Genomic DNA, 53997 nt, shown 5'->3' with positions numbered 1-53997 from the left:
GCTGATCCAGGTCTATGCGCTGGCGGGTCTCTTCTGCGCCGTCGCTGGCTGGGTGATGATCGGCCGCTTCGGCTCGGTCTCGCCCACCGCCTCGACGGGCCAGCTTGGCAACATCCAGTCGATCACCGCCGTGGTGATCGGGGGGATCAGCCTTTTCGGCGGACGCGGCAGCATCGTCGGCATGTTCTTCGGCGCCTTGATCGTCGGCGTCTTCGAGATGGGCCTGCGCCTTGTCGGCACCGACCCGCAATGGACCTTCTTCCTCATCGGCGTGCTGATCATCTTCGCCGTCGCCGTGGACCAGTGGATCAGAAAGGTGGCTGGCTGATGGAACCGATCCTGAAGGCGAAAGGCCTGACCAAGCGCTACGGCAAGGTCACGGCGCTGAACGACTGCGACTTCGAGCTTTATCCCGGCGAAATCCTCGCCGTCATCGGCGACAACGGCGCGGGCAAGTCGACGCTGATCAAGGCGATCTCGGGCGCGGTTGTGCCCGACGAAGGCCAGATCTGGCTCGACGGGCAGGAGATCGCCTTCAAGACCCCGATCGAGGCCCGCGAGGCGGGAATCGAGACGGTCTACCAGACGCTCGCCATGTCCCCGGCGCTCTCCATCGCCGACAACATGTTCATGGGGCGCGAGTTGCGCGCGCCCGGGATCATGGGCAGCCTTTTCCGCAAGCTCGACCGCCCGAAGATGGAAAAGTTCGCGCGGGACAAGCTGAACGAACTGGGACTGATGACGATCCAGAACATCAACCAGGCGGTGGAGACGCTGTCGGGTGGCCAGCGCCAGGGGGTAGCGGTGGCCCGCGCCGCGGCCTTCGGATCGAAGGTGGTGATCCTGGACGAGCCCACCGCCGCGCTGGGGGTCAAGGAAAGCCGCCGGGTGCTGGAGCTGATCCGCGACGTCCGGGCGCGGGGCATCCCGATCATCCTGATCAGCCACAACATGCCGCATGTGTTCGAGGTGGCGGACCGCATCCACATCCACCGGCTTGGCCGGAGGCTCTGCGTGATCAAGCCGCAGGACTACACCATGTCCGACGCCGTGGCCTTCATGACCGGGGCAAAACTGCCCGAGGGCGTGACCGAGGCCGCCTGACAGGACCTGCGCGACCGCCCGTTCCGGTGGCGGTCGCGCACCCCGCCCCTGCTTCCCGGCCGGGCCTGCCGACATGGGCCTTGCCGAGGGGGTTCGACACCCCGATGAGGGCGGCTGTCGCAGAATTCCAACCCTTGCCCTGCGGGTTCGGGTTGAAATTTCCGGCAAAGCTGCCAAATGGGAACAAACCCGCCGCGACGCCAATCCGCGCCCAGAACGCATCGCCCAAGATCGCATCGAGACGAGGAAGCCGCCTTTATGTCCCTTGCCCTGATTGCGGCCCTGCCTTTCCTCGGCGCCTGCCTTCCCGGCCTTGCGATCCGCTTCGGTCGCAGTGCTTGCGCCGCCGCGACCGGGGCCGTCACTCTCCTGGCTCTTGTTCTCTTGGGGCTTCAGGCCCCGGAAGTGCTTGCGGGCAAGGTCGTCCAGACCCGGATCGACTGGCTTCCCGCCCTCGGCCTCAACGCCAATTTCATGCTCGATGGCCTCGGCCTCCTCTTCGCGGGCCTGATCCTCGGCATCGGCCTCCTCATCATCCTCTACGCCCGCTTCTACCTGTCCGACCGTGACCCGATGGGGCAGTTCTACGGCTACCTCCTCCTCTTCCAGGGCGCGATGCTTGGGATCGTGCTTTCCGACAATATCCTTCTGCTTCTCGTCTCCTGGGAGCTGACCTCGCTCTCCTCCTTCCTGCTCATCGGCTACTGGAACGACCGTCCCGAAGGCCGCCAGGGCGCGCGGATGGCGCTGGCCGTCACCGGCGGTGGCGGGCTCGCGCTGATCGGGGGAATGCTGATCCTCGGGCAGATCGCGGGCAGCTACGACCTGAGCGTGATCCTGACAGAGCGCGAGGCGATCCAGGCCTCCCCCCTCTACCTGCCCGCGCTGATCCTGATCCTTCTCGGCGCCTTCACCAAATCGGCGCAGTTCCCCTTCCACTTCTGGCTGCCCCACGCCATGGCCGCGCCCACCCCGGTCTCGGCCTATCTCCACTCCGCCACCATGGTGAAGGCCGGGATCTTCCTGATGGCCCGGCTCTGGCCCGTCCTCTCGGGCACATGGGACTGGTTCGTGATCGTCAGCCTGACCGGACTTTTCACCATGGTCCTGGCCGCCAAGATCGCGCTCTTCAAGGACGACCTGAAGGCCGTCCTCGCCTATTCGACGGTCAGCCATCTCGGCCTGATCACCATGCTCCTCGGCTTCGGCACGCCCGAGGCGGCGGCGGTCGCGATCTTCCACATCGTCAACCACGCCACCTTCAAGGCCGCGCTCTTCATGACCGCCGGGATCGTCGACCACGCCGCCCATACCCGAGACCTGCGCCACCTCGGCGGGCTACGCCGGCTGATGCCGATCACCTTCACGCTCACCCTCCTCGCCACCCTGTCCATGGCCGGCATTCCGCCCCTGAACGGGTTCCTCTCGAAAGAGATGATGCTGGAGGAAGCCGCCCACATCGCCTGGCCGACCCCCTGGGCGATGGCGCTCGCCGCCACCCTGGGCGCGCTGCTCTCGGTCGCCTATTCCCTCCGCTTCCTCGCCCATGGCTTCCTTGGTCCCGAGAGGTCCGACTATCCGCAAAAGCCGCATGATCCCGGCCCCGGGCTCTGGGCCGCCCCCGCCGTGCTGGTAGCCCTCGTGGTCCTGATCGGCCTCTTCCCCAACCAGACGGCCGGGGCCATGGTCAACCTTGCCGCCAGCGCCACCACCGGGCGCGAGATCGGCCTCCATTTTGCCCACTGGCATGGGTTCGCGGCCCCCGCGCTCTGGATGTCGCTCGCGGCCATCGGCGGCGGCCTCGTCCTTCTCGGCACCTGGCCCCGCCTCCGCGCGATGTGGGATGCCACCCCGCGCCCCGAGGCGAAGCGGATGTTCGACGGCATCATCGAGCCCCTCGCCGCCGACGCCCGCAAACTGACCACGGTTCTCCACAACGGCAGCTTCAGCCGCAGCCTCGCCCTCGGCCTTGCCGCCATCCTCGCCGCCGGGTCCTATGCCTTCCTCTCCGCTCCGCACCAGCCCGGCAGCCGCCCCATGCTCCCGCTCGACATCGAGACCTTGGCGATGGGATGCGTCCTGATGCTCGCCGCTCTCGCCACGCCCCTTCTCCACCGCAACCGCGTGATCGCGCTGATCCTGACCGGAGCCGTCGGCCTGATGATCGCTCCGCTCTTCGTCCGCTTCTCCGCCCCCGACCTCGCCCTGACCCAGGTGGCGGTCGAGGTGGTGACGGTCCTCCTCATGCTCCTCTCCCTCGCCTTCCTCCCTGCCGAAAGCCCCCGCGAAAGCTCCGTGCCCCGCCGCCTGCGCGACGCGACGCTGGCCGGGATCGGTGGGCTCGCCACCGGCGCGCTCGCCTTCGCCATGCTCACTCGCGCCCCCGCTTTCGAGCCGATCTCGTCCTACCACCTCGCGCAGTCGAAACCCGGCGCGGGCGGTACCAACGCGGTCAACACCATCATCGTCGACTTCCGCGGCTACGACACCTTCGGCGAGATCATCGTCCTCTCCATCGCTGCGCTCGTCATCTTCGCGCTGTCCGAGACACTGCTCTCCAGCCCCGCCGCCGCCCGGCGCCTTGCCACCCTGCCGCGACGCGAGGAATCCGGCGACCGCCACCCGATGATGCCGGTGGTGGCGACCCGCCTGCTCCTGCCGATGGCGATGATGGTCGGCACCTACATCTACCTGCGCGGCCACAACCTGCCCGGCGGCGGCTTCGTCGCGGGGCTGGTCTTCGCCATCGCCTATCTGCTGCAATATTTTGCCTCGGGCTATGACTGGTCCCATGCCCGGAGCCGCTTCGACCACCACGCGCTGATCGGCGCGGGTGTCTCGGTGGCGCTTCTGGCCGGGGTCGGCGCCTGGGCCTTTGGCCTGCCCTTCCTCACTTCCGGCTATACCTACCTCCACCTGCCGCCGTTGGGCGAGATCGAACTGGCCACCGCCGCGATCTTCGACCTCGGCGTGTTCCTCTGCGTCCTCGGTGCCGTGCTCCTCGCACTGGCATCGCTCTCGCGTCTGGCGCTGAAGACCGGCGAACGCCCGAACACCACCGCCTTCGACCTTGAGGAGCCGCGCTGATGGAAGCCCTGCTCGCCTCGGCCATCGGCCTTCTCACCGCCGTCGGGCTCTACCTCATGCTGCGGCGACGCACCTTCCCGGTGATCCTCGGCCTCACCTTCCTCAGCTATGCGGTGAACCTCTTCCTCTTCGCCTCCGGCCGCCTCGCGCTCGACGCCGCGCCCATCATCGGAGCCTCCGACAGCTACACCGACCCCCTGCCGCAAGCCCTGGTCCTCACTGCCATCGTGATCTCCTTCGGCATGACCGCGGTCATCACGATCCTGGCCATCGGCGGCTTCCTGACCGTCGGCCACGACCGTATCGACCTCGACGGCGACGACGAGGCCCCGAAATGACTCCCGCCCTGACTTTCACATTTGCCCAAATATCCCCGCCGGAGGTGCGACATGGTGGCGCCACCGGTTCAAGCAACCATGTCGCGGTCCGAGGTCTTGTGCGTCCTTCACGCACAAGGCCGAGACAAAAGGCTTGCGCGCCAGCGCTCAATCCGATTGGCGCCCCCGCCCCGCGAAGCGAGCCGACCCGACATTCAACCCCGGCGCCCGACAAAGGCGCGCCGCTCCCGCTTGTGGGGAAGGATGGGGTGGGGGGCAGCCCGACCAATCAATATCTGCCGCCGGGGCCTACCGCATGAGCCACTGGATCATCGCCCCCGTCGTCCTGCCCGCTGTCGCCGCGGCGCTGATGGTTCTCGCGCTGCGTCGCACCCTCGCCGCGCAGCGTCTCGTCAGCCTCGCCGTCCTCCTTGCGCTCAATGCCATCGCCCTCACCCTCCTCCACGCCGCCACGACCACCGGCCCCCAGGCCTATTTCCTCGGCGACTGGCCCGCCCCCTTCGGCATCGTCCTGGTCCTCGACCGGCTCTCCGCGCTGATGGTCGCCCTCCTCGCCGCCCTCGCGCTCCCCGTCACCCTCTACGCCATCGGCTCCGGCTGGGACGCCCGCGGCGCGCATTTCCACCCGCTCCTGATGTTCCTGCTGATGGGGATCGGCGGGGCCTTCCTCACCGGCGACGCCTTCAACCTGTTCGTCTTCTTCGAGGTCCTGCTCATCGCTTCCTACGGCCTCATGACCCATGGCGGGGGCGAAGCACGCCTCCGCGCCGGGCTGCACTACGTCGCCTTCAACCTCTTGGGTTCTGCGCTCTTCCTCTTTGCGCTCGGCCTCCTTTACGCCACCACAGGCACGCTCAACATGGCCGATCTCGCGGCGAAACTGCCCGCCCTGCCCGAGGGCGATGCCGCGCTCCTGCGCACCGCCGCCGTGATGCTGTTCCTGGTCTTCGCGATCAAGGGCGCGCTGGTGCCGCTGCACTTCTGGCTGCCCGCCACCTATGCCAATGCGCCCGGCGTGACCGCGGCGCTTTTCGCGATCATGACCAAGGTCGGCGCCTATGCCACCCTGCGCTTCGCCACCCTCGTCTTCCCGCCCGACCTGCCCGCGACCGGGTTGATCCTGCCCTCGCTCCTCCTTCCCGCAGCTCTGGTCACGCTGGGGATCGGCGCCATCGGCACGCTGGGGGCAACGACCCTGCCCCGCCTGGCCGCCTTCGCCGGGATCGCTTCGATGGGCACCGTCTTTCTTGCCATCGCCCAGATGAGCCCCGCCGCCAGCGCCGCCGGGCTCTACTATCTCGTCCACTCTACCCTGGCCACCGCGCTTGTGTTCCTCGTAGCCGACCTCCTGAGCCGCCGTCGCGCCCATCTGCGCCTCGACAGCTCCGCACCGGTCGCCCAACCCGGCCTCACCGGCGCCCTCTACTTCGCCGCCGCCATCGCCCTTGCCGGATTGCCGCCGCTCTCGGGTTTTCCCGGCAAGCTGATGATCCTCGACGTCTGGCGCGACCAGGCCACCGTGATCTGGCCCGCGATCCTCGTCTCCTCCTTCCTCATGCTCCTCGGCCTCTCCCGCGCGGGCTCGCTCCTCTTCTGGAAACCCGGCGCCAGCCCCGCACCGCCCGCCCCGCATGAGCCCCTGGCTCTCGCCGCCGCTTTCACCCTCCTCGCGGGCCTCGCCGCGCTCACCGTCTTCGCGGGCCCCGTCACCGACTGGTTGACCACCACCGCCGAGGCGCTTTACGACCCCACCGCCAGCATCGTCGCCAACCGGCTGGGGGGCAGCCCATGAAACGCGTCCTTCCCCACCCCGTCCTTTCCGTGACCCTGGCGCTGCTCTGGCTCCTCCTCGCGAACCGCTGGACGCTCGGCAGCCTGCTCATGGCCCTGATCCTTGCCACGCTGATCCCGCTCCTTTCGGCCCAGTGGTGGCCCGATCGCCCGCAGGTCCGCCGCCCCCTCGCGCTGGTCGGCTATATCCTCCTGGTCGTCCGGGACGTGATTGTTGCCAGCTTCCAGGTCGCCCGTATCATCCTGTTCCTGCCCGCCGACCGCATCCGCTCTGCCTGGATCACCGTCCCGCTCGACCTCACCCAGCCCGAGGCGATCAGCCTTCTCGCCGGAACCATCACCATGACTCCGGGCACGCTGACCGCCGATCTCTCCTCCGACGGTCGCGCGCTGCTTGTCCATGCGCTGCACGCCCCCGATCCCAAAGCGATCCGGGACGAGATCAAGACGCGCTACGAAGCCCGCCTGAAAAGGATTTTTGCATGATCCTCTCCCCCGTCCTGTCTGTCGCGCTGACCTTCGCCCTCGGCTGCTTCGCCCTGGCGCTGGTCCTGAACCTGATCCGCCTCTTCACCGCCCCCACGCTGACCGATCGCATCCTCACCATCGACACGATGACGGTGAACACCATTGCGCTTGTCGTTCTCCTCGCGCTCCGCACCGGCTCGGCGCTGACGGTCGAGATCGCGCTTCTCTTCGCGCTCACCGGCTTCGTCTCCACCGTCGCCTTCTGCAAGCACCTCTTGCGCGGGAGCATCATCGAATGACCCCCGTCGTTGAGGGACTCATCGCCGCACTGCTGATCATGGGCGGCAGCTTCGGCCTGATCGGCAGCTTCGGCCTCCTCAAGCTGAGGCAACCGATGCAGCGGTTGCACGCGCCCACCAAGGCCACCACGATAGGCGTCGGCGCGGCGCTTTTCGCCTCGGCACTGGGGCTTGCGCTCCTGGGTCACGGGATCGCGTGGCAGGAGATTCTGGTTTCTGTCTTCCTGTTCCTGACCGCGCCCCTCTCGGCGCTTTACCTTGCCAAGACCCACCTTTTGCGCAGCATCGACCGCCGGGAACTGCCCCCCAGCGGCACGGGCGCGCCCTGGGCCACGCTGGCACAGCAAGGCTCGCAGGTCAGCCCATCCAAAAATTGACCAATCGGTCAAAGTTTCACCGCGAACCCCTTGCCCGACCGGCCCCCGCATGGCATCGTCGCCTGATCCCGCACCCGCCTGGGAGAGGCCCATGACCACGCTTTCCCCCGCCCGGACCGGCCTCCTGCCTCAGGTGACGCACGCTCGGAACACCGGCATGGCGCTTGACCTCGACTGGGTCGCTTCCGTCCAGGCCAATACCTCCGCCATCGAACGCCGCGCCGCCACGCTGCCCGGCCGCCGCAGCGTGAAGAAGGAGTATCAGGCCGCCTGGCTCCTGAAGGCCATCTCGCTCATCGACCTCACCACCCTTTCCGGCGACGACACCCAAGGCCGCGTGCAGCGCCTCTGTGCCAAGGCCCGCCAGCCGGTCGCGCCCTGGATGCTGGAAAAGCTCGGGATGCAGGGCCTCACGACCGGCGCCGTCTGCGTCTATCACGAGATGGTGGAAACCGCCGTCCGCGCGCTGGAAGGCACCCAGATCCCCGTCGCCGCCGTCTCCACCGGCTTCCCGGCGGGCCTCTCGCCCTACAAGCTCCGCATCGCCGAGATCGGCGAAAGCGTGAAGGCCGGGGCGCGCGAGATCGACATCGTCATCTCCCGCCGCCATGTCCTGACGCAGAACTGGCAGGCGCTCTACGACGAGATGCGCGACATGCGCGAAGCCTGCGGAGAGGCCCATGTCAAGGCGATCCTCGCGACCGGCGAACTCGGCACGCTGCGCAACGTCGCCCGTGCCTCCCTCGTCTGCATGATGGGCGGTGCTGATTTCATCAAGACCTCGACCGGCAAGGAAACCGTCAACGCCACCCTCCCCGTCTCCCTCACCATGATCCGCGCCATCCGCGACTATCAGGAGCGAACCGGCTACAAGGTCGGCTACAAACCCGCCGGCGGCATCGCCAAGGCCAAGGACGCGCTCGTCTACCTCTCCCTCATGAAGGACGAACTCGGTCCCCCCTGGCTGCAACCCGACCTCTTCCGCTTCGGCGCCTCCTCGCTCCTCGGCGACATCGAACGCCAGCTCGAACACCACCTCACCGGCCACTACTCCGCCGCCAACCGCCACGCGATGGGCTGACCATGCCCAAAGCCCGCGCTTTCATACTGGCTCAAATATCCCCGCCGGAGGCGCACGCCCCCCACGAAGGGCCACCGCCCGCAGTTGAGGACCCGACCCCATGACCATCAAGGAAATCTTCGACAGCATGGCCTACGGCCCCGCCCCCGAATCCGCCGCCGAGGCCCTCGCCTGGATCGCGAAACACAACGGCACATTCGGCCATTTCATCGACGGCGCCTTCACCCAACCCGGCGAGACCTTCACCACCTCCAATCCCGCCACCGGCAAGCCTCTCGCCGAAGTCACCCAGGGCACCGCCGATGACGTCGCCACGGCGGTGCAAGCCGCCCGCCGCGCGCAACCGAAATGGGCCAAGCTTCCCGCCTTCAAGCGCGCGCAATACCTGTATGCGCTTGCAAGGCTCACCCAGAAACACTCCCGCCTCCTCGCCACGCTGGAAACCCTCGACAACGGCAAGCCGATCCGCGAGAGCCGCGACATCGACATCCCCCTCGTCGCCCGCCACTTCTCCTACCACGCCGGTCTCGCCCAACTCTTGCCGACAGAACACCCCGACCTCCAGCCACTCGGCGTCTGCGGTGCCGTCATCCCCTGGAACTTCCCGCTCCTGATGCTCGCCTGGAAGGTCGCCCCCGCGCTCGCCGCAGGGAACACCGTCGTCCTGAAACCCGCCGAATACACCCCGCTCACCGCCCTCCTCTTCGCCGAGATCTCCCGCGAGGCGGGCCTGCCGAAAGGCGTCCTCAACATCATCACCGGCGATGGCGCGACCGGCGCGGCCCTTGTGGACGCCCCGGTCGACAAGATCGCCTTCACCGGCTCCACCTCGGTCGGCAAGCGCATCCGCGAGGCGACCGCAGGGACCGGCAAGGCCCTCACCCTGGAACTCGGCGGCAAATCCCCCTACATCGTCTTCGACGACGCCGACCTCGACAGCGCCGTCGAGGGGCTGGTGGACGCGATCTGGTTCAACCAGGGCCAGGTCTGCTGCGCAGGCTCCCGCCTCCTCGTCCAGGAAGGCGTCGCCCCCCGCTTCTACGAGAAACTGAAACGCCGGATGGACGGCCTCCGCGTCGGCGACCCCCTCGACAAGGCCATCGACATCGGTGCCATCGTCGATCCCATCCAGCTTGACACCATCACCCGCCTCGTCCGCGACAACCCCGAGGGCGAGCATTACCAGGCCCCCTGCCCCCTCCCCGCGCACGGCTCCTTCTACCCCCCCACCCTGATCACCGGCCTCGGCACCGCCTCCCCGCTGATGCAGGAGGAGATCTTCGGCCCCGTCCTCGTCGCCATGACCTTCCGCACGCCCGAGGAAGCCGTGAGCCTCGCCAACAACACCCGCTACGGCCTCGCCGCGACGCTCTGGACCGAGAATATCAACCTCGCCCCCGACGTGGCCCCCAAGCTGAAGGCCGGAGTCGTCTGGATCAACGCCACCAACCTATTCGACGCCGCCGCAGGCTTCGGCGGCGTCCGCGAATCCGGCTTCGGGCGTGAGGGCGGGTGGGAGGGTCTGATGGCCTATCTCAAGCCCACGACGAAAGCCGTCGCCCTGAAACCCGCCCAACCCATCGCGGCCCCCACAGACCCGCAAGTCGACGCCCTCGACCGCACCGCCAAGATGTACATCGGCGGCAAACAGGCCCGCCCCGACAGCGGCTACTCGCAACCCGTCTACGGGCCCAAGGGCAAGCTCCTCGGCCATATCGGCATCGGCAACCGCAAGGACATCCGCAACGCGGTGGAGGCCGCCCATGCCGCGAAAGGCTGGGCCAAGACCACCGCCTACAACCGCGCCCAGGTCCTCTACTTCATCGCCGAAAACCTCTCGGCCCGCGCCGCCGAGTTCGCCAGCCGCCTGCAAGACCTCACCGGCAAACCCGGCACGGCGGAGGTGGAAGCCTCCATCCAACGCCTCTTCACCTACGCCGCCTGGGCCGACAAATACGACGGCGCGGCCAAGTCCGTCCCGATCCGCGGCATCGCGCTTGCGATGAACGAACCCGTCGGCGTGATCGGCGCGCTCCTCCCCGACGAAGCCCCCCTCCTCGGCCTCGTCTCCGTCATGGCCCCCGCCATCGCGATGGGCAACACGGTGATCCTCGTCCCCGGCCAGCACCCCCTGTCGGTCACCGACTTCTACCAGATCCTCGACACCTCCGACGTGCCCGCCGGAGTCGTCAACATCGTCACCGGCCCCGCCCCCGACCTCGCCAAATCCCTCGCCGGCCACATGGACGTCGACGCGGTCTGGAGCTTCTCCTCCCAGAACCTCTCCGCCCTCATCGAGCGCGAGGCCGCCGCCAACCTCAAACGCACCTGGGTCAACCACGGGAAGGCGCGGAACTGGCTGGGCCCCGAGGGCGAAGGCCGGACGTTCCTGGCGCAGTCCACCGAGGTCAAGACGGTCTGGGTGCCCTATGGGGAGTGACCCGTAGGTCGGGGCTTGCCCGACTTCCGTAGGGTGCGCATTCATTGTGCAGCCGCACAGAGAGGTCGAGACCCTACTCAGCGATCCTTAGTGTTGCATCGGCCTTCCCCTCGCACCGGAACAAGAGACGTCACCGGAACGCCATGGACGCGAAGTTCAAAGATGTCAGGCCGAGAGTAATGCCCTGCCGAGTCGCAGGCGGTCTTTGCGGCGCGGATGACAGAGGGATCGGCCTCGAAGGTCAGAATTGTCTCTTCGCCGCGAGGTGCCCGGGCCACGATCTCGCCGCGAGGATCGATAATCAGACTGCCTGCCCCACTGGAATAGGCAAGCGAACGAAACTGTTCGGGCACGAGGTCAGGGGTGATGATCCCCCCGACGGAGATGACATAGCACGCCCCTTGCGATGCAAAGGCCCGCGACAGAAGTTCCTGTCGCGACCAAAGCGCCTCGGGTGACGCGGGTACGGTGGCAGGTTCTCCCCCAGGCCAATTGGCGACATGCACTTGGGTGCCTTGCGCCATCAGTGCATAGCCAGGTAGCACCATCTGGTGTTCCCAGCACGCCAATGTGCTGATACGGGCGTAAGATCGCTCCCATACAGTCAGATCATCTCCGCGCCCCTCACCCCAGGCAATACGCTCCTCCATGGTCGGCTTCAGCTTGCGGTGGCAACCCAGAATGCGGCCTTCGCGCCCAATCACCAAGTTGGTGCAATAGACCGTTCCGCGTGTCCGGCTTTCAAGCTCGACCACTCCAATCACGACATCCACATCTGCGGACTTGGCAGCGTCGCAAAGCGCGTCCGCCTCTGGACCGGGGATCGTCATCGCCTGATCCAGATACAATTGCGCCGCATCCCAGCGGGCAGCCGATGATTCAGCAAAGGCAAAGAAGGCATAACCGGGAATCCAGGTTTCGCCAAAGGCAGCCAAGGAAGCACCCTTCCGACCAGCTTCCGCAATCAGGCAAATTGCCTTTTCAACTGAGGCTTGACGATCCAGGTAAATGGGCGCTGCCTGAATGGCAGCAAGGATGAAGTGTTCGGACACGGATCACCTCCCAACTTGCTCGGCAAACGTAGCACAGGAAGCGAACTCCGCAGCAATTTTCCAGTCAATCCTCTGCGCTTCACCTTGGTCCGGCCAGGCCGCCGCTACCTCGATTCGCCCCCCAAGGTTAACGCCCTCCCCTCTCCCCGCGCGTACAGACGGAAGGAAGACGCAAAGAAGACGGTTCCAAGACCCCCTTCCAGCCCCCAAATCCCCCGGATTAACCTAGCGTTCCCAACCCCTTACCGGAGGTCCGTGCGGCCCCTACGCCCGCCCCGCCGCCGCGCTCAGGGTCAAAGGATCAATCCCCATCCCCCGCAGCGCCGCCGACCACTTGGCCCCGTCGTCGGGGGCAAACAGCAACGCTTCCGGCGCATCACACGTCAGCCAGTCGTTCCGCGCGATCTCGGCCTCCAGCTGCCCCGGCCCCCAGCCGGAATACCCCAGCGCCAGCAAGGCCTTACCCGGTCCGCCTCCGCTCGCCAAAGCCTCCAGCACGTTGATCGTCGCGGTCATCTCCAGGCCCCCCGGCACCTGCATCGTCCCCTCGCCGTCCCGCGCCCAGTCGGCGGAGTGCAGGACAAACCCCCGCCCCCGCTCTACCGGGCCGCCGAAATGCACGCGGATGTCGCGGCCCTTGGGCCCCAGGGGAATGTTCAGATGTTCCAGCAGCCCGGAAAAGCTCAACTCCTCCAATGGCTTGTTGACGATCAACCCCATCGCCCCCTCGTCCGAATGGGCGCAGATCAGCACCACGCTCCGCTCGAAGCGCGGGTCGGCCATCCCCGGCATGGCGATCAGGATCTGTCCGGCAAGGTCCATCCCTTGAACATGGTCCGCAATGCCGCGCCCGGCAAGTCCCGGCCATGGCCAAAACGCCACGCTCACGACGCTTCGCCGAAAGGTGATTTCCCATACCGCCCGTATTTCCTATTTTCGCCCCATGCTGAAAACTGCCGCCGCCCTAGCTCTCCTTGCCACCCCCGCCCTTGCCACCACGCAGGACGACGTGCTCGCCGCCCAGCTAAGGCCCGGCTGGCAAACGGAAAACGGCAGCCACATGGCCGCGATCGAGCTTCGGCTCGCCCCCGGCTGGAAGACCTACTGGCGCAGTCCGGGAGATGCGGGAATCCCGCCCAGCTTCGACTGGTCGGGGTCCAGGAACGTGAAATCCGTCCGCATCCACTGGCCCGCGCCCGAGGTGTTCGAGGCCAACGGAATGCAGACCATCGGCTATCACGAACGCCTGGTCCTGCCGGTGGAGATCACGCCCGAGGACCCCGCGCGCCCGGTCAGGCTGTCGGTCGTCATGGCGCTCGGGGTCTGCGACGAGATCTGCCTGCCCGCTACCGTGGACCTGGCCTCCGACCTCGTCGCCCCCGGCGCGCCGGACGCCAGCATCAAGGCTGCGCTTCAGGCCCGTGCCGCAACGGCGGGCGAGGCCGGGGTGACCGCCGTCGCCTGCAAGGTCGACCCGATCACCGACGGCTTGCGGGTCACCGCCCGTGTCCGCCTGCCCGATCCCGGTCGCCCCGAGGTCGTGGCCTTCGAAACCACCGACCGCGAGGTCTGGGTCGCCGAGGCCATCACCCAGCGCGAGGGCGGGGAACTCGTCAGCATGACCGAACTCGTCCCCCCGAACGGGGCGCCCTTCGCGCTGGACCGCTCGGGGATCACCATGACCATCCTTGCCGCCGGCGGCGCGGTCGAGGTTAAGGGCTGCCCCGCGCCCTGATCGCCCATGCCCTGATCGCCCATGCCCTGATCGGTTGTGGCGCCCTTGCGCAGGGCCTAGTCTCGGCCCATGGGAATCGCCACCGAAATCGCCGACGACTGGCATGCCGCGCTGGCCGCGCTGGCCTGGGGCGTCGAGGCCGGGGCGGATGAAACCATCGGCGACGGCCCCATCAATCGCTATGCGCTGGCGGCGGAGGCGCCGAAGCCCGTGGCTGCGAAAGCTGCCCCCCAGCCCGAGCCGGCCGGGTCCGATCCGGTCGCCGTGGCGCAGGCGGCGGCGGCGGCGGCGCAATCGCTCGACACCCTTCGCGAGTCCATCGCCGCCTTCGACCTCTGCGAGTTGAAGAGAGGCGCGCGGAACACCGTCTTCGCCGATGGCAACCCGGAGGCCCGGGTCCTGATCCTGGGCGAAGCCCCGGGAGCCGAGGAAGACCGCGAGGGGCGCCCCTTCGTCGGCCGCGCGGGGAAGCTGCTGGACCGGATGTTCGCCACGATCGGCCTCGCCCGCACCAGCCCCGACGCGGGGACCGCGCTCTACATCACGAATGTCATGCCCTGGCGGCCCCCCGGCAACCGCGACCCGGAAGCGGCCGAGATCGCCATGCTGCGCCCCTTCGTCGAACGGCACATCGCGCTTGTCGACCCGGAGGTGATCGTGGTCATGGGCAACACGCCCCTTTTCACCCTGACCGGAACCAGGGGCATCCTGCGGGCGCGGGGCAACTGGAGCCAGGCGCTCGGCAAGCCGCTTCTGCCGATGACCCACCCGGCCTACCTGCTCCGCAATCCCGCCGCCAAGCGCGAGGCCTGGGCTGACCTCCTTTCCCTGCAAGCAAGGCTGCGCTGATGCTTCCCGTCGACCCCCTGACCCTTCTCGCCTTCATCCCCGCCGGGCTGGCGCTGAACCTCACGCCGGGGGCGGACATGATGTTCTGCCTGGGCCAGGGGTTGAAGTCCGGCTGGAAGCCCGCGATGGCCGCGAATTTCGGGATCGCGACGGGCGGGATGGTCCACACCCTGCTCGCGGCACTTGGCCTGGGGGCGCTCGTCGCCGCGCATCCGGCGGCCTTCGAGGCGATCCGCTGGCTCGGGGTCGGCTACCTGCTCTGGCTCGCCGTGGCAGCGCTGCGCGCCTCGCCCTTCACGGCAGAGGCCACGGTGGTGCCGACCTCCACCGCCAAGGCCTTTGGCCAAGGGCTGATGGTCAACCTGTTGAATCCCAAGGTGATCCTCTTCATCCTGGCCTTCCTGCCGCAGTTCGTCGACCCGACCCGCGCGATCCTGCCGCAGTTCCTTACGCTGGGGCTGGTGTTCAGCTTCGGCGGGCTTCTGGTCAACGGTGCGGTCGGGATGTTCGCGGGCTCCATCGGCCAGCGCGTTGCGCGGTCGGCGGGTCTGGCCAGATGGCTCTCCCGCATCAGCGCCACGATCTTCGGCGCGCTGGCCCTGCGGCTGGCGCTGATGCCAAGGAACTGAGCCCATGTCCCGCATTGACGAGAGCCTGCCCTTCCACCCGGTCCGCATCGCCGTCCTGACCGTCAGCGACAGCCGCACGACCGGGACGGACACATCCGGCGACACGCTGGTCGACCGGCTGACGCAGGCCGGGCATGTGCTGGCCGACCGGGGCATCGTGACCGACGACCGGCCCGCGATCGTCGCCCGCCTCAAAGGCTGGATTGCCGACCCGCAAGTGGACGTGATCCTCACCACCGGCGGCACCGGTCTCACCGGGCGCGACGTCACGGTGGAGGCGCACCGCGAGGTCTACGAGAAGGAGATCGAGGCCTTCGGGACCGTCTTCACGGTGGTTTCCATGCAGAAGATCGGCACCAGCGCAGTGCAAAGCCGCGCGACCGGAGGCGTCGCCCAAGGCACCTATCTCTTCGCCCTCCCCGGCTCTCCCGGGGCCTGCCGCGACGCCTGGGACGAGATCCTGAAGCCGCAACTCGACAGCCGCCACCACCCCTGTAACTTCGTCGAGATCATGCCGCGCTTGGAAGAACACCTGAAGCGCAAGTAACACCTCCTCGTGTGCCTTCGGCTTCTCGTCGGGGATGCGCCCGCGAGGAGGAACGAAGTTACAGACGAGCAGACCGCTTGCCGTGCCCCCTTGGCTTTGCGATAGAGGGCCAAACCGGACAAGGGGACGACCATGGCCTTCCGCGCCCGCCATCTTCTGGGGATCGAGCACCTCGCGCCCCTGGAGATCACCACGGTCCTCGACTTGGCCGAGCGCTATGTCGACCTGAACCGCCGCACGGTGAAGCAGTCCGACGTGCTGGCGGGGATGACGCAGATCAATCTCTTCTTCGAGAACTCGACCCGCACCCAGTCCAGTTTCGAACTGGCGGGCAAACGGCTGGGCGCGGATGTGATGAACATGTCGGTGGCCAATTCTTCGGTGAAAAAGGGCGAGACGCTGATCGACACCGCGATGACGCTGAACGCGATGCACCCGGACCTGCTGGTGGTGCGGCACGGGGCTTCCGGCGCGGTCAACCTTCTGGCGCAGAAGGTGGATTGCGCGGTCCTGAACGCGGGCGACGGGCGGCACGAGCACCCGACGCAGGCCCTCTTGGACGCGCTGACCATCCGCCGCGCCAAGGGCCGGTTGCAGCGCCTGACCATCGCCATCTGCGGCGACATCGCCCATTCCCGGGTGGCCCGCAGCAACCTGATCCTGCTCGGAAAAATGGAAAACCGGCTGCGCCTGATCGCCCCGCCGACCCTGATGCCCTCGGGCGTCGAGGACTTCGGTTGCGAGCTGTTCGACGACATGCGCGAGGGGCTGAAAGGCGCCGACGTGGTGATGATGCTGCGGCTCCAGAAGGAGCGGATGGACGGCGGCTTCATCCCCTCGGAACGCGAATACTACCACCGCTACGGCCTCGACGCCGAGAAGCTCAGCCACGCCGCGCCGGACGCCATCGTCATGCATCCCGGCCCGATGAACCGAGGGGTGGAGATCGACGGCGACCTGGCCGACGACATCAACCGTTCCGTGATCCAGGACCAGGTGGAGATGGGCGTTGCGGTGCGGATGGCCTGCATGGACCTGCTGGCCCGGAACCTGCGGGCCGAGCGGGGGCGGAAGATCGTGGGGATGATGGTGTGAGGGACGGCGGACCGGCGCGCGGTTTCCGTCTCATGATTCCCCTCCGCCCCAACGAAACCGTCCTCTGGGAAGGCGCCCCCGTCCCCGGCCTGCACCAGCGCAGCAAGGCGGTCTTCCTGATGGTCTTCGGCCTGCCCTTCCTCGCCCTCGGCGTCGCGCTCTTCCTCTTCGGCCTGCACCGGCTGACACAGGCCCCCACCACCTCGGACGCCGGGCTTGCGCTCTTCCTCACCGCTTTCGCCCTGCCCTTCGGCGGGCTCGGGGCCTTCCTCGTCTTCGGCCCGCTCATCCATGCCCGCACCGCCCATCGCGACATCCGTTACGCGCTGACCACCCGCGCCGCCTATGTCATGCGGCAAGGGCGATTTCCCAGCCTCAAGGTCTACCCGATCCTGCCCTACACCGCGCTGGAACTGGAGCCGGGTCCGCGCGCCGGTACGGTTTGGCTGCACGCCCGGCTCGAACGCGACTCGGATGGCGATCTCGGCACCACCAAATCGGGCTTTGAAAACATCGCCGAAGCCGAGAAGGTGTTCCTCATGATCCGCGACCTTCAGGACAAAGCCCCATGACCCCCGACCCCGGCCGCAAGCCCACCAGGGAGGAGATGCGCCAGGGCGGCATGGTGGCCGCGGCCGTCCTCGTCTTCATCGCCGTCTTCACCACCATCTTCGTCTGGATCGCCTGATGGCCCGGATCGAACCCGACCCCATCCTCGGCACCGTCACCCCCTTGCAGGAGGGCGAGTCCCTCGTCGCCGAGTTCCGCGCCGACCGGTCGGCCTATTGGCGCAGCCACCTGATCATGGCGGTGGTCCTCGGGGCAGCTGCGGGGCTGATACTGGTCTGGCTGGGCAACCCCTGGCCCGTCGCCGGTCCCCTGGGCGCGGTACTCGCCATCGGCGCGCGGGCGGCTTACCTGGCGTCCGAGGCGCTCAACGAGACCTGGCGGCTGACCGACCGGCGGCTGCTCGGTCCCGGTGGCCGGGCGGTCCCGCTGGCACAACTGCGCTCCGCCCGGCCCTTCCTCGGCGCCGTCCAGATCACCACCGCGACCGGCGACCGCGCCCTGATCAAATACCAGGCCGACCCCGCCGCCACCGCCGCCCGCATCATGGGGGATCGCCGATGACCACGCTCACCATTCCCGCCAACGACCGGCACGGCGTCCGGGTCTTTGCCGCCCGCCTGACCCCCGAGGACCTGAAGCGCGACAAGACCCGGCTTGTGGGAGAACTGCTCGGCGACCCGGACCTCGACCCCGCCTTCGTCGAGCTTTTCGACCTGGCCGACCTCTCCGGCCTCGGGCTCGCGGGCTACCTGGCCGAGGGCCTGGGCGTGCCCGAAACCGCCCTTGCCGCCGACCGCGCACGGCTGGAGGCTGTGACCGGGCCAGTGCTGATCCTGCTCTCCAAGGCGCTGCATGGCCGTGCCGCAACCCTCACGCCCGACCCGCGCCTGACGCTCGTCGGCACCTATGCCGAGGAGCGCCCGCCGGTACATTTCGAGCCGCTGCCCACCGCCGGCGCCCAAGGCACGCTGATCCCGGACCTGCCGCCCGACCGGACGCCGCAGCGTCCGACCTCGGCCTTCCTGCTTCTGGGAGCGGCCCTCGTCCTCGTGGCGCTGGTCGCGCTCTGGCTCGCTCTGGGGTGAGTTCCGGTGGACAAGCCGCCCGAGCCGTCGCATATCGGGCCAGCCCTTCGGACGGACCGCCCATGACAACGCTCCACTTCGCCAACGCCCGCCTGATCGACCCCGAGGCCGGGACCGATACCACGGGAAGCCTGACGGTGAAGGACGGTGCTATTCTGTCGCGCGACGCGAAGGCCCCGAAGGGTGCGGGGATCATCGACTGCGGCGGCAAGTGTCTCGCCCCCGGCATCGTCGACTGGGGCGTCAAGATCGGCGAGCCGGGCGAGCGGCACCGCGAAAGCTTCGGCTCGGCTGGGCAGGCGGCGGTGGCGGGTGGCGTGACCACGATCATCGCCCGGCCCGACACCGCCCCCGCCATCGACACGCCCGAGACACTGGAATTCGTCACCCGCCGCGCGGCCGGGGCCCCGGTCCGCATCCGCCACATGGCCGCGCTCACCAAGGGCCGCGAGGGGCGCGAGATGACCGAGATCGGCTTCCTGCGCGACGCGGGTGCCATCGCCTTCACCGATGTCTTCCGCGTCTCGACCGAGGCGAAGGGCGTCAGCCGCGCCATGGCCTATGCCCGGTCGCTGGGCGCGCTGGTCGTCGGCCATCCGCAGGATCCCGGCCTCTCTTCCGGGGCTTCGGCCACCTCCGGCAAGTTCGCCAGCCTGCGCGGCATCCCGGCGGTGTCGCCGATGGCCGAGCGGATGGGGCTGGAGCGCGACCTGGCGCTGGCCGAGCTGACGGGGGTGCGCTACCACGCCGACCAGATCACCTCCGCCCGCGCCCTGCCCGCGCTGACCCGCGCCAAGGCCGCCGGGCTGGACGTGACGGCCGGGACCTCGATCCACCATCTGACGCTGAACGAATTCGACGTGGGCGATTACCGGACCTTCTTCAAGTTCACTCCACCGCTCAGGTCGGAACAGGACCGGCTGGCGATGGTGGCGGCGGTGGCCGAGGGCACCATCGACGTGATCTCCTCGATGCACACCCCCGCCGACGAGGAATCGAAGCGCCTCCCCTTCGAGGAGGCCGCACCGGGGGCCGTCGCACTGGAAACCTTCCTTCCGGCGGCGATGCGGCTTTTCCATGCCGGGCATCTGGACCTGCCCTCGCTCTTCCGGGCAATGGCGCTGAACCCGGCGAACCGGCTGGGCCTGCCGCAGGGGCGGCTGGCGCTGGGGGCGCCCGCAGACCTGGTGCTCTTCGATCCCGACGCGCCCTTCCTGATGGACCGCTTCAAACTGCGGTCGAAGTCGAAGAACACCCCGTTTGACGGCGCACGGATGGAGGGTAAGGTGCTGGCAACCTGGGTCGGCGGGACCCAGGTCTTTGCAGCGGAAGACTGACCCATGCCTGAACTGGTGACCTCGCAGGGCGTCCTGCTGCTGACTGCCGTGCTGGGCTATCTGCTGGGGTCGATTCCCTTCGGCATCCTCGTCACCCGGGCGATGGGGCTTGGGGACCTGCGCTCCATCGGGTCGGGCAACATCGGGGCCACGAACGTGCTGCGGACGGGGAACAAGGGCGCCGCGCTGGCGACGCTTCTCCTCGATGGCGGCAAGGGAGCGGCGGCGGTGCTGCTCGCCCGCGGGTTCGTCGGAGAGGACGCGGCGCAGGTAGCGGGATTTGCCGCATTTATCGGACATCTCTACCCGGTCTGGCTGGGGTTCAGGGGCGGCAAGGGGGTGGCGACCTTCCTCGGCCTCTTCCTCGCGCTCGACTGGCGGGTCGGGGTCGCGCTGTGCCTGACCTGGCTGGTGACGGCAGCGGTGACGCGGGTCTCGTCGATTGCCGCGCTGGTGGCGGCGGCGAGTGCGGGGGGGTGGATCCTCTGGCTGACCGACGGCAGCCTCCTGGTGCTGGCGCTGGTCCTGACGGTGCTGGTCTATGTCCGGCATTCCGAGAATCTGAAGCGGATCAAGGCGGGGACCGAGCCGCGGATCGGGCGGAAGAAGACCAGCTGACCGCCATGCGTGGCGTGATTTTCGATCCAATGAAATCAATGGGTCGGATGCCGAGGTTACGATCCGGCAACCTTGATCCTCAACCCTGCGCCGCGCGTTCCACCAGCCGAAGCACCACCCGCGTCGACAGCGCCATGTCCTGAACCGAAATCCACTCGCGTGGGCCGTGAAGTTCCTGCATGCCCGTGAACACGTTCGGACAGGGCACGCCCATCTCGGTCAGGCGAGAGCCATCGGTGCCGCCGCGGATCGGGACCGACACCGGCTCGACCCCGAGATCACGGCAGGCCGCTTGCGCCAGTTCGACCGGCGCCATGTCCTTTTCCAGCCAGTAGCGCATGTTGCGATACTGCGGCTTGATCTCGCAGGTGACCTTTGCCCGGGGCTCGGTCGCTGCCACCGCCTCGCAGACCTGACGCAGGAGCGCGCCCTTCGCGGCCAGCCCGGTCAGTTCGAAGTCGCGCAGGATGAAGCGCAACTCGCATTCTGCCGCCGTGCCACGCATTTCGTAGATCATGAGGAAGCCCTCGCGGTCTGCGGTCGTCTCGGGGGTCAGGCGCGCCTGCGGCAGGGTGGCGATGACCTTGGCCCCAAGGTGCAATGCATTGACCAACTTGTCCTTGGCCGTGCCCGGATGGACGGACACGCCCTCGATCTTCACCACGGCCCCGTCGGCGGAGAAGCTTTCGTATTCGATCTCGCCCGCCGCCCCGCCGTCGAGAGTATAGGCGAAGTCGGCCTGAATATCATTGGCCAGCCGGGGATCGACCCCGCGCCCGATTTCCTCGTCGGGGGTGAAGGCGATGCGGATTGGCCCGTGCGCAATGCCGGGGTTGGCAATCAGGTGCCGCGCGGCGGCCATGATGACCGCGACACCGGACTTGTCGTCCGCGCCCAGAAGCGTCGTGCCCGAGGCCGTGATGATGTCATGGCCAAGCCGGGTGCCGAGATAGGGTGAATCCTCCGGCGAAAGCTCCAGATCGGGCGCATCGGGAAAGCGGATCGGCCCGCCGTTGTAGCCCCGGATCACGCGCGGCTTGACCCCGGTGGCATTGAAAGCGGGGGCAGTGTCGACATGGGCCAGGAAGCCGATGGTCGGCCCCTTGGCCGTTGCCGGGACGGTGGCAAGGACGGTGCCGTAGTCGGTGAGCGTCACCTCCTCGGCCCCGATCGCGCGCAGTTCCTCGACCAGAAGGTTCAGCAGGTCGAACTGCCGTGCGGTGCTGGGGGCGGTCTTGCTGTCTTCGTCGCTTTGGGTATCGATCGTGCAGTAGCGGATGAGACGCTCTTCCAGCTCGCGGTCGAATTCGGTGCGCATGATGGGTCCCTTACAGCGAGGCGGCGTCGTAAAGCGGGGTCAGGCTGTGGCCCCAGGGTCCGTTGTAAAGGTCGAGCCAGTTGTCCGCCTGGACCTTGCCGGTCTTCAGGCTTTCGACCAGCGGGAGGAGCTGGACTTCTTCGCCCAGGCCCCGCGCGACCAGCCCCGCATGGGAGAGGCCCACCGCAGCGCGGGCGAGGTCAAGAAGCTTGACCCCTCCGGCTTCGCCTTGCAGGGCCGAGACGGAGGCGGCAACGCGCAGCCCTTCGCGGGTCTCGGCGTCGAGGCCCCTGACCAGGTCCCAGGCGGAATCGAGCGCGGTTTGGTCATACATCAGCCCGACCCAGAAGGCAGGCAGTGCTGCGATATGCGTCTGATCGCCGCAATCGGCGCCGCGCATCTCGATGAACTTCTTCGCCCGCGCCTCGGGGAAGACGGTGGTCATGTGGTCGGCCCAGTCAGAGAGCGTGGGCTTTTCGCCCGGCAGCGCCGGAAGCTTTCCGGCCAGGAAATCGCGGAAGCTCTGCCCCAGCGCGTCGATGTATTTCCCGTCGCGGTAGACGAAGTACATCGGCACGTCGAGCACCCAGTCGACATAGCGCTGAAAGCCCATGCCCTTGTCGAAGACGAAGGGCAGCATCCCGGTGCGGCTGGCGTCGAGGCTGCGCCAGATCCGGCTGCGCCAGCTGCGGAACCCGTTCGGCTTGCCCTCGAAGAAGGGCGAGGACGCGAAGAGCGCGGTGGCGACGGGTTGCAGGGCCAGCGCGACGCGGAGCTTCTGCACGAAGTCGGCTTCCGAGCCGTAGTCGAGGTTCACCTGCACGGTGCAGGTGCGGTACATCATCTGCGTGCCATGGGTGCCGACTCGGCCCATGTAGTCGGTCATCAGGCGGTAGCGGCCCTTGGGCATGACCGGCATCTGGTCGTGGGTCCATTCGGGGGCGGCGCCGATGCCCATGAACCTGACCCCCATCGGCTCGGCGATGGAACGGACCTCGTCCAGATGGTTTTGCAGCTCGGCCCCGACATCCAGCGTCGAGGTGAGGGGCGCGCCGGACAGCTCGAACTGGCCACCGGGTTCCAGGCTGATGTTGGCCCCGTTCCGGGTGAGGCCGATGACATGCTCGCCCTCGCGGAGCGGGTGCCAGCCGTAGCGGGATTCGAGTTGGGCGAATATCGCCGAGATCGAGCGGTCGCCGGCATAGGGGAGCGGCAGGCGGGTGTCGGTCAGCCAGCCGAATTTCTCGTGCTCGGCGCCGATGCGCCAGTCGGCGGCGGGCTTGCAGCCGGACTCCATGTAGGCGGCGAGCTGGTCGAAGCTTTCGATGGGTCCGCCGCCGGACTGAGGGATGGACATGGAACGGGCTCCGGGACTGCGCTGGTTCGGCTGGGGTCCGGCCTTCAAAACCGGACGCCAAGCGGTGTCAGGGGGCGGGGGGCAAGTCAAGGGGGCGCGAAGGGAGTTGGCGGGCTGTCCACGGTGGACAGGAAATCCGTCGCAACAGAATCAACGGGTTGCGCGCGGACGTTATAGTTCTGTTAGGATTTGAACAGATGAATTGTCGCGTTTGCCGGTCCTTTGGCGAGCCCTCCGGTCTAAAAATTTTCTAGAAAATTTTTAGACCGGGACCATGCCGGCGCCTTTGCGGGCCCAGATCAGGCGGTCGACCTCGGCCAGCGCGATCACGCGACTGTCCGAAGGGGGAGCGTCGGACCCAAGGGCGGCGACCAGTGCGGCCATATCGATGCCGGGCAGCGTGGCGAAAGCGTCGAAGAGCGCCTCGGCCCCGTCGGATTCGACCGGGATGTGCAGAAGCTGGCCGTCGGCCTGTTTCAGCTTCCAGATACGGCGGCCACGCAGCGTGAGGAGGCGAAGCTCCACCAGGTCCGGCAGTCCGACGAAGCCGCCGACGCGCGGGCCGTAATAGGCGATCTGCGCCTCGGTGACGCGGACGATGCCAGGGGCTTCGCCCTCTTGCTGAAAGCGCAGCCGTCGCCAGGCGGTGTGTGCCCAGCCCGCACCCATGGCAAGGAGCGCCAGGCCGAGGGGGGTGAGGAAGTAGCCGCCTCGCGTGGCGGTCCAGAGCCCCAGCAGGGCCAGACTGGCTGCGACCAGCACCTCGCGCCAACGAAGGGCGGCTGCGGCCAGTTCGGGGCGGATGAAGCTCAACGCCAGTCCCCGCAGGCGGCCTGCCAGAGGGTGAGGGCGGCGACGGCGGCGGTGTCGGCGCGGAGGATCCTCGGGCCGAGGCTGAGGGGGATGACGTTGGGCTTGCCGCGCAGCTTCCCGGCCTCCTCGGCGGAGAAGCCGCCCTCGGGGCCGATCAGGATGGCGGCGGGGCCTCGGGTGGGGGCGATGGTGGCAGGTTGGTCGAGGGCAGTCTCGTCGCACCAGTAGAGGCGGCGGTCTGCGGGCCATTTCGTCAGGAGCCTGTCGAGGGGCTGGAGGTCGGTGACTTCGGGAACATGGGTCGCGCCGCATTGTTCGGCGGCCTCGATGGCATGGGCTTGCAGACGGTCCTGCCGGATGCGCTCGGCGTTGGTGTGGCGGGTCTGGACGGGGAGGATGCGGGCGGCGCCAAGTTCGACCGCCTTCTCGACGATGAAATCGGTGCGGGCCTTCTTGATCGGCGCGAAGAGGAGCCAGAGGTCGGGAGGCAGCTGGAGGGGCCGGGTCTGCGTGTCGGAGATGACGATGGCGCTGCGTTTCGTCGCCTCTGCCAAGGTGGCACGCCATTCGCCATCCTTGCCGTTGAAGAGCAGGATGGCCGCACCCGTGCCAAGCCGCATGACGCCGGTCAGGTAGTGCGCCTGCTCCGGCGACAGGCGCACCGCTTGCCCCGGGGCAAGGGGCTGATCTACATAGAGCCTGATCTTTGCATCCATGAGCATGAACCTATGAGCCAAGCGCCCGAATTGCCAGAGGCCGCCCCTTCCGGCCAGGTCGCGGATGCGCCAAAGGCGAATTGGGTGGACCTCTATGCCCCGGGTCCGGCGCGGCCCTATCTGCGACTGAGCCGGGCGGACCGGCCGATCGGAACCTGGCTTCTGCTGATCCCCTGTCTCTGGGCGCTGGCTCTGGCGGGGGGCGTCGGAGGGTTCCGGGGCTGGGACCTGTGGCTCGCGCTGTCCTGTGGTGTCGGGGCGTTCCTGATGCGCGGAGCGGGCTGCACCTGGAACGACATCACAGACCGGGACATCGACGCGCAGGTGGCGCGGACGCGGTCGCGGCCGCTGCCCTCGGGTCAGGTGACGGTGAGGGGGGCGTTGGCCTGGATGGCGGCGCAGGCGCTGGCGGCGGCGGCGATCCTGTTCAGCTACAACTGGCTGGCGGTGGGGCTGGGGGTCGCCTCTCTGGCGCTGGTCGCGATCTATCCCTTTGCCAAGCGCTTCACCTGGTGGCCGCAGGTTTTCCTGGGGCTGGCGTTCAACTGGGGCGCGCTGCTGGCCTGGGCGGCCCATGCGGGCGAGGTGCCTCCGGCGGCAGTGGCGCTGTACGCGGCGGGGATCGCCTGGACTCTGTATTACGATACGATCTATGCGCATCAGGACATCGAGGATGACGCACTGATCGGCGTGAAATCCACGGCGCGGCTGTTTGGCGACCAGAGCCGTGCCTGGCTCTGGGGATTCTTCGCGGTGACGCTGGTGCTGTTCGCCCTTGCCGTGGTGCTGGCCCATGCCGGGGCGCATCGGCCGCTGGCCTTCGTCGTGGCGCTGGCGGGCGTTTGGACGATGGGGCTGCAAATGGGTTGGCAGATGCGCCATCTGGACCTGGATGACCCGGCGTCATGCCGGACGACATTCTGGTCGAACCGGGACGCCGGGCTGATCCCCTTGCCGTTTCTTGCCGCTGCCGCATGGCTTGGTTGAACCCGGTCGCGCGAACCCCTAGGAAGCAGGGGGCGCGCTCAAGGCGCCTGAGTCTATCGGAAGTCCATTGTTGCTGCCTCATCTTCGCAAGCTCAACCCGACCACCCTGGCGCTTCTGGCCTTCATCCTGGCCGCCGGGGTGATGTTCTCGGTCGCCTACAGCGCGGCGCTGGTGATCGAACAGCGGACCGAGAAAGCGGTGACGGCAAGGCTTCATGCCGAGAAGATCGACTGGATCACCGTCACCACCGAGGGGTTGCAGGTGCGGCTCACGGGGACCGCACCGAACGAAGCGGCGCGGTTCCGGGCGGTGAACAAGGTGGGCGAGGTCATCGACAGCTCGCGCATTCGCGACCGGCTGGACGTGGCGCCGACGACCGGGATCGAGGCGCCGAAGTTCTCGGTCGAGATGCTGCGGACCGAGGACGAGGTGCAGTTGAGCGGGCTGATCCCGGAAACCCCCGGCGACGGCGGGATGAGCGAAGAGGACCTTGCGGCGGCGGCGGCGGCGCTGGCGCAGGGGAGCGAACTGCCCGACATGCTGGAGACGGCGGATTATCCCGCCCCGGCGCACTGGAACGAGGCCCTGGCCTTCGGGCTCAAGGCGCTGGAGCGGCTGCAACTGTCCAAGGTCTCGGTCAGCGCCGACCGCGTCGAGGTCAAGGCCATCGCCGACAGCGAGGAGCAGAAGCGCCAGCTGGAGCGCGATTTGCGCGCCATCGCACCCGAGGAGGTTCGGCTGGTGCTGGACATCTCGGCCCCGCGCCCGGTGATCACGCCCTTCACCCTGCGCTTCGTGGTCGATGCCGAGGGGGCGCGGTTCGACAGCTGCTCGGCGGATACGGAACGGGCGCGGGGGCAGATCCTGCGGGCGGCGGCTGCTGCGGGGGTCGAGGGCTCTCCCGTCTGCCAGCTGGGCCTTGGCACCCCGACGCCGCGTTGGGCCGAGGCGGTCGCGCTGGCGATGACGGCGGTGAAGGAGCTGGGGTCGGGGTCGATCACCTTCTCCGACGCGGATGTGACGCTCTTGGCGGGCAGCGAGGTGCCGCAGGCCACATTCGACAAGGTGGTGGGGGATCTTGAGACCGGACTGCCGGACGTCTTCTCGCTGACATCGACGCTGGAGAAGAAGGAAACCGCCACCGAGGGTCCGGCGGAGTTCACCGCGGTGCTGGCCGAGGACGGCAGGGTAGAGCTGCGCGGGCGGCTGACCGACGAGATGCAGCGGCAGGCGGTGGATGCCTTCGCGCGCTCGGCCTTTGCCGGGGCCGAGGTGCGGACCGCGACGCGGGTGGACGAGACGCTGCCCGACGGTTGGCCAGTGCGGGTGCTGGCGGGGCTGAAGGCGCTGGCCGAGGTCGAGCACGGCAGGCTCCTGGTGCGGGCCGACCTGGTGGAAGTGACGGGGGTCACCGGCTCGAAGGAGGCGCGGGGGCGGATCACGCAGATCCTGTCCGAGGAGCTGGGCCAGGGCGAGACCTTCCGGGTCAATGTGCGCTATGACGAGGCGCTGGACCCGATCGCCAGCCTGCCCACGCCCGAGGAATGCGCCGCGAATGTGAACGCGGTGATCGCGCGGACGAAGATCACCTTCACGCCGTCCTCGGCCGAGATCGCCACCACGGCGCGGCCGGTGCTGGACGAGCTGGCGGCGATCCTGTCGAACTGCCCGCCGATGCAGATGGAGATCGGTGGCCATACCGACAGCCAGGGGTCCGAGGGCGGCAACCAGGCGCTGTCCCAGGCGCGGGCCGAGGCGGTGCTCTTGGCCTTGCAGGGCCGTCGGGTGGATGTCTCCGGAATGACGGCGCTTGGCTATGGCGAGGCGCAGCCGATTGCCGACAACCAGACCGAGGAAGGCCGCGAGGCCAACCGGCGGATCGAATTCGTGCTGAAGGGCAGCACGGTCGCCAGTGTCGAGGCGGACAGCACCGAGACCGCCCCCGGCGCGGAGGGCGGAGTGGCCCCTGCCCCGGCGGAAGACGCCGCCGCCTCCGGCCCCGATTTCTCGGGCGATACCAGCCCCTCGGTCGCCCCGACCGAAAAGACCATGGCTCCGAAGCCCCGCCCCGAAGGCCTGAAGGCCGAGGAATAAAGATGAACCGCACCGAATTCGTTGTCGCCACCGCCATCATCCTGCTGGTCGCCTTCGCGATGGGCTGGTTCACCCACTGGCTTCTGCACCGCTTCACAAGGGTCCAGGGCGGCGACATGGCCGAGATGGACAAGCTGGCGCAGTCGCTGCACGAGGCGGAGGAACTGCGCGACCAGGCGCTGGCCTATCTCGAGCAGCGCGAGGCGGAACTGACCAACCACATCAGCCAGACCGAGGCCGAGTTGAAGGCCGCGATGGAGGGATTGCGCGACGCAAGGCACGAGGCCGAGGAGATGCGGGCCTATATCGAGCGGATGCACGCGAACGGGTGAAGGGCGGGGCAAATTCCTTCGAAGGAATTCGGCAAATCTTTTCGAAGAGATTTGCGGCCCCCTGTCGGAACAAGTCCAGCTTGCCGGGGATTTGACCGAGGCCTGGCCTGAAGCTGGCCTTGGAACTGGACATACCCTGCCCCGCATGGCACCTGTCTGCCCAAAGCATAAGGAGGCCCACCCATGCTCGATTCCGTGACCGATCTCGCATCGCTGCTGAAAGACCCGTCGCTTCTGGTGTTCAAGTCCTATGTCGCTGGCGAGTGGATCGAAGCCGACGACGGCTCAACCTTCCCGGTGACGAACCCCGCTCGTGGCGACGTGATCTGCCAGTTGCCGAACCTTGGCCGGGTGGAAGCCGCCCGCGCGATCAAGGCTGCCCATGCTGCGCACCGCGAATGGGCCAAGCGCACCGGCAAGGAACGCGCGCAGGTGCTGCGCAAGTGGTTCGACCTGTGCATGGCGAACCAGGACGACCTGGCGACGATCCTGACCGCCGAGATGGGCAAGCCGCTGGCCGAGGCCAAGGGCGAAATCGCCTATGGCTCCAGCTACATCGAGTTCTACGGCGAGGAAGCCAAGCGCACCTATGGCGACATCATCCCCGGCCACCAGCGCGACAAACGCATCCATGTGCTGAAGCAGCCCATCGGGGTTGCGGCCTCGATCACGCCCTGGAACTTCCCCAATGCGATGATCGCGCGGAAGGTCGCCCCTGCCCTTGCGGCGGGCTGTGGTTTCGTGGCGCGCCCGGCGGCGGAGACGCCGCTGTCTGCGCTGGCGCTGGCGGTTCTGGCGGAGCGCGCAGGGGTTCCGGCGGGTCTCTTCTCGGTCATCACCTCGAAGCGGTCGTCGGACATCGGGAAAGAGTTCTGCGAGAACCCCTTGATCCGCAAGCTGACCTTCACCGGGTCGACCGAGGTGGGCCGCATCCTGTTGAAACAGGCGGCGGACCAGGTGCTGAAATGCTCGATGGAGCTGGGCGGCAATGCGCCCTTCATCGTCTTCGACGACGCCGATCTGGATCTGGCGGTGGAAGGGGCGATGATCTCGAAGTTCCGCAACAACGGCCAGACCTGCGTCTGCGCCAACCGGATCTACGTGCAGGCCGGGGTCTATGACGCCTTCGCCAAGAAGCTGACGGCGGCGGTCGAGAAGCTTTCCATCGGCGACGGGCTGAAGGCTGGCGTTACCACCGGCCCGCTGATCAACGAAGCCGCGATGGACAAGGTCGAGGAGCATATCGCCGACGTGCTGGCCGGGGGCGGCAAGGTCGTGACCGGGGGCAAGCGGCACGAGCTGGGCGGGTCGTTCTTCCAGCCGACGGTCGTGACTGGGGTGAAGCCCGACATGAAGGTGGCGACCGAGGAAACCTTCGGGCCGCTCGCGCCCTTGTTCAGGTTCGACACCGAGGAAGAGGTGATCGAGCTGGCGAATGCCACGATCTTCGGGTTGGCGTCGTATTTCTATGCCCGCGACATCGGGCGGATCACCCGGGTGCAGGAAGCGCTGGAATACGGGATGGTGGGCGTGAACACCGGCCTGATCTCCAACGAGATGGCGCCCTTCGGCGGGGTCAAGCAGTCGGGCCTCGGGCGCGAAGGGTCGCGCCACGGGATCGACGACTACATGGAGCTGAAATACGTCTGCCTGTCGGTCTGACCGGGCAGACGATGGTTCCACAAGGGGCGGCTTTCGGGCCGCCCTTTTTTGTTGCTGTGCATTTACGCAGCCCTTTGCCGCAGGTGGGGCCCTCTGGAAGGTCGGCTGGCGATGCACTAGCTTTTCGGTTCAGGTTCAACGGATGCAAGGTTCAGCCATGCCGAACGACTATACCCCGCCAAAGGTCTGGAAATGGGAGCAGCCCTCGGGCGGTACTTTCGCAAGCATCAACCGTCCCGTCGCCGGGCCGACGCATGACAAGGCGCTGCCGGTGGGCAAGCATCCCTTGCAGCTTTATTCGCTGGCGACACCGAACGGGATCAAGGTGACGATCCTCCTGGAGGAGCTGCTGGAGGCGGGGTTCGATGCCGAATACGACGCCTGGCTGATCGAGATCGGCAAGGGCGACCAGTTCGGGTCCGGCTTCGTCGAGGTGAACCCGAATTCCAAGATCCCGGCGCTGATGGATCACGGCGCGAACCCGCCCCAACGGGTGTTCGAGTCTGCCTCGATCATGCTGTATCTGGCCGAGAAGTTCGGCGGGGCCTTCATCCCGAAGGATCCTTCGGAGCGGGCCGAGATGTTCAGCTGGCTGTTCTGGCAGATGGGCTCGGCGCCCTTCGTCGGCGGGGGGTTCGGGCATTTCTACGCCTATGCTCCGGTGAAGATCGAATATGCGATCAACCGCTATGCGATGGAGGCCAAGCGCCAGCTGGACGTGCTCGACCGGCATCTGGCCACGCATGAGTGGATGGCGGGGGAATATTCGCTGGCCGACATGGCGATCTGGGCCTGGTACGGCGGCCTGGTCCTGGGCCGGTCCTACAACGCGGCGGAATTCCTGGATGCGGACAGCTACAAGCACGTCATGGCCTGGGCCCGGCGCATCGACGCCCGCCCGGCAGTGATCCGGGGCCGCAAGGTCAACCGGACCTGGGGCGAACCCTGGGAGCAGCTGCCGGAGCGCCATTCGGCGGCAGATTTCGACAAGCTGCCCAAGGCGCCCTGAGCCGCAGATCGGATGGATTGAGCCAGCCCGGGGCTTCGCCTAGGCTGGCCGCAAGACCGACCGGGAGAGCGCGACATGACACCCCACCGCATTGCCGTCGTCACCGGAGCCGCAGGAGGATTGGCGCGCGCCTTCGTCGACCGGCTTCTCCTGGACGGGATGACGGTGGTGGGCGTCGACATCGACGGCCCTGCCCTGCTGGCGATGGCGGCGGACCGTGCGGGATTCGTGGCCGAGGCGGTGGACCTGACCGACCCCGAGGCGATTGCCGACCTGTTCGACCGGCTGACCGTGCGCTTCGGCGGGGTGGACGCGCTGGTGAACAACGCCGGGACCTGCTTCATGTCGGATTTCCCCGACATCCCGGCGGCAGAGCTGGACCGGCAGATGGCGATCAACTTCTCCTCGGCCTTCCATTGCTGCCAGGGGGCGGTGAAGGCGATGGCCGGCCGGCCGGGGGTGCGGAAGATCGTCAACATCTCGTCGAACGGCGCCTACAATTTCGATGTCTTCGACCCGCCGCACTATCGGGCATCCAAGGCGGCGATGGACACGCTGACCAAGGATCTTGCGCGGCGCTATGCACGCGAGAAGATCGCGGTGAACTCCATCGCGCCGGCGATGACCGAGACGCCCCTCTTCAACGTGCTGACCGAGGAGGTACTGGCGAAGGCGATCGGCGCGATGCCGCACGGGCAGGCGATGCAGCCGGAGGAGATTGCGGCCTGGGTGGGTTTCCTGATCTCGCCTGCGGGGAATGTGTGTTCGGGGAACGTGATCATCCTGAACCAGGGGCGCGACGTGCGGTGAAGGGGACCAAATTCCTTCAGTAAGGAATTTGACAAGAATTTTACTTAAAATTCTTGGGGTTGCGCGAGGGGGCGGATGAAGGTCACCATACACAAGCTGTTCGACTACCTGCTGGAGACCACCGCCGCCGAGCCGCCGGAGTGTTTCATCGGGTTTTCGCTCGCGCGCTCGCCCCGGCTGAAAGACTTCCTCGCGGAGCTCGACCCCGCGCTGTCGCTGGACTGGAACGGCAAGAGCTTCCTCGGCCTTCCGGCCCTGCGGCAGCGGGTGCTGGATCAGGCAGGGCTGGACCTGCCCCCGGACAGCGTGCTGATCACGGCAGGGGCGGCGGAGGCGAACTACCTACTGTTCCGGCAGTTGCTGAGTGCGGGCGACGAGGTGATCACCGAGGCTCCCGGCTGGCCGCAGGCAGGCGTCATGGCGAAGGCCATCGGCGCACGGCTGGTGGAGGTTCCCCGCGACGAGGCGCAAGGCTGGGCGCTGGACCCCGACTGGGTGGCACGGGCGATCACGCCCCGGACGCGGATGATCTTCCTGACCAATCCGAACAACCCCACCGGGCGGCTGATCCCCGAGGCCGATCTGCATGCGCTGGCGGCACTGGCCGAGCGGCACGGCATCTGGCTGGTGGTGGACGAGGTCTATGCGGGGCTGGAATGGGTTGGCGCGCGACTGCCCTCCATCGCCGGGTTGACGCGGTTCGGGATCACCACGGGGTCGGTGTCGAAGGCGTTGGGGTTGCAGGGGCTGCGCACGGGCTGGATGGTCTGCCAGTCGCCCGAGGTGATCCGCGATGCGATGATCCTGCGCGAGAATAGCTCCGAGATCATGAACGTCCTTGGCGAACATATCGCCGAGATTGCGCTCAGGCCCGAGCGGCTGGCGGCGGCGCTGGGGCGGGCGCGGGCGGAAGGCGCCGAGGTGCTGGACCGGCTGGACCGTTTCGTGAGCGACGAGCCGCGCCTGAACTGGCACCGGCCCGAGGCGGGGCTGATCGGCCTGGCGCGGGTGACGGGGACCGACGGCGAATCGTTGGCGCGGGCGCTTCTGGCACCCCCCTACCGGACGTTTCTTCTGCCCGGATCGGCCTACGGCTTGGCCCACCACATCCGCATCGGGGCGGGGGGCGGTCCGGAAGCGCGGCTGGAGGAAGGTTTAGGACGGCTTTCGGCGCTGCTCGCCAGCGACCGGACTTGACGCAACCATCTGATTCATAATGCGTTATCCCATAACAAGACCGCGCTTTCCCCTAGCGCGGCGCTGATTTTGCCTAGCGGGACCGGCAGGCCCATAACCAGTGGCATCAACCCGAGCTGCTTCGGGAAACCCACGAAAGGACACGCCATGCTGCTCTCTGTCATGAATGCGAAGACCACCCTGATCGCCGGCCTGACCGCGCTTTCCATCGCGGCGGTGCCTGCCACCCCAGCGCTCGCCTGGGGTGACAAGGAACAGGGCTTCGTCGCCGGCGTCACCACCGCGATCATTGTCGACGAACTGCTGAAGAACAATCGCAAGGCCCGGCTTTATGACCGCGGCTACACCGCCACCCCGACCTATGTCGAGCCACGCCCGGTCTACGTCGAGCCACGCCACACCACGTCGATCTACGGCACGCCGGCGGCCCGCGCCTTCCAGAGCTATTCGCTGGGCGAACGCAAGGCGATCCAGCGCAACCTGCGCGCCTGGGGCTACTATCGCGGCGGGATCGACGGCGCCTTCGGGCCGGGCACCTACAATGCCGTCGCCGCCTATGCCCGCGACGAGGGCCAGAGCCTGAGGTCCACCTCTGCCGCCTATGGCGTCTACGACGGGCTGCTTTACTGACCTGACTTCCCTTGGTCCAGGATTTGAAAAGCCCCGCAACCCCCGGCCCGGCCCCCGTCCGGACCGGGGGTCTTTTTGTCCGGGGGAGGGATTTTCGCGCCCGGCCCAAGGCCCGATCCAAGGACTGCCCTTCGGCGCGCGTCCCAGATAACGTGATGCTGATGGACACGCCCGACGAGATGCTGGCGACTGCTGCTGCCCAAGGCGACCGGGCGGCCTTTGCCGTGCTGGTCGGGCGGCATTACGACCGCATCCATGGCCTTGCCTGGCGGCTGACCGGCGTGAAGGCCGAAGCCGAGGACCTGACGCAGGACATCTGCGCGGCGCTGCCGGTGAAGCTGCGGAACTGGCGCGGCGAGGCACGGTTCACCACCTGGCTGTACCGGGTGGTGGTGAATGCGGCGCATGATCTTCGTCGCCGACAGCAGACCCGCAGCCGCGCCGCGCAGGGCTGGGGCGACTGGGAGATTGCGCGACAGGACGAGATCGCGGTGCAGGCCGAGGCGGCGGACTGGCTGGCGCAGGCGATGACGCGGTTGAGCCCCGAGCTGCGCGATACGGTGGCGCTGGTGCTGGGCGAGGAGATGACGCAAGGAGAGGCGGGGGTGGTGCTGGGCGTGTCCGAGGGGACGATTGCCTGGCGGATGAGCGAAGTGAAGAAACGCCTGCGGGCCATGGCGAAGGAGGAGGCGAAATGACCGAAGATCTTGACGACCTCCGCCGCGCGCTGAAGGCGGCCCCTGCGCCGGATGACGATGCGAAGGCGCGCGCCATGCAGCTGGCGATGGAAAATTTTGACCGGCTCCAAGGATCGACCGAGCTGCCCCGTTCCAGTGAGGACCGCCACGAGGCGGCCCCCCTGAACGGAGTACGTCGCATGTTGAATTACCTGACCTCCCGCCCTGCCCTTGCCGCCACCACCTCGGTCGCGGCGCTGATCATCGGTGTCGCGGTGATCCTGCCGGTGGCCGACCTGCGCCTCGGCAAGCCGACCGTGGTCGAAGCGCCGAAGACCGTTCCGCCGGTGGAAACGCCAGTCGCGGAAGCGCCGGTGACGACCGAGGCGCAGGCCCCGGAAAAGGAAGCCGTTGCCGCGACGGGGGACGAGGCTGCGCCCGGTGTCGAGGGCACCGTCGTGACCGACAGCGCCGCCAGTGCGGCGACGGACGCGACCGTGGCGAAGCCGACGACGGTTGTCACGCCCTCGGACGAACTGGCGCGTGCCGACGATGGCAATGCCGACGCGACGCTGGCCCAGCCCGAGCCCGAGGCTCCGATGGAGATGGCGGAGGAAGCCATGCCTGCCGACCCGGCGGTTGGTGGCCTGGTGATGGATGCCGAACCGCGCCTGCGGGCGGAGGCGAAGATGGAAGGCGACGGCGCGATGGCCTATCTGCCCGCGCCCTCCACCGCGATTGCCACCGCGCCGGACATCATGCCCGCGCCGGTGGAGAACACCGAGGCCTATTCCAACGAGGCCCCGAACCCGGTGAAGATGACGGCGGAGGAGCCGGTCTCGACCTTCTCCATCGACGTGGATACCGCCTCCTATGCCGTGGTGCGGTCCTCCTTGACCGGGGGCTACCTGCCCACGCCCGAACAGGTGCGAGTGGAGGAGATGGTGAACTATTTCCCCTATGCCTATGCGGCGCCCGAGGGGGATGCGGCCTTTGCCTCGACCGTGTCGGTGATGCCGACGCCCTGGAACCCCGGCACGCGGCTCGTCACCATCGGCATCCAGGGGGCGCTGCCGGAAGTGACGGCAAGGCCGCCGCTGAACCTGGTGTTCCTGATCGACACCTCGGGGTCGATGGAGGATGCCAACAAGCTGCCGCTCTTGAAGCAGTCGCTGTCCTTGATGCTGGCGGAACTGCGGCCGGAGGATCAGGTCTCCATCGTCACCTATGCCGGGTCCGCCGGAGAGGTGCTGCCGCCGACCAAGGCCGCCGACCGCGCGGCGATCATGGCGGCGCTCGACAACCTTGCTGCCGGTGGCTCTACCGCCGGGGCCGAGGGGCTTGAGCTGGCCTATCAGGTGGCCGAGGGCATGAAGGCGGACGGTGAGGTCACGCGCATCCTGCTGGCCACCGACGGCGACTTCAACGTGGGTGTCAGCGATCCCGACGGGCTGGAGGCCTATGTCGCCAAGAAGCGCGAGAGCGGCACCTATCTGTCGGTCCTGGGCTTCGGGCGCGGCAACCTGGACGACGCGGTGATGCAGGCCTTGGCGCAGAACGGGAACGGGACGGCGGCCTATATCGACACTTTGTCGGAAGCCCGCAAGGTGCTGGTCGACCAGCTGACCGGGGCTTTGTTCCCGATTGCGGATGACGTGAAGATCCAGGTCGAATGGAACCCGGCCACGGTCGCGGAATACCGGCTGATCGGCTATGAGACGCGGTCCCTTCGCCGCGAGGATTTCAACAACGACAAGGTCGATGCGGGCGAGATCGGGGCGGGGACGCAAGTGACGGCGATCTACGAGGTGACGGCGCCGGGGTCGGATGCCTTGCTGAACGATCCCCTGCGCTATGGCGCGGCCCCGGCGGAGGGGACGGCGGGGGAACTGGGCTTCCTGCGGCTGCGCTGGAAGGCTCCCGGTGAGGACAATTCGACGCTGGTGGAAACGCCGATCACCGGGCAGGAGGCGGCGTCGACGGAAACCCGCTTCGCCGCCGCCATCGCCGGGTTCGGGCAGCTTCTGCAAGGCTCGGTCTACCTGGGCGACTGGGGCTGGGACGAGGCCATCGCGCTGGCGGTGGCGAACCGGGGCGAGGATGCCTTCGGCTACCGGGTCGAGGCGGTGAACCTGATGCGGCTGGCACAGAGCCTGGCGGCGAACTGACCGCGCAGATCACTTGCGCGTGAGGGGCCGGCCGGTGCGGGATGAAACCCGCTCCGGCTGCGTCGTTCTGTTCAGGTGGCCGCGATGGTCGCTCGCCACGGCTTCCGGCCTGCGAAGCCCGATGGAGGATTTCCGATGACCCGTTCCGTGCTTGCCTTCGCCGCTGTTGCGCTTCTGGCGGTGCCCGCCCTGGCCGAAAACATGGCCGTGATGGAGAAGGACGGCGTTCTGACCGATGCCAACGGCATGACGCTTTACATCTTCGACAAGGACGAGGGCGGCATGTCCGCCTGCTATGACAACTGCGCGGTGAACTGGCCGCCGCTGATCGCCGCCGCCGATGCCGTGGCCGAGGGCGAATACGGCCTGACCGACCGCACCGACGGCACGAAGCAGTGGACCTATGACGGGATGCCGCTGTACCTCTGGATCAAGGACACCAAGCCGGGCGACATGACGGGTGACGGCGTCAACGGCGTCTGGCACACCGCCAAGGCAGACTGACGCAAGGACCCGGCTGGCAATGCCATTCCTGGACCAGATCGAGGCCGCTATCCCGGGCCTGCGCGCCTATGCCCGGGCGCTGACGCGCGACCGCGAGGCGGCGGACGATCTGGTCCAGGACACGCTCGAGACGGCGCTGGCGCGGCAGGGTCAGTGGCGCGGCGAGGGTCCGGTGCGGGCCTGGCTGTGCCGCATCCTGATGAACCGCTTCCGCGACGGCTTGCGGCGGAACCGTCCTGCGGCCACCGTCCTGGCGCTGGTGCCGGACCTGGCCGATGCCTCCGACGCCCGTGTTGCCGAAGGACGGCTCGCGCTGTCCGAGGTTCATGCCGCGATGGGGCGCCTGCCCGAGGACCAGCGCGCGGCGTTGCTGTTGGTGGCACTGGAGGGGATGAACCTTGCCGAAGCGGCAAGCGTGCTGGGCTGTGCCGAGGGTACGCTCGCCTCGCGGCTGGCCCGGGCGCGTCAGGCCTTGCGGCAGATGACGGGGCGCGGGGCACGGTCGCCCCGGAGCGGAAAGGTAAGCGAGTGATGCCGGATATCGCGTCGATCCCTGCGGAAGAGGCCCTGCGGCTGCGGCACGGCAGCGCCTCCGATCAGGCGCGGCTTCAGGCGCTTGCGGTCGAGGATGCCGCCTTGGCCGCGCGTCTGGCTGACTGGGACCGCGAGGATGCCGCCTTGCGGGCACTTTACGCGCCGGTCGCGGACGAGCCCCTGCCTGCCCGCCTGCTGGCTCCGCTGGCGGAAGCCCGGCGCCGGTCTCCCCGCGCGACCGCGCCGTTCTGGCGCATCGCGGCTGCCGTCGCATTGCTGGCCCTGGGTTTCGCCGCCGGTTGGGGGGGCGCACTCCTCACTCAAGCCCCGCCCGCGCCGACCCTGGCGCAGGCGGCGATGACCAGCTTTGCCACCTATTCCGTCGAGACCCGGCATCCTGTCGAGGTCGGCGCCGAGGACGAAGCGCATCTGGTGCAATGGCTGTCCAAGCGGCTTGGCACACCGTTCCGCCCGCCGAACCTGTCGCAGGATGGCTTCCGGCTGATCGGCGGGCGGCTTTTGCCGGGCAGGGCCTCTCCCGCCGCGCTCTTGATGTACGAGGACGATCTGGGGCGGCGGCTGGCGCTTTACCTCACCCGCAGCGCGGATGGCGAGAGCGACCTGGCCTTTGCCGAAGAGCCCGGACGCCAGGCGTTCTGGTGGATCGAGGGCGATCTTGGTTGCGCATTGGTCGGGGACTTGCCGCGCGACACGCTGCGGCGGCTGGCCATCGCGGCCTATCACGACCTGACCGAGGCCTGACCCCAGCGGCCCGGCGGTCGTGAAAAGGGGCGCGCCGGTTTCCCGACGCGCCCCTTGGTTCCCGGGTGGGATGGCTCAGTTCACCGCTTCAGGCTTGGCCTCGATCACCGGTGTCGCACCATTCGTATGAGCGATCTCGATCCGGCGCGGCTTCATCGCCTCGGGCACTTCGCGGACGAGGTCGATGTGGAGCATCCCGTGCTCATGCACCGCGCCCGCGACGCGGACATGATCGGCAAGAGCGAAGCGGCGCTCGAAGGCGCGGGTGGCGATGCCGCGGTGCAGGTAGCTGCGTTCGGTGTCCTCGGCGGTCTTGCGGGCCGAGACGAAGAGCGCGCCATCGCGGACCTCGACGCTCAGTTCCTCGGGGGTGAAGCCGGCGACGGCGATGGAGATGCGATAGGCATCCTCGGCGGTCTTCTCGATGTTGTAGGGCGGATAGGTGGGCTGGGCCACGTCGGTGGACAGCACCCGGTCCATCAGGTCGGCGATGCGGTCGAAGCCGACGGTGGCACGGTAAAGCGGCGCGAAATCAAGGTTGCGCATTGTCATCCTCCTGGAAGCGATGTCAGGGGCCTTCCCTTTTCGGGGGCAAGGCGGGTTCAGCCGGGCCCGTCATGGCACCCGGATGAGTGTCAGGTAGGAAGCGCAAATTGCGCTTTCAAGGGTTGGAAACCGCGATCAGGGCGGCGAGACGAAGCGCGCGCCGCCGGTGCCGCCATCGGGGCCCATGATGATTCGCTTGCCCGGCGTGCCGGGCATTCCGGAGGGCACAGTGCCGACCGTCGCGCCGGGGTTCGCCACGCTGAGGGCGTCACCCTTGCGCAGCGCGGCCTTCAGCCGGTCGACCTGTTCTGGCAGTTCCATCCCGAAGGCGATCGTCGTGCCGTCCATCTCGCCGCCTGCCGAGATGATCGAGACGATCTTCGCGCGATAGCCCGAGCGGTCGAACACCGGCGCGCCGGAGGAGCCGAAGGTCACGTCGCAGTCGAAGGCGATCAGCCGATCCTCGCGCCCGACGACCTTGCAGAGCCGCTGCCAGGACAGCACCTCTTCCCGCCCTTCCGCATAGGAGACGACGCTGACCTCGTCGCCGGTGCCGGGCCGGGCGACGCCGAAGGGCGAGATGACCGAACTGGGGATCGGGTCGGCCAGCTGCAACAGCGCCACGTCGCGCTCGACCATCTCGATCGACGCGGGGTTCTGCTTGCGGTAGGCAGGATCGACGATGGTGCGGGCGACCGGGACTTCGGCCAGCGAAATGCCGTGCGAGAAACCGGCCTTGAAGGTGATCCGTCCGGCATCGACGGGGCTGTCGTCCGGGTTCATCACGCAATGGGCAGCGGTCAGCACCAGGTTGGCGGCGATCAGGGCGCCGGTGCAGAAGCCACCGTTCTCGATGTCGACCCGGCCCACAGGCTCGAAGCCGCGCAGCTCCTCGCGCGTGGTCAGCTCGTCCAGCGACGAATTCCCGTCTGCGGCAGCAGGACCCGCCAGTGCCAGCAGGATGAAAAGCGCTTTCATGGCTTGACGAACTTTGCCCCCTCCCCATTGCCGCCGGAGAGCACGCTTACCGATTTGGCCCCGGTCCCCGACCCGGCGCGGCTGTCTTCCAGCGCGGCGCGCAGCGCGACCAGCGGCTCGGCCAGCGGGACGGCAACGGCGACCTTGCGGCCATCGACCTCGGCCTTGGCCGAGATCACCGAGACCACCCGCGCCACCCCGTCGCGGAAGGAGAAGACCGGCGCGCCGGAGGAGCCGAAATCGACGTTGCAGGTCAGGATCAGCGCCTGCCGCTGGCCAGCCAGTACCTCGCAGCCCTCCTGGATCGAGGGCGCCTCTTCCCGGTATTGCGCATAGGAGACGACTCCGACCGGATCGCCCTCGACCGGGGCGGCGCCGGTCTCGAAGGGCGCCAGCGAGGGAAGGCGGATCGGCTGGCTTAATTCCAGCAGCGCAATATCGTCGGTCACGCGGTCCAGCTTGTCCTCGGCGGAAAAGCGGTAGTCGGGGTGGGCGACGGCGCGGCTGACGCGGCGGTAGGCGACGGCGCGGCCATTGCGGAACCCGGCCTGGAATTCGATCTCTTCGGGGCGGAGCTTTACCCCGGTGGTCTTGTCGTAAAGGCAATGCGCGGCGGTCAGCACCAGCTGCGGGCCGATCAGCGCCCCGGTGCAGAAGCCGCGCTTGCCGAGGATCAGCTTGCCCACCGCATCCCAGCCACGCGAATCGTCGGCGGTCTCAAGCTTGACCATGCCGTCTTGCGCCCGTGTCGGCCCGGCAAGGGCGAGAAGCGCCAGCAGGAACAGGGCCCGGGGGATCAGGTGACGCATGGAACCCTCCCTTCCCCGCGCGGCCTTGAGGCCTATGCGATGACTTTGGCGGATTTGAGGCCTGTCGCGCAAGCGCGGGTTCGCGGTCACCCTGTCAAGGCGCGCGGCTGTGGCCCGCCGGTCGCCCAGTCGAGAAGCTCGACGGTATGGACGACGGGAATGGTGGTACCGGAGCCGATCTGCATCATGCAGCCGATGTTGCCTGCGGCGATGACCTGTGGGGATTTCGCCTCCAGCGTCTGCACCTTGCGGCGTTTCAGCTCGCCGCTGATCCCGGGTTGCAAAAGGTTGTAGGTCCCTGCTGACCCGCAGCAGAGATGGCTGTCGGCGGGTTCCACCACCTCGAACCCCGCGCGCTTCAGCAGGTCCTTCGGGGCGGATTTGATCTGCTGGCCGTGCTGAAGCGAGCAGGCGGCGTGATAGGCGACGCGCAGGCCCTTTGGCGCGCCCTGGGGCAGGCCGAGGGTGGCGAGGAGTTCGGAGATGTCCTTCGTCAGGCCCGCGACAGTGGCGGCGTCCTCGGCCAGGGGGTCGTTGCGGAACATATGGCCGTAGTCCTTCACCGTCGTCCCGCAGCCGGAGGTGTTGATGACGATGGCGTCCAGCCCCCCTGCCCGCTTCTCCGCCAGGAAGGCGCGGATGCTGGCGGCGGCCTGGGCATGGGCGAGCGCTTCCTTGCCCATGTGATGCGTCAGCGCCCCGCAGCAGCCCTGGCCTTTGGTGATGACCACCTCGCAGCCGAGGCGGCGGAGCAGGCGGATGGTGGCGTCGTTGATGTCGGTGTTCAGCGCCTTCTGCGCGCAGCCGGTCATGAGGGCGACCCGCATCCGGGGCTCACCTTGCGCCGGGAAGACCTGCGGATCGTCGTTGCGGCTCATGGGGGGGATGGTCTTCGGGGCCATCGCTAGCATGGCCTTCAGGCGCCTGTCGGGGATCGCCCAGGCGAAGGGTTTGCCGATCTTGGCGGCCAGCAGCGCCAGCCGGAAGCGGCGGGGATAGGGGATGATCCGGGCGAGGACGGCACGCAGGGTGCGGTCCATCAGGGGCCGCCGGTAAGTCTTTTCCACATGCGCGCGGGCATGGTCGATCAGGTGCATGTAGTGCACGCCGCTCGGGCAGGTGGTCATGCAGGCAAGGCAGGAGAGGCAGCGGTCCAGGTGCCTGACCGTCCTCTCGTCCGCCGGACGCCCCGCCTCCAGCATGTCCTTGATCAGGTAGATGCGGCCCCTCGGGGAGTCGAGTTCGTCGCCGAGGACCTGGTAGGTCGGGCAGGTGGCGGTGCAGAAGCCGCAATGCACGCAGGAGCGCAGGATCTGGTTCGCGCGGGCGATGCCGGGATCCTTCAGTTGCTCGGGAGTGAAATTCGTCTGCATCAGCCCATCATCCCCGGGTTGAGAATTCCGCGCGGGTCGAACCTCGCCTTCAGCGCGGCGACGAGTGCGGCCACTTCCGGCGCTTCGGGCGGAAAGACCGGCCCTCCCTCACCCTTGACCAGCGTCGCGTGACCGCGCCCGGCGACTGCGGCCGCGACCTCGGCCCCGCGACCGGGGTCGAGAGCCAGCCAGACCAGCCCCCCGCCCCAGTCCCAGAGCGCCTCGCCCCCCAGCTGCGCGACGATTTCGGCTGCGGCAGTGGGCAGGGTGGCGATGCGCCAGACCTCGCCCGGCTTGCCGTGGAGGGGGACCACATCCCGCACCTCGCGCCAGAGCGCGGCCGAGCCCTCGCCCTCGGCCACCATCACCTCGCCGCCAACCCGCTCGCGCAGCTGACCGGTGCGATAGGCGACCGACCCCGCCATCCCCTCGACCCGGATCAGGCTGCGCCCCGAATGCCGCGCTGCCCCGGAGACATCGAAGGGCGACCCCAGAGCGGTGCGGAGCGCCTTGAGGCCTGCTTCGTCATCCAGTCCCTCTATGACCAGAGTCGCCTCGGCCTCTGGCAGGGCCTGAACCTTGAAGCTGACCTCGGTCAGGACACCCAGCACGCCCCGGCTTCCTGCCAGAAGCTTCACCAGATCATAGCCGGTGACGTTCTTCATCACCCGACCGCCGTTCTTCACCACCGTGCCCATGCCATCGACGAAGCGCACGCCGAGACAGGCATCCCGGCAAGCCCCAACCTGCACCCGGCGGGGGCCGGCGGCATTGGCGGCCACCACCCCGCCGATGGTCGAGACGCCCTCGCGTCCCAGGAGCCCGCGCATGTCCGGCACCTCGAAGGCCAGCCGCTGCCGTTCCGCCACCAGAACCCGCTCCACCTCGGCCACCGGGGTTCCCGACCGGACCACCAGCGTGAGTGCGCCGGGTTCATAGAGCTCCACCCCGGTCAGGCCGCCGGTTTCCAGCACTTCGCCCGCCGCGTGGCCAAGCGTCCGTGTCCCGCCACCGCGCACCAGCAACGGGCCGCTGGCCCCCGCCATGACTTCCGCCAGTTCCGTTTCGGTCGAAGGCCGCATCATCCCTCCGTAATCTAAAAATTTTCTAGAAAATTTTTAGATTTCATCCGGCGCGCCGGGTTGCGGTTGCGGCAAGGGGAAACACCTTCGCCGGGTTCAGAAGCCATTTCGGATCGAACACATCCTTCACCCGCATCTGCGCCTCCATGTCCTCGGGCGCGAACTGCACCGCCATCAGGTCGCGCTTCTCGATGCCCACGCCATGCTCGCCGGTCAGGCAGCCGCCGACCTCGACGCAGAGCTTCAGGATCTCGGCCCCGAAGGCCTCGCATTTCTCCAGATCGCCGGGCTTGTTCGCGTCGAACAGGATCAGCGGGTGCATGTTGCCGTCGCCCGCATGGAAGACATTGCCCACGTCCAGCCCGAAGTCGCGGCTCATCTCGCCGATGCGCTTCAGGACATGGGGCAGCGAGGACACCGGGATCGTCCCGTCGAGGCACATATAGTCGTTGATCTGCCCCATCGCACCGAAGGCCGACTTGCGGCCCAGCCAGATGCGTTTCGCCTGATCCTCGTCCGCCGCCTCGCGGAACTCCACCGGGTCGTGAGCCAGCGCGATCTGCCTGATCCGGCCCAACTGCTCGGCGATCTCGGCCTCGGCCCCCTCGACCTCGATGATCAGCAAAGCCTCGCAATCCGGGTAGCCCGCTCTTGCAAAGGCTTCCGTGGCGCGGATGCAGGGGCGGTCCATGAATTCGATGGCGACGGGCAGGATGCCCGCCCGGATGATGTCGGCGACGCAGGCCCCCGCCACTTCGTTGGAATTGAACCCCACCAGAACGGGCCGGGCGCCTTCGGGCTTCGGCAGGATGCGGAGCCAGGCTTCTGTCACCACGCCCAACTGGCCTTCCGACCCGCAGACCACGCCCAGCAGGTCCAGCCCCGCAGGCTCGCCCCAGGGTCCGCCCAGCGTGACCACGGTGCCGTCCATCTGCACCAGCGTCACGCCGAGGAGGTTGTTCGTCGTCACCCCGTATTTCAGGCAATGCGCCCCGCCCGAGTTCATCGCGATGTTCCCGGCGATGGCGCAGGCGAGCTGGCTGGAGGGGTCGGGGGCGTAGAAGAACCCCTCCGCCTCGACCGCGCCCGAGACGGAGAGGTTGGTCCGCCCCGACTGCACCCGGATGAAGCGGTTCTCATAGTCGGTCTCGATGACCGCATTCATCCGCGCGACGCCCAGGATCACAGAGTCGGCGGTCGGCATCGCGCCACCCGCGAGGCTGGTGCCCGAGCCGCGCGGGACCACCGGAACGCCCTCCTCATGAGCGATGCGCAACACGGCACTGACCTCCGCGGTCGTCCGTGGCAGCACCGCGGCGAGGGGCGGGCAGCGATAGGCGGTCAGCGCGTCGCATTCATAGGCGCGAAGTTCCTCGGGCGCGTCGATCACCGCGTCAACGGGCAGGACTGAGCGCAGCCGCGCGACGATCCGGGCCTTCCGCGCGATGACGCCCTGGTCGGGTGCTGGCATGTCCACTGGCAATTCCCCCGATGACTGGTAAGAAATTATAACCAATTTCACCGGCTGACAAGGAAAAACCCCGGCCCTACCTTGGGCGCATGACGATGAACCTCGGCGCGATCCCCCTCATCGACCTTGTCATGCTGGCGCTGCTGGCCCTTGCCTGGCTCGCCTCCGGCTGGTTCAGCGAACGTCCGCCTCGCGGACTGCCGTCCGTCTCATGGTTGATGGAGGACTACCGGCGCGACTGGATGCGGACCTTCGTCACCCGCCAGCCGCGCATCTTCGACGCGACGCTGATCGACAGCCTGCGGCAGGGTACGGCCTTCTTCGCCAGCGCCTGCATGATCGCCATCGGCGGCGGGGTGGCGGTGATCGGCAATGCGGCAGCAGTGCAGCGGCTGGCCGACGAGCTGCCCATCACCGGAGGCCCCGATGTCGCGGTAAAGATGCTGCCGGTGATCGGGTTCCTGGCCAATGCGCTTCTGAAATTCGTCTGGGCGCATCGGCTCTTCGGCTATTGCTCGATCCTGATGGCCGCCGTCCCGAACGACCCCGGCGATCCCCTGGCCTTCCACCGCGCGGGACAGGCGGCCGAGATCAACATCACCGCGGCGAAAAGCTTCAACCGGGGGCTCAGGTCGATCTACTATGCCCTCGCGGCGCTCGGATGGCTGCTTGGACCCTGGGGGCTTCTGGCGGGCACGGTGCTGGCCACCGGCATCCTGATCCGGCGCGAGTTCGCCAGCCACTCACGCCGGGTGATCCTGTCGCGCGAGCCGTGAAATGACCCCGGCCGCCACCGCCTCGCCCGAGAGGCGCGCGCCACCGGCAGTCTGCTTCAGGCCGCCCGCCAGCGCCTCTCCGGCGAACCAGATGCGCTCGCCCACCGGATCGGACAGCACCGAGCGGGCATGGGCCTTGCCTGGGCGCGCCGCCGCATAGCCGCCCCGGACATGGCGCTCGCCACCCCAGTTGGTCATCGTGCCGTGGGTGACGGCGCGGCGAACTCCGGAGCCGAAGATGTCCACCAGCCGGTCGGTGACGAAATCCACCGCGGCGTCCCGTCCTGCCGCCTCCATCTCCCAGGCGAAATCGCCGCCGACGAAGCCGACCATCAGGTCACAGTCGAAAGGGAAGGCGAGGAAATAGAGGTCGTGCCGCGCGTGGCGCTCGATCAGCACGTCGTCGAAGGGCCTCAGGCCCAGACGCGTACCCTCTATCTTCAGCGGCACCTTGGTCAGAAGGCCCATCGGCAGGTCGAAGATCGCCTCCAGGTGGCGGTCGGGCAGGTCGGGGGTGAAGGCGATGTCCTCGAAGGCGAGGACGCCGGTCGAGACGGTGACGATCACTGCCCGCGCCCGGATCGTGCCCTGCGCGGTCTCCACGCCGACCCCCCGCCCGTCCCAGCGGATGCGGCGGACCGGGCAATCCAGCGTGACCGGCACGTCGGCGCCCCAGCGGTGGATCAGGGCGCCGAAGCCTTCCTTGGTGAAGTAGTTCGGGTCGAGGTCCGCCGCCGCACGGTAGTCGGTAACGCTGATCTCGTCGTCATCGGCGCCGAAGTCCATCGGCCCGGCGAAGGTGGCGCTGACGCGCAGCCCGTGGCAGGCCTCGACCAGGGTGGAAAGCCGGTCGCTTTCGCCTTTGTGGCGTTCGATGCAGGCGTGAAGCTCGGCCTCGGCGCGGCGTTCGGCTTCCATCTCGGCGTCGCTGGCCCGGCGCCTGCCGAACCACAGGTGGTCCAGTGCCATGTCGTGATGCTGCAAGGTCCAGCCGGCCGAGCGGGCGTCCGAGAAGAAGGGGTTGCGGTCGGCGGCATGGATCCAGGCGCAGCCGACGTCGAAGGGGATGCCGAAGTCGGCGGTGGTGGTCCAGGCCCGCCCGCCGATCCGGTCCATCGCTTCGACGACGCGGAACGTCAGCCCCGCCGCACGCAGCCGCTTCGCCGCCGCCAGACCGGCACAGCCTGCGCCGACGATTGCCACATCGACATCCGTCATCACGAAATCCTCCCGCCTGAAATGCGGAAAGGATGCGGGAAGACAGCGATTCGGGCCAAGCCCCGCCGTTCTGCCTTTCCCGGGGGTCCGGGGGTTGACCCCGGGTCCGCCCTAGCCCGCCTTCGCGCCCTTGCGGCCCTCGATCAGCCAGGCCACCACGGCCAGCCCCGCCGCGAGCAGCAGCCAGGCCCAGGCGGGCAGGACGGGTGCCACGTTGACCTCGGTGGTGAGATAGGCCTCGCGCGGGGTAATGCCGATCCAGCCCCTGCCCACCGCGACCCGGCCCTCGGCCACGGTGCGGATGTCGGGGTTGCCCGGCTCCAGCCGGGTGACGCCACCCCGCGTCGCCTCGGCCAGCGGCGCGAGCTCCGCGCCCGAGGCGATGGTCTCGACGAATTCGCGGGGCGTCGCCGGGCCGACCGCGATGACGCGCGTCAACTCGCCCTGGTCCAGCCGGTAGAGGCCCAGCATCGGCGCCTTGAACCCGGCCTCGTAGCGGCCCGGCGCGGCAAGCGGCATCGCCAGTTCCGTCACCGTCCCGTCCGGCGCGGTGATCGTGACCGGGCCGGGGTCTGCCTCGGCGAGCGTCCGGCGGGTGATGGTCATCGCCTCGCCCGCCACCTCGGCAGTGAGGGTCTCCTCCTCCAGCTCCGGCTCTTTCAGCATCCAGTGCGCCAGCCGCCGGAGGAGTTCCAGCTGCGGCCCGCCGCCCTCGTAGCCCCGCCCCCAGAGCCAGGACTGGTCGGAGGCGAGCACCGCAACCCGGCCCTGGTCGACCCGGTTCAGCACCAGAAGCGGCAGGTCATGCGCGCCCGACATCAGCACCTGACCGGCGATCTGCTCCACCTCGATCTGGCGAAACCAGCGGCCCCAGCCGCCTTCCGGGGCCTCCTTCTCCAGGCCTTCGGTCACCGGATGGCGGCGGCCAAGCTCGGTGATCTTCGGGCGGAAGCCCTCCTCGATCACCTGCGCCGTCGGGGCGACCGGCAGGATGTCGGCGAGGGGCGAGCGGTAGAGACTGTCGACCGCACCGAACTCCGGCCCCGCAGCGACCAGAACGGTGCCGCCCTCGCGGACATAGTTTACGACGTTGTCGATATAGGACATCGGCAGGATGCCCCGCATCCGGTAGCGGTCGAAGATGATCAGGTCGAATTCCTTGATCTTCTCGACGAACAGCTCGCGCGTCGGGAAGGCGATGAGCGACAGCTCGTCCACCGGCACCCCGTCCTGCTTTTCCGGCGGGCGCAGGATGGTGAAATGCACCAGGTCCACCGCCGCGTCGGATTTCAACAGGTTGCGCCAGACCCTTTCGCCCGCATGGGGCTCGCCACTGACCAGAAGCACCCGCAGCCGGTCGCGCACGCCGTTGATCTGCACCGCAAGCGCATTGTTGCGGTCGGTGATCTCGCCCTGCACCGGCGCGACGGAGAATTGCAGCACGTTCGCCCCGCCATGCGGCAGGGTGACGGGCAGTTCGAGGTCCTGGTTCAGCGCCACGGTGTAGGTGACGGGCTCCTCGGTGTCGATCGAGATGGTCAGGTCGACCTCCGGCCCAAGGTCGGGCGGAGCGCCGATATCCTCGACCTTCAGCTCCAGCCTGAACTCCTCGCCGATGATGGCGAAGGCGGGGGCGTTCTTCACCACGATCCGGCGGTCCCAGTCGGCCTCGCGCCCGGTCAAGAGCACCTGCAACGGCGCGGGCAGGTTCGGCACGACGCCAAGGTCATGCACCCGCCCGTCGGTGATCAGGATCGCCCCCGCCACACGGGCCCGGGGTTCCTCGGCCAGCGCTTCGGACAGCGCGGAGAGGGCGAGGGTGCCCGCATCCTCCTCGCCGTCGCCGACGCGGTGGATGCGCAGTTCGGTGTTCGGCATCAGCGCGATTTCCGCCTGCACCGCCGCGACCGCAGCCTCCGTCTGCGCCTTTCGGTCGCCAAGCGACTGGCTGGCGCTGTCATCCACGACAAGGATCACGATGTCGGAAAGGTTCTGCCGCTCCTCCTCCTGCAGGGCCGGGTTCGCCAGCGCCAGCACCAGCGCGGCCAGCGCCAGCGCGCGCAGCCACCAGCCGGAAAGCCCGCGCCAGAGCGCGAAAGCCACCAGCACCAGCGCCGCCCCGGCCAGCGCCCAGATCAGCCCCCAGCCGACCAGCGGCGCGAAGACCAGCGAGGCATTCATTGCCCCAGCCTTTCCAGAAGTGCGGGCACATGGACCTGATCGGATTTGTAGTTGCCGGTCAGCACATGCATGATCAGGTTGATCCCGAAGCGATAGGCGATCTCGCGCTGCTGCTCACCGGCATAGCCGCGCCCGATGGGCACAAGCGGGATGCCCGCGTCATCCGTCGCCCAGGCGGCCGCCCAGTCGTTGCCGCCGATCACCACCGGCGTCACCCCGTCGTTCAGGTTGCGGAACGGCATCCCCTCCGCGGCCTCGGCCTCGGCGTTCGGGGCGGCTTCCACCCAGACCTGCCCGCCCTGATGGCGACCGGGGAAGTCCTGCAAGAGATAGAAGGTGCGGGTCAGCACATGGTCGGGCGGCATCGGTTCCAGCGGCGGGATGTCCAGCCCCGAAGCGATCAGTTGCAACGCCTGACCCTCCGGCGTGGTGCCGCCACCGAAGCCGGTCAGGTCGGCGTCGCGGGTGTCGAACAGGATCATGCCCCCGGTGCGGAGGTACTGGTTCAATTTCGCATAGGCCGCGTCCGAAGGTTGCTTCGCCCCCGCCGCAACCGGCCAGTAGAGGAAGGGAAAGAAGGCCAGCTCGTCCGTCTCGAGATCCACCCCCATCGGCATCATCGGCTCGACTGAGGTGCGCTGCCAGAGCTTGTCGGACAGGCCCAGGAGCCCCGCCCGCGACAACTCGTCAAGCTTCGGGTCGCCGGTCAGGACATAGCCCAGCACGACAGCGGTTGTTGCTTCCAGCGCGAAATCGTCTCCGGGTTTCGGACCGTCGTCCTGCGCCATCGCCCCGCGAGGGAAGGCCCCAAGCAGGACCACCGCCAGCACCGCAACGCCCCGCGCCAATCCGCGCAGGCGGCCCGCAAGCCAGAGCGCGGCCAGCACGTCGAGGAGAAGGAGGACGGTGGCGAAAGTCAGGAAATGGCCCTTCAGCGCCTGCACCGCCCGCGCCTCCAGCCGATCCACAGGAACGCTGGCGGGCCAGGCCATCGGCTCCAGCTCCGTCTCCGTCCCCACCGCGTTCAGCGCCACGCGGCGGTCGGGACCGGCGTAAAGTCCGGGCGGATGCGCCACCGTCGGCCCCGAGGCCACCGCCTTTGCCAAAGCCTCGCCCTCGACCCCCGGCAGGTCGCCCGCGTCCGAAGTCTGGCCGAAGGCATCCAGCACCACTTCCGGCACCCAGGTCTGGCCCGCGAGGTCCGCGGGTCCCGGCGCGGCGGCCCGGGTCGAGACCGCCAGCCGTTCCAGCATCTGAACGAACAACCCGGACAGGGGCAGCGAGGACCACTCCGCGTTCGCCGTCACATGCACCAGCACCACCTGCCCCGCACCCACGACCTTGCGGGTCATCAGCGGTGTGCCGTCATCCAGCGCGGCAATGGTGCGCTCTGCCAGGTCCGGGTCGGGCTGGGCCAGCACCTGTTCGCGCACCACCCCGTCCGAAGGCGCAGTCAGGCCGCAGACGGGCGAGCCTTCAGGGAACGGGGCCAGCGCCTTCGGCTCGCCCCAACTCATCGCGCCGCCGACGGTGCGGCCACCCTCGCGCAGGCGGACCGGCATCAGCGGGTCCTCCTCGGCGCGGCTCACATCGCTTGCCGCCAGCACCGGCCCTGCGAAGCGCAGCAGAAGGCCGCCCTTCTCCACCCATTCCAGCGTGGCCTTGCGCTCGGCCTCGGTCACGTCGGCGACATCGGCCAGGATCACCACGTCGGGATTCGCCTTCAGGGTGTCGATCAGATTGCCCTCGATCAGGTCGGCCGTCGGCGCCAGGGCTTGCCGCAGGTAGTGCAGCGGCGAGAGAAGCTGCAACGTCTCCTGATCCGCCCCGGCCTTGATCAGCGCGATCTTGCGGCGCTTCAGGCTGTCGTCGGCCAGGCTGACCGTTCCCGCCGTCCGTGCGCCTTCCATCGCGAAACGGGTGACGCGGTTGCGCAGTTCCGGCGGCAGGTCGATCGCGGCTTCCGCCGTCGCGGCCCCGCTGGCGAAGTCCAGGGCGACCCGGCCCAGATCCCGCTCGATTCCCGCCGGGTCCGGCCCCTGCGCGATGACATCGACCGTCGCCGCCTCGCCCGCAGGCACCCGGCTGGCGCGCAGCATGATCCTGCCGTCCTCGAACCGGGCAGGATGCAGACCGAAGACGGTGCGCGGGTCCTCGATCACCCGGACGTCCCCCTTGGCCTGCAAGGCGGCCAGAAGCTCGGTGCGCCCCTCATGTTCCAGCCCGTCCGACAGCCAGACCGTCTCGAATCCGCCCTCGGGCAAAGCCCCCGTCCAATCCGCAAGACCCGAGGGCGCCCAGGCCTGAGGCTGCAATCCCGCCGCCCGGCCCGCCCAGGCCTCGGCGGTCTGGAAGGCAACCGGCTCGGGCGCATCGGTCAGCCGGGCGACGGCGACCGTCCGTCCCGCAGCCCCCGCCTCACCCACCAGCGCCTCGACCTTGGCCACCCGCTGCGGCCAGTCGCGGGCATCGGCCCAGCCGCCGTCCACGACGATCAGCAACGGGCCGGTGCCCGGCGCCCGGTCCTCGGGGTTCAGGATCGGCCCGGCAAAGCCCAGGATCGCCGCCCCCACCGCCAGAGTCCGCAACAGCAGAAGCCACCACGGCGTCTTGTCGGTCTCGGCCTCTTCGTCCTTCAGGCCCAAGAGCAGCGCCACGCCGGGAAACCGCCGCCGGATCGGCGCAGGCGGCACGGCGCGCAGGAGGAGCCAGAGGATCGGCAGCGCGATCAGCGCGACCAGAAGCCAGGGGACGGTAAATCCGAGGGGGCCGAGCGTGAACATCTACCGCCCTCCCTCCAGCGCCAGATAGGCCCAAAGGAGCGCCGACTGCGCGGGCGCGCCGGTGTGATGGGTGGTGAAGTGCCAGCCGACCGCGCGGGCAAGCACCGCAAGGCGATCCTTGCGCTCGGCCAGCCGGGCGAGGTAGCGGCTGCGCAGGTCGCCCGCCCGCTGGGTTTCGTGCCGGAGCGTCCCGCCCATCGATTCAAAGATCGTGCGCCCGTCGAAGGGGAAGTCTTCCTCGGCCGGATCAAGCACCTGGATCAGCACGCCCTTCACCCCGCGGTCGGCCGCGCGCGCGAGGCCCGCCTCGATCCCCGAGAGGTCGCCGAGGAAATCCGACAGGAAAACGCCGCGCCCGTGGCTGACCATGCCTTCGGTAACGGGGGCGCCATAGTCCTCGCCCGCCTCCTCGCCCGACAGCCGCGCCGCGAGCCGCAGAAGCTGGGCCCGACCGGCACGCGGGGCGGCAAGACCGGCAAGGCCCACCCGTTCGCCCCCGCGCAGCAGCAGCACGGCCAGCGCGAGGCCCAGAAGCTTGGCCCGGTCCGCCTTCGGCGCGCGCGACCTGTCGCCGGTGAAGGACATGGATTTCGCCGGATCGACCCAGATCGTCACCGACTGCGCCGCCTGCCATTCGCGCTCACGCACGAAATGCGCGTCCGACCGGGCGCTGCGCCGCCAGTCGATCATCCGCGCCGAATCGCCGGCATGAGCCGGGCGGTACTGCCAGAATTCATCCCCCAGCCCCGCCCGGCGCCGCCCGTGCTCACCCATCATCACGGTCGAGGCCAGCATCTCTGCCTCGGCCAGCAAGGGCGGCAGGGTCTGCCCCAGCGCTTCCGCGCGGGTGCGCAGGTCGCCGGTCGAAGACTGGGGGGCTGCACTCACGCCGCCGCCTCGAGCTTCAGCACCCGGTTCGTCACACGGGCGATGATCCCGGCCAGCGTCTCGCCGCGTGCCCGCGCCGCGAAGGACAGGGCCATCCGGTGCACCAGCACCGCCTGCGCCAGATCGGCCACGTCGCCGATGGACGGCGCGAGCCGCCCGTCCAGAAGCGCCCGCGCCCGGACCATCAGCATCAACGCCTGTGCAGCCCGCGGCCCCGGCCCCCAGGACAGTGCATCCGCCAGCTCGCGGCCCTCGGGTTCCCCCGGACGGCAGGCCCGCACGAGGTCGAGGATCGCCTCCACAACCGCCTCGCCCACCGGCATCCGGCGGATCACCGATTGCGCGTCGATCAGTCCTTGGGCGATGAAGACCTGATGCGCCTCGGCCTCCTCGGCCCCGGTGGTGGCGATCAGGATGTCGCGTTCCGTCTGGCGAGTCGGATAGTCCACATCGACCTGCACCAGGAAACGGTCGAGTTGCGCCTCGGGCAGCGGATAGGTGCCCTCCTGCTCGATCGGGTTCTGGGTGGCGAGGACATGGAAGGGGCGCCCGAGCGGTCGGTGCTGGCCCGCGATGGTCACTTCCTTCTCCTGCATCGCCTGCAAGAGCGCCGACTGCGTGCGGGGCGAGGCGCGGTTGATCTCGTCGGCCATCAGGAGCTGGCAGAAGATCGGCCCCTCGACGAAGCGGAAGGCCCGCCCGCCGTCCGCGCTGGTCTCCAGCACTTCCGAGCCCAAGATATCCGCCGGCATCAGGTCGGGCGTGAACTGGATTCGGTTGGCCTTCAGCCCCATCACCGTGCCCAAAGTGTCCACCAGCCGTGTCTTGCCCAAGCCCGGCAGGCCGACCAGCAGCGCGTGGCCGCCGCAGAGCATCGAGGCAAGGACCAGGTCCACCACCTTCTCCTGCCCGATGAACCGGCGGTTGATCGAGGCCTTCGCCTGCGAAAGCGTCGCGCCCAGCGCCTCGATTTCCGCGACCAGCGCCTTGGTGTCGGCCATGCCTCATGCTCCCTTCAGGGTCCGTTGCCGTCAGTAAATCGAACTATCCCGGCGGGCACAAATGGCAAAAGGCGACTTGACACAAATGATCGTGAGAGAGGGGCCGGGGCGGAGACCCAAAATCCTTCCGCAAGGATTTTGACAAGTTTCTTACTCAAGAAACTTGGCCCCGGCCCGACCCGCGCGCCGGACCTCCCGGTCTCGCCCCCGGTTGCACCTGCGCCGAAGCCCGCTACATTTCCCGCATGACCAAACCCAATGCCGACACGCTCGCCGCCGCCGCCAAGGCCGCCGGACAGAAGGGGCCGCCGCCGGTCCATCTGTGGAACCCGCCGTTCTGCGGCGACCTCGACATGCGCATCGCCCGCGACGGCACCTGGTTCTACCTTGGCACCCCGATCGGGCGGGCGCCCTTGGTCAAGCTCTTCTCCTCGATCCTGAAGCGCGAGGGGGACGACTATTTCCTCGTCACCCCGGTGGAGAAGGTGGGGATCAAGGTCGACGACGCCCCCTTCCTCGCCGTGGACTTCGACGCGCAGGGCACGGGCCGCGACCAGACGATCTCCTTCACCACCAGGACCGAGGACGTGGCGACCCTCGGCCCCGACCACCCCCTGCGGGTGGAGCGCGACGCAAAGACCGGCGAGCCCTCGCCCTATGTGCTGATCCGCCGCAACCTCTGGGCGCTGATCGACCGGAAATCCTTCTACCGGCTGATCGATCTGGGTTGCCATGAAGACCACGACGGGCATAAGTGGTTCGGACTCTGGTCCTCGGGGCAGTTCTTCCCGGTGATCCCCTCGTCGGAATTGCCCTGA

General features: G+C 68.2%; 51 protein-coding genes and 1 pseudogene. 35 read left to right on the top strand and 17 right to left on the bottom strand.

Annotated features, from left to right (window positions below; translation table 11 throughout):
- The 10 genes and pseudogenes from JNJ68_RS06005 to JNJ68_RS05960 form a co-directional block, all read left to right on the top strand.
- Positions 1 to 328, top strand: a pseudogene (locus tag JNJ68_RS06005) (ABC transporter permease); the annotation flags it as partial.
- Positions 328 to 1104 (top strand): ATP-binding cassette domain-containing protein, encoded by a 777-nt coding sequence (locus JNJ68_RS06000; protein ID WP_294980175.1) that lies wholly within the window; start codon positions 328 to 330, stop codon positions 1102 to 1104. The pseudogene JNJ68_RS06005 and the gene JNJ68_RS06000, both read left to right, overlap by 1 nt.
- A gap of 258 nt (positions 1105 to 1362) precedes the next feature.
- Positions 1363 to 4191 carry a monovalent cation/H+ antiporter subunit A gene (locus tag JNJ68_RS05995; protein ID WP_294980172.1) on the top strand — a complete coding sequence of 943 codons (2829 nt, stop codon included), beginning with the start codon at positions 1363 to 1365 and terminating at the stop codon, positions 4189 to 4191.
- Positions 4191 to 4529, top strand: a complete 339-nt coding sequence (locus JNJ68_RS05990) for a Na+/H+ antiporter subunit C (RefSeq protein WP_294980169.1) — start codon at positions 4191 to 4193, stop codon at positions 4527 to 4529. Before JNJ68_RS05995 ends, JNJ68_RS05990 begins: the two co-directional genes overlap by 1 nt.
- Before the next feature lie 295 nt (positions 4530 to 4824).
- Positions 4825 to 6321 (top strand): monovalent cation/H+ antiporter subunit D, encoded by a 1497-nt coding sequence (locus JNJ68_RS05985; RefSeq protein WP_294980166.1) that lies wholly within the window; start codon positions 4825 to 4827, stop codon positions 6319 to 6321.
- Complete coding sequence (locus tag JNJ68_RS05980; protein WP_294980164.1) at positions 6318 to 6806, top strand: Na+/H+ antiporter subunit E; 489 nt, start codon at positions 6318 to 6320, stop codon at positions 6804 to 6806. The genes JNJ68_RS05985 and JNJ68_RS05980 overlap by 4 nt, the downstream gene beginning before the upstream one ends.
- A complete protein-coding gene (locus JNJ68_RS05975) occupies positions 6803 to 7087 on the top strand; it encodes a K+/H+ antiporter subunit F (protein WP_294980162.1) in 285 nt (94 codons plus the stop codon). The genes JNJ68_RS05980 and JNJ68_RS05975 overlap by 4 nt, the downstream gene beginning before the upstream one ends.
- Positions 7084 to 7464 carry a Na+/H+ antiporter subunit G gene (locus JNJ68_RS05970; protein ID WP_294980160.1) on the top strand — a complete coding sequence of 127 codons (381 nt, stop codon included), beginning with the start codon at positions 7084 to 7086 and terminating at the stop codon, positions 7462 to 7464. The genes JNJ68_RS05975 and JNJ68_RS05970 overlap by 4 nt, the downstream gene beginning before the upstream one ends.
- A 91-nt stretch (positions 7465 to 7555) precedes the next feature.
- The gene (gene deoC, locus JNJ68_RS05965; RefSeq protein ID WP_294980158.1) at positions 7556 to 8545 is read left to right on the top strand and encodes a deoxyribose-phosphate aldolase; all 990 of its coding nucleotides are present in this window, start codon (positions 7556 to 7558) and stop codon (positions 8543 to 8545) included.
- Between the two features lie 100 nt (positions 8546 to 8645).
- Entirely contained in the window at positions 8646 to 10985 is a 2340-nt protein-coding gene (locus tag JNJ68_RS05960; protein ID WP_294980157.1) for an aldehyde dehydrogenase family protein, read from the top strand.
- 77 nt (positions 10986 to 11062) lie between these two features.
- On the opposite strand, the gene JNJ68_RS05955 is transcribed toward JNJ68_RS05960, so the two are convergent.
- The gene (locus tag JNJ68_RS05955; RefSeq protein WP_294980155.1) at positions 11063 to 12037 is read right to left on the bottom strand and encodes a carbon-nitrogen hydrolase family protein; all 975 of its coding nucleotides are present in this window, start codon (positions 12035 to 12037) and stop codon (positions 11063 to 11065) included.
- Between the two features lie 264 nt (positions 12038 to 12301).
- Positions 12302 to 12859: a YqgE/AlgH family protein gene (locus tag JNJ68_RS05950; RefSeq protein WP_294980153.1), complete on the bottom strand. Its 558-nt coding sequence runs from the start codon at positions 12857 to 12859 to the stop codon at positions 12302 to 12304.
- A gap of 121 nt (positions 12860 to 12980) precedes the next feature.
- On the opposite strand from JNJ68_RS05950, the gene JNJ68_RS05945 reads away from it, so the two are divergent.
- The 10 genes from JNJ68_RS05945 (at position 12981) to plsY (ending at position 20502) form a co-directional block, all read left to right on the top strand.
- Positions 12981 to 13772, top strand: a complete 792-nt coding sequence (locus tag JNJ68_RS05945) for a protein-disulfide reductase DsbD domain-containing protein (protein WP_294980151.1) — start codon at positions 12981 to 12983, stop codon at positions 13770 to 13772.
- A 69-nt stretch (positions 13773 to 13841) separates the two neighbouring features.
- Complete coding sequence (locus JNJ68_RS05940; RefSeq protein ID WP_294980149.1) at positions 13842 to 14621, top strand: uracil-DNA glycosylase; 780 nt, start codon at positions 13842 to 13844, stop codon at positions 14619 to 14621.
- Positions 14621 to 15250 carry a LysE family translocator gene (locus JNJ68_RS05935; protein WP_294980147.1) on the top strand — a complete coding sequence of 210 codons (630 nt, stop codon included), beginning with the start codon at positions 14621 to 14623 and terminating at the stop codon, positions 15248 to 15250. Before JNJ68_RS05940 ends, JNJ68_RS05935 begins: the two co-directional genes overlap by 1 nt.
- A gap of 4 nt (positions 15251 to 15254) precedes the next feature.
- Positions 15255 to 15797 carry a molybdenum cofactor biosynthesis protein B gene (gene moaB / locus JNJ68_RS05930; RefSeq protein WP_294980145.1) on the top strand — a complete coding sequence of 181 codons (543 nt, stop codon included), beginning with the start codon at positions 15255 to 15257 and terminating at the stop codon, positions 15795 to 15797.
- 132 nt (positions 15798 to 15929) lie between these two features.
- Positions 15930 to 16892 carry an aspartate carbamoyltransferase catalytic subunit gene (locus JNJ68_RS05925; protein ID WP_294980143.1) on the top strand — a complete coding sequence of 321 codons (963 nt, stop codon included), beginning with the start codon at positions 15930 to 15932 and terminating at the stop codon, positions 16890 to 16892.
- A gap of 32 nt (positions 16893 to 16924) precedes the next feature.
- Positions 16925 to 17464, top strand: coding sequence for a hypothetical protein (locus JNJ68_RS05920; protein WP_294980141.1), 540 nt, complete (start codon positions 16925 to 16927; stop codon positions 17462 to 17464).
- A gap of 115 nt (positions 17465 to 17579) precedes the next feature.
- Positions 17580 to 18023, top strand: coding sequence for a hypothetical protein (locus tag JNJ68_RS05915; RefSeq protein WP_294980140.1), 444 nt, complete (start codon positions 17580 to 17582; stop codon positions 18021 to 18023).
- Positions 18020 to 18547: a hypothetical protein gene (locus tag JNJ68_RS05910; RefSeq protein WP_294980138.1), complete on the top strand. Its 528-nt coding sequence runs from the start codon at positions 18020 to 18022 to the stop codon at positions 18545 to 18547. Before JNJ68_RS05915 ends, JNJ68_RS05910 begins: the two co-directional genes overlap by 4 nt.
- Before the next feature lie 62 nt (positions 18548 to 18609).
- A complete protein-coding gene (gene pyrC / locus JNJ68_RS05905) occupies positions 18610 to 19884 on the top strand; it encodes a dihydroorotase (protein WP_294980136.1) in 1275 nt (424 codons plus the stop codon).
- 3 nt (positions 19885 to 19887) lie between these two features.
- Entirely contained in the window at positions 19888 to 20502 is a 615-nt protein-coding gene (plsY, locus tag JNJ68_RS05900) for a glycerol-3-phosphate 1-O-acyltransferase PlsY (protein WP_294980134.1), read from the top strand.
- A 79-nt stretch (positions 20503 to 20581) separates the two neighbouring features.
- Here plsY and pepT read toward each other — a convergent pair whose 3' ends face one another.
- The 4 genes from pepT to JNJ68_RS05880 all read right to left on the bottom strand — a co-directional run bounded on the left by pepT (position 20582) and on the right by JNJ68_RS05880 (position 24706).
- Complete coding sequence (gene pepT, locus JNJ68_RS05895; RefSeq protein WP_294980132.1) at positions 20582 to 21820, bottom strand: peptidase T; 1239 nt, start codon at positions 21818 to 21820, stop codon at positions 20582 to 20584.
- Between the two features lie 10 nt (positions 21821 to 21830).
- Complete coding sequence (locus JNJ68_RS05890; RefSeq protein WP_294980129.1) at positions 21831 to 23177, bottom strand: glutamate--cysteine ligase; 1347 nt, start codon at positions 23175 to 23177, stop codon at positions 21831 to 21833.
- A gap of 261 nt (positions 23178 to 23438) precedes the next feature.
- Complete coding sequence (locus tag JNJ68_RS05885; RefSeq protein ID WP_294980126.1) at positions 23439 to 23990, bottom strand: hypothetical protein; 552 nt, start codon at positions 23988 to 23990, stop codon at positions 23439 to 23441.
- Positions 23987 to 24706 (bottom strand): 16S rRNA (uracil(1498)-N(3))-methyltransferase, encoded by a 720-nt coding sequence (locus JNJ68_RS05880; RefSeq protein ID WP_294980124.1) that lies wholly within the window; start codon positions 24704 to 24706, stop codon positions 23987 to 23989. The genes JNJ68_RS05885 and JNJ68_RS05880 overlap by 4 nt, the downstream gene beginning before the upstream one ends.
- A 12-nt stretch (positions 24707 to 24718) precedes the next feature.
- On the opposite strand from JNJ68_RS05880, the gene ubiA reads away from it, so the two are divergent.
- From ubiA to JNJ68_RS05815, 13 genes are all read left to right on the top strand, one after another.
- Entirely contained in the window at positions 24719 to 25693 is a 975-nt protein-coding gene (gene ubiA, locus JNJ68_RS05875) for a 4-hydroxybenzoate octaprenyltransferase (RefSeq protein ID WP_294980121.1), read from the top strand.
- A gap of 70 nt (positions 25694 to 25763) precedes the next feature.
- The gene (locus tag JNJ68_RS05870; RefSeq protein ID WP_294980119.1) at positions 25764 to 27788 is read left to right on the top strand and encodes an OmpA family protein; all 2025 of its coding nucleotides are present in this window, start codon (positions 25764 to 25766) and stop codon (positions 27786 to 27788) included.
- Positions 27789 to 27790: 2 nt separating this feature from the next.
- On the top strand, positions 27791 to 28120 hold the full coding sequence (locus JNJ68_RS05865; RefSeq protein ID WP_294975935.1) for a hypothetical protein: 330 nt from the start codon (positions 27791 to 27793) through the stop codon (positions 28118 to 28120).
- Positions 28121 to 28303: 183 nt separating this feature from the next.
- Complete coding sequence (locus tag JNJ68_RS05860; protein WP_294980117.1) at positions 28304 to 29782, top strand: NAD-dependent succinate-semialdehyde dehydrogenase; 1479 nt, start codon at positions 28304 to 28306, stop codon at positions 29780 to 29782.
- A 142-nt stretch (positions 29783 to 29924) separates the two neighbouring features.
- Positions 29925 to 30791: a glutathione-dependent disulfide-bond oxidoreductase gene (yghU, locus tag JNJ68_RS05855; RefSeq protein WP_294980114.1), complete on the top strand. Its 867-nt coding sequence runs from the start codon at positions 29925 to 29927 to the stop codon at positions 30789 to 30791.
- Positions 30792 to 30866: 75 nt separating this feature from the next.
- The gene (locus JNJ68_RS05850; RefSeq protein ID WP_294980111.1) at positions 30867 to 31601 is read left to right on the top strand and encodes an SDR family oxidoreductase; all 735 of its coding nucleotides are present in this window, start codon (positions 30867 to 30869) and stop codon (positions 31599 to 31601) included.
- A 75-nt stretch (positions 31602 to 31676) separates the two neighbouring features.
- A complete protein-coding gene (locus JNJ68_RS05845) occupies positions 31677 to 32798 on the top strand; it encodes a pyridoxal phosphate-dependent aminotransferase (RefSeq protein ID WP_294980107.1) in 1122 nt (373 codons plus the stop codon).
- 147 nt (positions 32799 to 32945) lie between these two features.
- Positions 32946 to 33428 (top strand): peptidoglycan-binding domain-containing protein, encoded by a 483-nt coding sequence (locus JNJ68_RS05840; protein WP_294980104.1) that lies wholly within the window; start codon positions 32946 to 32948, stop codon positions 33426 to 33428.
- Positions 33429 to 33589: 161 nt separating this feature from the next.
- Positions 33590 to 34126: an RNA polymerase sigma factor gene (locus tag JNJ68_RS05835; protein WP_294980181.1), complete on the top strand. Its 537-nt coding sequence runs from the start codon at positions 33590 to 33592 to the stop codon at positions 34124 to 34126.
- Positions 34123 to 36273 (top strand): von Willebrand factor type A domain-containing protein, encoded by a 2151-nt coding sequence (locus tag JNJ68_RS05830; RefSeq protein ID WP_294980101.1) that lies wholly within the window; start codon positions 34123 to 34125, stop codon positions 36271 to 36273. Before JNJ68_RS05835 ends, JNJ68_RS05830 begins: the two co-directional genes overlap by 4 nt.
- A 135-nt stretch (positions 36274 to 36408) precedes the next feature.
- Positions 36409 to 36777: a hypothetical protein gene (locus JNJ68_RS05825; RefSeq protein ID WP_294980098.1), complete on the top strand. Its 369-nt coding sequence runs from the start codon at positions 36409 to 36411 to the stop codon at positions 36775 to 36777.
- 19 nt (positions 36778 to 36796) lie between these two features.
- Positions 36797 to 37309: a sigma-70 family RNA polymerase sigma factor gene (locus tag JNJ68_RS05820; protein WP_294980095.1), complete on the top strand. Its 513-nt coding sequence runs from the start codon at positions 36797 to 36799 to the stop codon at positions 37307 to 37309.
- Positions 37309 to 38073 (top strand): anti-sigma factor, encoded by a 765-nt coding sequence (locus JNJ68_RS05815; protein ID WP_294980093.1) that lies wholly within the window; start codon positions 37309 to 37311, stop codon positions 38071 to 38073. Before JNJ68_RS05820 ends, JNJ68_RS05815 begins: the two co-directional genes overlap by 1 nt.
- Before the next feature lie 75 nt (positions 38074 to 38148).
- On the opposite strand, the gene JNJ68_RS05810 is transcribed toward JNJ68_RS05815, so the two are convergent.
- The 6 genes from JNJ68_RS05810 to JNJ68_RS05785 form a co-directional block, all read right to left on the bottom strand.
- Positions 38149 to 38619, bottom strand: coding sequence for an Hsp20 family protein (locus tag JNJ68_RS05810; RefSeq protein WP_294980090.1), 471 nt, complete (start codon positions 38617 to 38619; stop codon positions 38149 to 38151).
- Positions 38620 to 38754: 135 nt separating this feature from the next.
- Positions 38755 to 39597 (bottom strand): serine protease, encoded by an 843-nt coding sequence (locus JNJ68_RS05805; protein WP_294980087.1) that lies wholly within the window; start codon positions 39595 to 39597, stop codon positions 38755 to 38757.
- Positions 39594 to 40406, bottom strand: coding sequence for a trypsin-like peptidase domain-containing protein (locus tag JNJ68_RS05800; protein WP_294980084.1), 813 nt, complete (start codon positions 40404 to 40406; stop codon positions 39594 to 39596). Before JNJ68_RS05800 ends, JNJ68_RS05805 begins: the two co-directional genes overlap by 4 nt.
- Before the next feature lie 86 nt (positions 40407 to 40492).
- Positions 40493 to 41779, bottom strand: a complete 1287-nt coding sequence (glcF, locus tag JNJ68_RS05795; RefSeq protein ID WP_294980082.1) for a glycolate oxidase subunit GlcF — start codon at positions 41777 to 41779, stop codon at positions 40493 to 40495.
- On the bottom strand, positions 41779 to 42861 hold the full coding sequence (locus JNJ68_RS05790) for an FAD-binding protein (protein ID WP_294980079.1): 1083 nt from the start codon (positions 42859 to 42861) through the stop codon (positions 41779 to 41781). Before JNJ68_RS05790 ends, glcF begins: the two co-directional genes overlap by 1 nt.
- Positions 42862 to 42904: 43 nt before the next feature.
- Complete coding sequence (locus tag JNJ68_RS05785) at positions 42905 to 44338, bottom strand: FAD-linked oxidase C-terminal domain-containing protein (RefSeq protein ID WP_294980077.1); 1434 nt, start codon at positions 44336 to 44338, stop codon at positions 42905 to 42907.
- An 83-nt stretch (positions 44339 to 44421) separates the two neighbouring features.
- On the opposite strand from JNJ68_RS05785, the gene JNJ68_RS05780 reads away from it, so the two are divergent.
- Positions 44422 to 45108 carry a DUF599 domain-containing protein gene (locus JNJ68_RS05780; RefSeq protein ID WP_363165458.1) on the top strand — a complete coding sequence of 229 codons (687 nt, stop codon included), beginning with the start codon at positions 44422 to 44424 and terminating at the stop codon, positions 45106 to 45108.
- On the opposite strand, the gene JNJ68_RS05775 is transcribed toward JNJ68_RS05780, so the two are convergent.
- The 5 genes from JNJ68_RS05775 to JNJ68_RS05755 form a co-directional block, all read right to left on the bottom strand.
- Positions 45076 to 46326 carry an NAD(P)/FAD-dependent oxidoreductase gene (locus JNJ68_RS05775; RefSeq protein WP_294980074.1) on the bottom strand — a complete coding sequence of 417 codons (1251 nt, stop codon included), beginning with the start codon at positions 46324 to 46326 and terminating at the stop codon, positions 45076 to 45078. The two genes, JNJ68_RS05780 and JNJ68_RS05775, sit on opposite strands and share 33 nt — an antisense overlap.
- A 111-nt stretch (positions 46327 to 46437) precedes the next feature.
- Positions 46438 to 48507, bottom strand: a complete 2070-nt coding sequence (locus JNJ68_RS05770; protein ID WP_294980072.1) for a hypothetical protein — start codon at positions 48505 to 48507, stop codon at positions 46438 to 46440.
- Positions 48504 to 51290 carry a DUF4159 domain-containing protein gene (locus JNJ68_RS05765; protein ID WP_294980070.1) on the bottom strand — a complete coding sequence of 929 codons (2787 nt, stop codon included), beginning with the start codon at positions 51288 to 51290 and terminating at the stop codon, positions 48504 to 48506. The genes JNJ68_RS05770 and JNJ68_RS05765 overlap by 4 nt, the downstream gene beginning before the upstream one ends.
- A complete protein-coding gene (locus tag JNJ68_RS05760) occupies positions 51291 to 52178 on the bottom strand; it encodes a DUF58 domain-containing protein (protein WP_294980068.1) in 888 nt (295 codons plus the stop codon).
- Complete coding sequence (locus tag JNJ68_RS05755) at positions 52175 to 53179, bottom strand: MoxR family ATPase (protein ID WP_294980067.1); 1005 nt, start codon at positions 53177 to 53179, stop codon at positions 52175 to 52177. Before JNJ68_RS05755 ends, JNJ68_RS05760 begins: the two co-directional genes overlap by 4 nt.
- A 245-nt stretch (positions 53180 to 53424) precedes the next feature.
- On the opposite strand from JNJ68_RS05755, the gene JNJ68_RS05750 reads away from it, so the two are divergent.
- The gene (locus JNJ68_RS05750; protein ID WP_294980065.1) at positions 53425 to 53997 is read left to right on the top strand and encodes a DUF1285 domain-containing protein; all 573 of its coding nucleotides are present in this window, start codon (positions 53425 to 53427) and stop codon (positions 53995 to 53997) included.

This window comes from Tabrizicola sp., from assembly GCF_016793705.1.
Classification (GTDB): domain Bacteria; phylum Pseudomonadota; class Alphaproteobacteria; order Rhodobacterales; family Rhodobacteraceae; genus Tabrizicola.
The sequence above is the reverse complement of the archived record's forward strand: the minus strand, read 5'-3'. Positions and strand labels throughout refer to the sequence as shown.

Bases quoted from the DNA above. Each gene is read 5' to 3' on its own strand.
- JNJ68_RS05820 (WP_294980095.1), top strand. From the start codon at position 36,797: ATGCCATTCCTGGACCAGATCGAGGCCGCTATCCCGGGCCTGCGCGCC.
- JNJ68_RS05970 (WP_294980160.1), top strand. From the start codon at position 7,084: ATGACCCCCGTCGTTGAGGGACTCATCGCCGCACTGCTGATCATGGGC.
- JNJ68_RS05925 (WP_294980143.1), top strand. From the start codon at position 15,930: ATGGCCTTCCGCGCCCGCCATCTTCTGGGGATCGAGCACCTCGCGCCC.
- JNJ68_RS05835 (WP_294980181.1), top strand. From the start codon at position 33,590: ATGGACACGCCCGACGAGATGCTGGCGACTGCTGCTGCCCAAGGCGAC.
- JNJ68_RS05830 (WP_294980101.1), top strand. From the start codon at position 34,123: ATGACCGAAGATCTTGACGACCTCCGCCGCGCGCTGAAGGCGGCCCCT.
- JNJ68_RS05825 (WP_294980098.1), top strand. From the start codon at position 36,409: ATGACCCGTTCCGTGCTTGCCTTCGCCGCTGTTGCGCTTCTGGCGGTG.
- JNJ68_RS05805 (WP_294980087.1), bottom strand. From the start codon at position 39,597: ATGAAAGCGCTTTTCATCCTGCTGGCACTGGCGGGTCCTGCTGCCGCA.
- JNJ68_RS06000 (WP_294980175.1), top strand. From the start codon at position 328: ATGGAACCGATCCTGAAGGCGAAAGGCCTGACCAAGCGCTACGGCAAG.
- JNJ68_RS05810 (WP_294980090.1), bottom strand. From the start codon at position 38,619: ATGCGCAACCTTGATTTCGCGCCGCTTTACCGTGCCACCGTCGGCTTC.
- moaB (WP_294980145.1), top strand. From the start codon at position 15,255: ATGTCCCGCATTGACGAGAGCCTGCCCTTCCACCCGGTCCGCATCGCC.
- JNJ68_RS05845 (WP_294980107.1), top strand. From the start codon at position 31,677: ATGAAGGTCACCATACACAAGCTGTTCGACTACCTGCTGGAGACCACC.
- ubiA (WP_294980121.1), top strand. From the start codon at position 24,719: ATGAGCCAAGCGCCCGAATTGCCAGAGGCCGCCCCTTCCGGCCAGGTC.
- JNJ68_RS05995 (WP_294980172.1), top strand. From the start codon at position 1,363: ATGTCCCTTGCCCTGATTGCGGCCCTGCCTTTCCTCGGCGCCTGCCTT.
- JNJ68_RS05850 (WP_294980111.1), top strand. From the start codon at position 30,867: ATGACACCCCACCGCATTGCCGTCGTCACCGGAGCCGCAGGAGGATTG.
- JNJ68_RS05750 (WP_294980065.1), top strand. From the start codon at position 53,425: ATGACCAAACCCAATGCCGACACGCTCGCCGCCGCCGCCAAGGCCGCC.
- JNJ68_RS05790 (WP_294980079.1), bottom strand. From the start codon at position 42,861: ATGCGGCCTTCGACCGAAACGGAACTGGCGGAAGTCATGGCGGGGGCC.
- JNJ68_RS05915 (WP_294980140.1), top strand. From the start codon at position 17,580: ATGGCCCGGATCGAACCCGACCCCATCCTCGGCACCGTCACCCCCTTG.
- JNJ68_RS05860 (WP_294980117.1), top strand. From the start codon at position 28,304: ATGCTCGATTCCGTGACCGATCTCGCATCGCTGCTGAAAGACCCGTCG.
- JNJ68_RS05960 (WP_294980157.1), top strand. From the start codon at position 8,646: ATGACCATCAAGGAAATCTTCGACAGCATGGCCTACGGCCCCGCCCCC.
- yghU (WP_294980114.1), top strand. From the start codon at position 29,925: ATGCAAGGTTCAGCCATGCCGAACGACTATACCCCGCCAAAGGTCTGG.
- JNJ68_RS05755 (WP_294980067.1), bottom strand. From the start codon at position 53,179: ATGGCCGACACCAAGGCGCTGGTCGCGGAAATCGAGGCGCTGGGCGCG.
- JNJ68_RS05985 (WP_294980166.1), top strand. From the start codon at position 4,825: ATGAGCCACTGGATCATCGCCCCCGTCGTCCTGCCCGCTGTCGCCGCG.
- plsY (WP_294980134.1), top strand. From the start codon at position 19,888: ATGCCTGAACTGGTGACCTCGCAGGGCGTCCTGCTGCTGACTGCCGTG.
- JNJ68_RS05770 (WP_294980072.1), bottom strand. From the start codon at position 48,507: ATGAATGCCTCGCTGGTCTTCGCGCCGCTGGTCGGCTGGGGGCTGATC.
- JNJ68_RS05910 (WP_294980138.1), top strand. From the start codon at position 18,020: ATGACCACGCTCACCATTCCCGCCAACGACCGGCACGGCGTCCGGGTC.
- JNJ68_RS05890 (WP_294980129.1), bottom strand. From the start codon at position 23,177: ATGTCCATCCCTCAGTCCGGCGGCGGACCCATCGAAAGCTTCGACCAG.
- JNJ68_RS05975 (WP_294980162.1), top strand. From the start codon at position 6,803: ATGATCCTCTCCCCCGTCCTGTCTGTCGCGCTGACCTTCGCCCTCGGC.
- pepT (WP_294980132.1), bottom strand. From the start codon at position 21,820: ATGCGCACCGAATTCGACCGCGAGCTGGAAGAGCGTCTCATCCGCTAC.
- pyrC (WP_294980136.1), top strand. From the start codon at position 18,610: ATGACAACGCTCCACTTCGCCAACGCCCGCCTGATCGACCCCGAGGCC.
- JNJ68_RS05945 (WP_294980151.1), top strand. From the start codon at position 12,981: ATGCTGAAAACTGCCGCCGCCCTAGCTCTCCTTGCCACCCCCGCCCTT.
- JNJ68_RS05815 (WP_294980093.1), top strand. From the start codon at position 37,309: ATGCCGGATATCGCGTCGATCCCTGCGGAAGAGGCCCTGCGGCTGCGG.
- JNJ68_RS05765 (WP_294980070.1), bottom strand. From the start codon at position 51,290: ATGTTCACGCTCGGCCCCCTCGGATTTACCGTCCCCTGGCTTCTGGTC.
- JNJ68_RS05780 (WP_363165458.1), top strand. From the start codon at position 44,422: ATGACGATGAACCTCGGCGCGATCCCCCTCATCGACCTTGTCATGCTG.
- JNJ68_RS05950 (WP_294980153.1), bottom strand. From the start codon at position 12,859: ATGGACCTTGCCGGACAGATCCTGATCGCCATGCCGGGGATGGCCGAC.
- JNJ68_RS05800 (WP_294980084.1), bottom strand. From the start codon at position 40,406: ATGCGTCACCTGATCCCCCGGGCCCTGTTCCTGCTGGCGCTTCTCGCC.
- JNJ68_RS05865 (WP_294975935.1), top strand. From the start codon at position 27,791: ATGAACCGCACCGAATTCGTTGTCGCCACCGCCATCATCCTGCTGGTC.
- JNJ68_RS05940 (WP_294980149.1), top strand. From the start codon at position 13,842: ATGGGAATCGCCACCGAAATCGCCGACGACTGGCATGCCGCGCTGGCC.
- JNJ68_RS05775 (WP_294980074.1), bottom strand. From the start codon at position 46,326: ATGACGGATGTCGATGTGGCAATCGTCGGCGCAGGCTGTGCCGGTCTG.
- JNJ68_RS05990 (WP_294980169.1), top strand. From the start codon at position 4,191: ATGGAAGCCCTGCTCGCCTCGGCCATCGGCCTTCTCACCGCCGTCGGG.
- glcF (WP_294980082.1), bottom strand. From the start codon at position 41,779: ATGCAGACGAATTTCACTCCCGAGCAACTGAAGGATCCCGGCATCGCC.
- deoC (WP_294980158.1), top strand. From the start codon at position 7,556: ATGACCACGCTTTCCCCCGCCCGGACCGGCCTCCTGCCTCAGGTGACG.
- JNJ68_RS05920 (WP_294980141.1), top strand. From the start codon at position 16,925: ATGATTCCCCTCCGCCCCAACGAAACCGTCCTCTGGGAAGGCGCCCCC.
- JNJ68_RS05935 (WP_294980147.1), top strand. From the start codon at position 14,621: ATGCTTCCCGTCGACCCCCTGACCCTTCTCGCCTTCATCCCCGCCGGG.
- JNJ68_RS05840 (WP_294980104.1), top strand. From the start codon at position 32,946: ATGCTGCTCTCTGTCATGAATGCGAAGACCACCCTGATCGCCGGCCTG.
- JNJ68_RS05880 (WP_294980124.1), bottom strand. From the start codon at position 24,706: ATGGATGCAAAGATCAGGCTCTATGTAGATCAGCCCCTTGCCCCGGGG.
- JNJ68_RS05980 (WP_294980164.1), top strand. From the start codon at position 6,318: ATGAAACGCGTCCTTCCCCACCCCGTCCTTTCCGTGACCCTGGCGCTG.